Source organism: Kitasatospora sp. NPDC093679, assembly GCF_040683455.1.
In the GTDB taxonomy this organism is placed as follows: Bacteria; Actinomycetota; Actinomycetes; order Streptomycetales; family Streptomycetaceae; genus Kitasatospora; species Kitasatospora arboriphila.
Window position 1 is genome coordinate 1 of the sequence record NZ_JBFBDW010000065.1, and the last position, 42,827, is coordinate 42,827.

Consider the following 42,827-nt stretch of genomic DNA (forward strand, 5'->3'; position numbering starts at 1 on the left):
GCAGGAACCCCCCACGGGTTCCTGCCCACCGACCGGCCCCGGCGGGTCACCGGTCCTTGAACTCCTCGATGGCCGAGCGGACGACCTGCTGCATCGCCTCGCTCCCGGCGTGCCCGGAGTCCTCGACGATGTGGAGCCGTGCGTCCGGCCACGCCTTGGCCAGTTCCCACGCCGTCTGCACCGGACAGCCCATGTCGTGCCGTCCGTGCACGAGTACGCCGGGGATCCCGGCCAGGCGGTGGGCGTTGCGGAGCAGTTGGTCCTCCTCCAGCCACGCGCCGTTGCTGAAGTAGTGGGCGCAGATCCGCACGAAGGCGATCCGTGCGTCGACCTCCCGGTCGCTGTACATGCCGGGCACGCCGTTGGGCTCGTTCGAGACGACCGCGTCCTCCCAGGCGAGCCAGTCGGCGGCGGCCCTCGCCCAGACCGCCCGGTCCGGGTGCTCCGTCAACCGGGCGTAGGCGGCGAGCAGATCGCCGTCCCGCTCGTCCTCGGGGACGCCGTCGCGGAACCGGTCCCACGCCTCGGGGTGGAACCGTCCGGCGCCGCGGTACAGCCAGTCGATCTCGGAGCGGCGGCTCGTCATCACCGCCGGGACGACGATCTCGGTGACCCGCTCGGGGTGTTGCTGCGCGTACGCCAGGACGAGGGTGGCGCCCCAGGAGCCGCCGTTCAGCAACCACCGTTCGATGCCGAGGTGTTCGCGCAGCCGCTCGATGTCCTCGATCAGGTGCCGCGTGGTGTTCAGGCTCATGTCCGCGGCGGGGTCACTGGCGTGCGGCGTACTGCGGCCGCAGTTGCGCTGGTCGAAGCGGACGACGCGGTAGCGCTCCGGGTCCCAAGCCCTCGTCGGCCGCCGCGGCGCGCCCGCTCCCGGGCCGCCGTGGACGTTCAACGCCGGCTTGCCCCGGGGGTTTCCGAGCTGTTCGTAGTAGATGCGGTTGCCGTCCCCGGTGTCGAGGAAGCCGCTGTCGTAGGGACCGGTCGGAGGATGGAGTTCAACCACGGCGGCTCATCGTAGGCGGCTGCCGCCCGGCGGGAAAACGGTTTGCCCGCGGGCCCCGGCCCCGGCCATGATCGCCCACATGTACATGTAACGGCTGCCACACGGCAACGACCGACCTGTCGCGCGGTCCACCTCCGGGCCTGGCCATTCGGCCCCGAGGCGACGACTCGCGCCCTCGTGTGCATCCGTCATGTCCCAGGAGCCCCGGCCCCGGCCGCGAGCGCTCCTGCCGAGTCCTGAAAGCAACCACAGCCATGAATACCGACCGCAAGGCCCTGTGGGCCGTGCGTCAGTCCGCCCTGCCCACGGTCGTGCGCCCCTGCCCGGACTGCCCCGGCACGCGGCACCGTCCCACGGGCCGGATCCGCGTCAACGCGAGCGGCAAACTCCTCGACGTCTGGCTCCTCCTGGGCTGCGCGGCCTGCGACCGGACCTCGAAGGTGCCCGTCCACGAACGCGTCCACGTCTCGTCGCTGGAGCCCGCCCGGCTGGTGGCGTACGAGAACAACGACCCGGCCGTGGTGCGGGAGCTGACGACGAGTGCGTCGCTCGCCGCGAAGAACGCCTACCGCCTCGACTGGACGGGCACCTGGGCGCTGGAGATCCGCACGCCCCTGCACGCGCTCGACGACCCGACGCCGCTCACCGTGCAGGTCGGCTTCGAGCTGCCCGTGCCGGTACGCGTGGAACGGCTGCTCATGCTCGGCCTCGGTGTGAGCCGCGGCGCGGTGCGGCGCCTGGTCGCGGACGGGCGGGTCCGCCTGCCGCTGGCCCTGGACGCCAAGGCGCACCGGGACTTCGAACTCACCGTCCACGCACCGGGCGCCGCCGGCGCCGCCGGCGCCGCGCAACGGCCGGAGCTCCTCGGAGGTCCGGACGCCGAGCGCACCGGCCCGACCCGCATCGGGCCGGCCGACCCGCCCCCGCGCCGGTTCGCACGCCCGGTGACGGCGGGAGCGTAGCGGCGTGACGGCAGGGCCTCCCGGACGGCGCGAGGGCGCAGTCGGCCTTCGAGCCGCCGGGAGGCCCTGCTCCTGGCGGTGTCGTTGACGATTCGACGGTTATCGTCCGGCGTCACCCTGCGGAGCAGAGGTCGTCGTTCGGGCAGAACATCGCCCACACCGCGTTGTAACCGGGCTGGACGGTCAGGCTGACCGGGTCGGGGCCGGCGTTGAGGTACGACCCGGGGTCCGGGGTGGCCGTGAAGGTGACCGTGGTGCCGACCGGGAACGAGGCGGCGCAGGTGCCGGTCGGGTTCTCCTGGCCGACGCCGTTCCACGGGTCGGCGACGGTCTGGTGGCAGTTGATGCCGGCGGGTCGGCTGGTGACGGTGCCGCCGCCCCAGCCGTCGCTGACCCAGGAGTACACCTGGCCCTGCGGGGCTGGAGCGGCGGCCCTGGCGGTGAGCGGAGCGGCGGTGCCGAGCGCGGCGGCGGTCACCAGGGCGGTGGTGACCACGATCGTGCGGCGGACGGCGCGGGCCCCGAACGGGTGCAGGGCGGATCTGACGGTCATGACGGTCGCCTCCCGCGGACGGTGCAGGTTGCCCGCGGATCGTGGTCGTCCGCGGGCGCCGCGGTGGCGCCGGATCTGATGTTCATGGGCGGCTTCCTCAGTGCTCGGTTCGCACCCCCACCACTCCAGTGTCCGCGCGAACCGGCCTGCGCAACACCCCGCCCGGCGGGCCGACTTCCTGTCACCGGGAGGCCACTGAGCATGACCGGGACTCAGGCGGCGGGCAGGAACGAGCCCACGGCCGGGCATCGGCCGGCAGGTGCGAGCGCAGCCGCGCCGACGGGCCCGAGGTGCAAGGACGGTGTCCGGAACCGCCGACCACGGACCGTTCCCACAGACACGGACGGTGACGTCCGACAGGCTTAGCACAGAACGTGACGCATCCTCATGAATTGGTCCGGCGGGTCCGGACGGGGCCCGCGTCGGGGTCTAGCGGGTGCGGGTGCGGTACTGCGGGCCGTGGAAGTCGGCGTGGTGGCCGTGGCCGGTCAGGTCCCAGGCCCGGAGTCCGAGGAAGGTCCCGGCCAGGACGGGCGGCAGGTACCACCGGCTGCGCGGCAGCGGCGAGAGCACCGCGCCGAGCAGCAACAGGACGACGAACACGACGGCCCGCACGGAGCGGGTGGCCGCGGCCGTCCGGGGGTCGGGTTCGTGGTCCTGGGTGAGGCACCGGTGCCAGCTCTCCGTCACCCGGCCGGTGCCGTGGAGGACACACCCGGTGGCGAGCACGAAGGCCGCGAGGACCCACAGCGCCGCCCAGCCGCAGCCGCCGGCCGGCCGACGGGCCTTCACCGCTTCCGTGCCACCCCCGAGTTCGCCCTGTGGTTCGCGACGCGCCCGGCGCGTCCGCGGTTCCGGACCGGACGGCCGGGGGCACCGCGCCCCCGTACCGGCCGGCGCCGGTACGGGGGCGCGCCCGCGGATCAGCCCGTGGCGCCCCAGCTGTGCGCCACGTCGATCACCAGCCGGCCGTCGAGCTGGAGGACGCGGTACGGCAGCCGCGCCCGGACGCCGAGCCCGATCTGCGTCTCACCCGCGTGCGAGCCGCCGCCCCGGGCCTCGACGAAGGTGGGGTAGCCCGTGAGGTCGAGCCCGGGCAGCCTCTCCCCCGTGCGCAGCGGGTAGGTCGTGTTCCAGTCGGCGTCGGTGGTGTGTGCGCCGATGACGATGTTCAGGACCTTGCCGCCGGCGACCGGGATCAGCCGGTCGTCGGTGGTGGTGCCGATCGGCGAGTCCCGGTAGTCGATCCGGTACGCCACCGGGTCGGCGGGCGACGAACCGGGCACGTCCACGACCATGCGGTCGAAGCAGGGGTGCGTGCCCGTCCTGATGCCGGTCATGTACCGGTAGGCGTCCGTCCCGGCCCGACCGGCCTTGTCGAGGCTGCCCCAGCCCGAGTCGCACTGCACGGCGGCCGCCGCCGCCGTCCCCGTCGCGGCGGCGGCCGGCATCACCGCCGATCCGAGTCCCACCAGCGCGAGTGCCACCGGCAGTGCCGTCCAACGTCGCATGTTCCGTTCCCCGTTCGATGAGTCGGTCGTGTACCCCTACAGACGCCTCGGACCCCGCCCGGGGTATCACGGCGCCGCGAAGTCAGGACGTGTGGCGGGCCGCTTCCGGGGCAGCCGGTCCGTCGGGGGACGCACCGGGGCGGGAACGGCCCGCCCGGCACCCGCGACACGAAGGAGGGCACGATGAGCGACATCGTGATCTGGGACTTCCGCACGACGTCCGGCCACGTCGCCGGGAGCGACCTGGTCGGCTTCCACGTCGAGGCCACCGACGGACCCGTCGGCAAGGTCGACGAGCTGTCCGAGCGGACGGCCTCCCAGTACCTGGTCGTCGACACCGGGCCGTGGATCTTCGGCAAGCACGTGCTGCTCCCGGCGGGCACCGTGGTGCGCGTCGAGCAGGAGGAGAAGAAGGTCTACCTCGACCGCACCAAGGACGAGATCAAGAACAGCCCCGAGTACGACCCGGACCGGCACGACCCGGCGGACCACGACTACCGGGAGGCGTACTCCGCCTACTACGGCACCTACTACGGCGGCCCGGTCTGACCGGACCCGTCCGACCGGACCCGCAGCGGGCCGGGCCACCGCGCACGTCGGCGGTGGCCCGGCCCACGTGCGTGCGGAGGGCACACCCGGGCGGCGGCGGTCTACGGGCCGTCCGCCGGCCGGCGTCAGGGGCGGAGCGGCACGCCGAGTTCCCGGAGCCCGCTGTCGGCCTCGTCGAGGCGCGGGTGGTTCAGCCGTGCGGTCCGGCGCGGGCACGGGGGGTGTGCGGCGGGGAAAGCGGGGCAGCCGGGTCACGGGAAGAGGCCACGAGGGGAGGCCCGAGATGGACCACCGTGACAACGCGCTGAGGGCGATGGGCTGGGCACGCACCCTGCCCGTGTCGAGCGGCGTCCGGGCCGGCCGTGCCTGGGCGCGCCGTCACCTCGACGCGCTCGGCTGGACGGTGCACGCACCCGAGACCGCCGATGCCGTCGTGCTCACCGTGTCGGAGCTCATCACCAACGCCCACATCCACGCCCGCAGCGACGCCGATCTCGTCCTCACCTGGGACGGCTCCTGCCTCTACGTCAGCGTCCACGACGACTCGCCGCAGCTCCCGCGCCCGCGCGAGGCCGGGCCCGAGGCCACCTCCGGCCGCGGCATGCGCCTGGTCGACGCCCTCGCCGACGAATGGCAGAGCCGCCCCGACGCCCGGGGCAAGACCGTCACCGCCTGCTTCCACCCACCCGGCCGCCCCGGTCACTGAGCCCTGCCGGGGCGTCAGTCCTCCGGAGTGCCGGGGTCTCCGTCGAAGAGCCGCCTGAGCAGGCCGTGGAGTCGGGTGCGCTCGGCGGCGGAGAGCGGGGCGAGGAGTTCCGCCTGGACGGCCTCGGCCTCGGCCTGCAGTTCGCGCAGGGCCGTCCGCCCGGGGTCGGTGACGGTGACCCGGATGCGGCGGCGGTCGGCGGGGTCGCGGGAGCGGTCCACCCAGCCGGCCGCGGCGAGTTCGTCGACGACCTTGGCGATGTCGCTGGGGTCGACGGACAGCCGCACCGAGAGGTCGCGCTGTACGTGCGGGCCGAAGTCGGCGAGCGCCGCGAGCACGGCCAGGTGCCACAACCGCAGTCCGCGGCGGGCGAGCCGCTCGGCGAGTCGGGTCCGGGCGGCCTTGCCGGTGCGGGACAGCAGGTAGGTGCTGAGGTCCAGCAGGCTCGGCGGGACGTCGATGGGCTCGTTCACGACCCATATTCTAGGTCAGGACCTATAGTGGGTGCAGACCCACTATTTCGAGGAGCCTCCGTGGACGCGCTGCACCCCCGTCTGCTGGTCGACCGGTTCGCCGAGACCTTCCGCTTCTACCGGGCGGTCCTGCCCGAGCTCGCCGGCGCCGAACTGGCCCGGGGGAACGCCGAAGGCCCCTACGCCAGTTGGGACGTGGCCGGGCAGGGGGTGCTGGCCCTGTTCGACCGTGCCGCACTGGCCGCCGCCCTCGACGCCGACCCCTCCGGCACCGGACCGGCCCTCGGCGGCGGCAGCGACGGCGGTGACGGTGGCGTGATGTTCGTGTGCCGGGTCGGCGACGTCGACGCCGGGTACGCCCTCTGCCTGCGGCACGGCGCCGAGCCGGTCGCCGCCCCCACCGACCGCCCGCAGTGGGGTCCGGGCCTGCGCACCGCCCACCTCCGCGACCCCGAGGGCACCCTCGTCGAGCTGCAGTCCTACTGACCCGCCCGGCCACGGCCGGGCCCGGCCCGCCACCGCCCACCCGCGCAGGCAACGGCGCAGCCCGACGAGAGCCCCGAAGCGCTCCCGATGCCCGTCCGGGCGGAACGGTGACGCCCGATCAGCCCGACACGGCACACACGGCGGGCACGGCAGGTACGACGGGCCACGGGCTCAGGCCGTGAGCGCGGCCAGCTCCGCGTTGGCGCGCTCGGCCACCAGGGCGAGCACGCGGCCGGCGGCGGCCAGGTCGTCGGCGGGGATGTCGCCCCAGATGCGGGCGGTGATCGGGGCGGTCTCCGCCCCGACGGCGGCGAGCAGTGCGCGGCCGGCCTCCGTGGGGCGGAGGCGCTCGCCGTCCCGGACGAGCAACTGCCCGGCCAGCAGGTCGTCGAGCGCGGCGCGGACGACGGCCGGGTCGGCCTTGAGGGAGGCCGCGACCTGGGCGAGGAGCCCGTCGGCCGTCGGCTGCTCCTCGGCGGTGACGGCGGCGCGCAGGGCGACCTGCTGCTCGAAGGTGCAGCCGTGCCGGGCCAGGACGTTCTCCAGGACTCCACGGGCGGCGTAGTGGGCCAGGCCGAGGGCTCGGGCGTCGGCCCGGGGCGCGGGCGTGGCGGTGGTGTCGGTGGTCATGGTGTTTCCCCCTGGGAGTTCTCGGTGTTCCGGGAGTTCTCGGTGTTCGGCGCGGACGGAGCGAGGGGCGCGTCGAGCAGGAGCACCAGCTCGTCCGTGAACGCGTTGGTGCGCGGGGCGTCGAGGCCGCCGAGCGGTTCCAGCAACTGCCGGTGCAGGTCCTGGACCACCGCGACGGCCTGCCGGGTGACGGCTTCGCCCCGTTCGGTGAGGCGGAGCTGCACGGCACGCGGGTCGCGGGGGTCGCGGGTGCGCTCGACGTGGCCGGCCGACTCCAGGGCGCGCGCCAGTTTCGAGACGTACAGGGCTTCCAGGCCGGTGTGGTCGGCGAGTCTGCGCTGACTGGGCCGCTCGCCGGCGCGCTGCATGCCGTACAGCGACGCGACCAGCGAGTACTGCGCGTGGGTGAGGCCCAGCGGGGCCACTGCGCGATCGACCGCGACGCGCCACTTGTTGGCGAGCCGCCAGACCAGGAAGCCGGGCGTGGGACCGGGTGAACCCTTGCTCATACCGGAAAGAGTACATGGACATTATGTCTATGGCTACTGTTTTGCCGGACCACCCGGCGAGGGCCGGACCCGAGGACACGACTCCCCCGGTCAGCTGCCGGTCGCGAGCCGGAGAGCATGTGCCAGCCGGTCGCGGACGGCGGTCTGGGCGGCGATCCGCTCGTCGAGGACGGCCAGCCGGGCCCGGGCGATCCGTAGGCCCCGGTCCGAGGGCGCGGCCGCACCGAGGTCGCCGTCCAGGCAGGGCAGGAACACCCGGACGTCGTCGAGGGTCAGCCCGGCGGCCAGCAGCAGCCGGATGTTGCGGACCCGGACCGCCGACCCCGGGCCGAAACGGCGGTAGCCGTTGGACGCCCGCTCCGAGGTGATCAGCCCGGCCTGCTCGTAGTGCCGCAGCGACCGGACGCTCGCCCCGGTCTCCGCCGCCAGTTCACCGATCTTCACTCCCACCGCCCCCTGCCCCGCCCTGTGCCGCCCTGCGCCGCCCGCGGGCGATCCTGTCACGCCACCAGCGCGCCGCCGTCCACCGGAAGCACCACGCCGGTGACGAACGAGGCCCCGGCCGAGGCGAGCCGGGTGATCGCCCAGGCCACCTCCCCCGGCTCGCCGACCCTCGCCAGCGGGGTGTGCGCCAGCTGCCACGCACGGACGGCGGCCCGGCGTTCCGGGGTCAGCCCCTGGTGCTCGCCGATCGGCGTGTCGACGGCGCCGGGCGCGACCGCCACCACCCGCACCCCGCGCGGCGCCAGCTCCACCGCCCAACTGCGGGTGAGCGTCTCCAGCGCCGCCTTGGTCGCGGCGTAGACCGAGCTGCCGGACCAGGCCCGTTGCCCCACCGCCGTACTGATGTTGACGACCACTCCGCGGGCCCGCTCCAGCAGCGGCAGCGCCTCCTGGGTGAGGAGGACGGGAGCGACCAGATTGACGGCGAGCTGGTCCGCGACCGCGTCCGGACGGATCGAACCGAGGACGCCGCTGCGGACGATGCCGGCGTTGTTGACCAGGACGTCGAGCCGGCCGTGACGTTCCCTCACCTCCCGGACGATCCGTCCGGCAGCACCCTCCGCCGTGATGTCGGCCACGAGCGGGGTGATGCCCGGGAACCCGTCGGCGGTCTCCGCCAGCGGCCCGGTCCGGCGGCCGATCGCGACCACGTGGGCGCCCTCGGCGGCGAAGGCCCTGGCGGTGGCCCGGCCGATACCGGTGCCGGCTCCGGTGACGGCGACGATGCGGGGAGGTCGCTGCGATGCGCTGGTGTCCATGCCCGCCATCCTGCGACCCTGCCACCGGTGTCAGGGTCAAGCGGCCGCCGAGTCCCGTGGATCCCCGGTCACTCGGGCGGTCGGGACAGCCGCTCCACCATCGCGAGGACGTCGACCGGCCGGGTGACGACCTCGTCCCGCGTCAGGGCCTCGGCCGCGGACGCCACTTCGTCCGCCGTCACCGAAAGGTCGCCGGCCTCGTCCGCGAGGACCACCCAGTCGCCGACCTCCATCGACCGCCCGCACCGCTCGACGAGCTCCAGAAACCTCTGGTAGCAGTCGGCGAGCTGCCGCGCCGCAGGGGTGAGGTCGATCGCCCGGCCGTCATCGCTGGTCATACCGGCCACAGTAGGCCCTCCCTTGCGGATCCTCCCGGGCAGCGCGCGGCGGAGGCGCGGCTTCACGGCTCCTGACAGCGTGTCCGGCGCGCCGGGTTCGGGCGGCCGGGGCGAAGTGATCCGCCCCCGGCGACTCGGCTCGGGTGCTACGGGCGGTGGTCGGCGAGCACCTCGTCGATGGCCGGCCCGAGGAATGCGCGTGCGAGGTCCGACCGCCGCTCGATCCACCCGGCTGTGGCGGGAGCCGGCCGGCCGTGGCGGCGCCGTCCGACGTCGTGCACCGGCTCGGCGAGGCGCCGAGGCCGGTCAGGACGTCGAGCGCCTCGGACTTGGTGATGAGGCGGCCGCTGCCGAGGGTCGTCGCCGCCCGGGCCAGGGTGAGCAGGCCGAGGTCGACCCGGATGTCCCGGCGCCACCGGTCGGGGTGGTCGAGGGCGGGACGCCGGTAGGTCCTCAGGTCGTCGGCGACGAAGTCCGCGAGTTGCCGGTCGGTGACCCGGGGCACGAGGTCCGTCGGCGGAGGTCCGGGCAGGACCGTCCCGAACCGGTGCAGTTCGCAGCGGGTCACTGCCGTGACCGGGCGGTGCATCAACTCCCCGTGGGCCCAGGTGAGGTGCGGCGCCGCGTGGTCGTCCCAGCCGTCGGCCGCGACGTAACCGCAGTGCAGCTCGGCCGCCGAGGGGAGCTCCGCGGCCAACGCCTCGTGGATCCGGACGAGGTGCGCCTGCTGCTGCGGGGTGCAGGGCTGCTCCGGCGCGGCGATCAGGTCGAGGCCGCTGCGGCCCGGCCGGTAGTCGCCCGCGGCGAGCGAGCCGTGCGCCCGGACGGAGACCAGCGAGGGCATCGGCCGGAGCAGGCCCACGAAACGGTCGAGGAGGTGCCGGGCCGCGTCGTCCGTCATGCGGGCATCCTCCCCCGTCCGGGCTCCGCGGCGTGGCGGCACGGCACGGACGATAGCGAGGGCCGCCGATGCACGGGGCCGGGACCTGGGCCAGGTGGCCGACGATCGCGCCTTCGGGCCGCGTACCGGCATGACACGGCCCGGCCGCCAGGGGGGAGGGCGGCCGGGCCGGGTACGGGGGAGGTGGACCGACGGACCGGGCCTCCTCACACCCACGACGATAGGACCGACGACCGGACTCGGCGGGGAGGCGCGCCCGAAAACCCGATCCACCGAAAATCCGGACCGGCCGGCCGGCCGGAAAATCCGGTGCGGTGCCTGCCCGGGCAGGAGCAGGATCGTCCCATGGCGGACATGCGGGCGTTCCGGGATGCGGTCACCGACTGGGCGGCGGGCGGTCCCGGCGGCCCGGCGGGCGAACTGGCCGTGCGGTCGGGCGTGCGGACCGCGGTGCTGGTGGAAGGGCCGAGCGACGGTGCGGCCGTGGAGACGCTGGCCGCCCGCCACGGCCGGGACCTGTCCGCCGAGGGCGTGTGCGTCATCCCCATGGGCGGCGCGATGAACGTGGGCCGCTACGCCGGCCTCCTCGGGCCGCCCGGTCTGGGCCTGCGCCTCGCCGGGCTGTGCGACGTGGGCGAGCAGCGGTTCTACGACCGCGGCCTCGACCGGGCCGGTGCGCCGCGCCGCGGGTTCTTCACCTGTACGACGGACCTGGAGGACGAGCTCGTCCGTGCGCTGGGCGTGCCACGGGTCGAGGAGATCGTCCGGGCCGAGGGCGACCTCCCGGCCTGGCGGACCTTCGTGCGCCAGCCCGCCCAGTACGGGCGGCTCCCGCACCAGCAGATGCGGCGTTTCCTCGGCACGAAGAAGGGCCGGAAGATCCGCTACGGCCACCTCCTGGTCGAAGCCCTCGACCTCGACCACGTACCGGCGCCCCTGCACGACCTCCTGGCGCACCTGTGGTCGGACCGCTGAACGACTGAACCACTGACCCGGCACCGGCCCGCGGGGTCAGGGCATCAGGACGGCCTTGCCCCGGTTGCGGCGGGCCTCCAGGTCGGTGTGGGCGCGGGCCGCCTCCGCCAGCGGGTACGTCCGCCAGATCGGCACGGCGAGCTTCCCGGCTGCGGTCAGGCGCACCAGTTCCGGCAGCGGTTCGCCGGCCCCGTCCGAGGTGCCCGCGCTGAAGCGGACGCCGTGCTCGGCGGCGGCCAGGTCGGCGATGGTGATGACCCTGCCCGCGTCCCCGGTCAGGGCGACGGAGTCGGCCAGCACGCCCGCACCGGAGGCGTCGAACACGAAGTCGACGCCCTGCGGGGCCGCGGCCCTCACCCGCTCCACCCAGCCCTCGCCGTAGCGGACCGCGGTGGCGCCCAGGGCGGTGACGCGTTCCAGGTCGCGCTCCGCCGCGGTGCCGACGACGGTGATGCCGCGCGCGACGGCCAGCTGCACCGCGATGGTCCCGACGCTGCCGGCTGCGCCGTGGACGAGCAGGGTCCGTCCCTCCTGCACGCCCAGCTGCTCCAGTACCCGGTGCGCCGTCCGGCCGACGGTGACCAGCGAGGCGGCGACCTCCCAGGACAGGGCTTCGGGCTTGGCCACCGGCCTGTCCAGCAGGGCGTACTCGGCGTAGCTGCCGCCCACGGTGGCGCCGAGGACCTCGTCGCCCTCGGTGGCGGTGGCGCCCTCGCCGACGGCGTCGACGACACCGGCCGCGTCCAGTCCGGGCACCACCGGGAAGTCGGCGGGCGCCTTGGCGGCCAGCAGACCGGACCGGATCTTCAGGTCGAGCGGGTTGACCGAGGCGGCCCGGACCCGGATCCGGACCTGGCCGGGCCCGGGCTCCGGCGGGGTGACCTCCGTCAGCCGCAGCACCTCGGGTGCGCCGTACTCGGAGAAGGTGATCGCTGTGGACATCGGGAACTCCCGTGGAGTGGTGGGGGGCGGAGGGGGTCGCCGCCCGCCCGCGGTGCGGCGGACGGGGGCGGATCGGGGCATGGTTCAGCGGGCGCGGCAGGTGCAGAGGGGTCAGAGGGTGGGGTAGTCGGTGTAGCCGCGGTGGTCGCCGCCGTAGAAGGTGGCCGGGTCCGGGGTGTTGAACGGGCCGCCGGCGGCGAGGCGGGCCGGCAGGTCGGGGTTCGCCAGGAACAGCGCCCCGTAAGCGATCATGTCCGCGGTGCCGTCCTCGACCAGTTCCAGCGCGGCCGGGCCGGTGGCCTCGGGGTGGGTGAACGGGTTGAGGACGAACGTGCCGGGCCAGATCTTGCGCAGGCGCACGGTCAGGTCGCGGTCCGGGCCCTCCAGCAGGTGCAGGTAGGCCAGGTCCAGTCCGGCGAGCCGCTCCAGCAGCACCTCGTAGACCTCGCGCGGGTCGTCCTCGGCGATGCCGTTGTACGGGTTGCCGGGCGAGAGCCGCAGGCCCACCCGGTCGCTGCCGATCGCTGCCGCGACGGCGGTGACGACCTCGACGGCGAAGCGCGTCCGGCCTTCGGCGTCGCCGCCCCAGCCGTCGGTACGCAGGTTGGTGTTCGGCGCGAGGAACTGGTGGACGAGGTAGCCGTTGGCGCCGTGGATCTCCACCCCGTCGAAGCCCGCGTCGATCGCGTTCCGGGCCGCGGCGGCGAAGTCGGCGATCGTCCGGTGGATCTCCGCCTCGGTCAGCTCCTTCGGGGTCACGAAGTCCTGCGGGCCCTCGTGGGTGAACACCTGCCCGGGGGCGGGGACCGCCGACGGGGCGACCGGCACCAGGCCGTCGGGCAGCAGGGCGGGGTGCCCGATCCGGCCGGTGTGCATCAGCTGGGCGAAGATCACGCCGCCCTCGCGGTGCACCGCGTCGGTCACCCGCCGCCAGGCCTGCACCTGCCCGGCCGTGTGCAGCCCGGGAGTGTCGGGGTAGCCCTGCCCGACCGGCGACGGCTGGATCCCCTCGGTGACGATCAGCCCGGCGCCGGCCCGCTGCGCGTAGTACGTCGCCATCAGCTCGGTCGGCTCCGCGCCCGGCCCGTACGCGCGGCTGCGGGTCATCGGCGCCATCACGAGCCGGCTGGCGAGGCGGCGGCCGCCCAGGACGATCGGATCGAAAGCGGTGGTCATGGTCTCTCTTCTTCCTTGCGGTCGGTGGCGGGCGGTGGCCCGGACACCTTCACCGTAACAGTTACCTGCCCGAACAAGTAAATACCGCGGAGCATTCCCATGCCAGCCAGCATGGGCATCCAGCAGGGGAATCGAGACAGAGAGGTGGTACCGATCCACGGGATCCGGCGCCGGGCGGGTAGCATTGGCTGCCCGCCCAGGAAAGTGAGGAAGAGATGGCAGAGCCCGCCCCGCAGGCCGGCAGGGAACCCACCGGGACGGCGCAGGAGGCCAGCGTCCCGGTGCCGGCCGCGGCGGGCGGCGGACCGATCAGCCACGCGATCTTCCGCCTCGCCCGGCTCCACCGCATGTTCGCCGGCCAGCTGCTGCGCCGGATCGGCCTCCACCCCGGCCAGGAACTGGTGATGATGCACCTGTGGGAGCTGGGCCCGCAGCGCCAGACCGACCTGGTGCGCCTGCTCGACTCCGACGCCGCCACCATGACCCGCACCGTCCAGCGGCTCGAACAGGCCGGCTTCGTCCGCCGCCGCCCCTCCCCCACCGACAAGCGGGCGTCGCTCATCGAACCCACCGCGGCCAGCCACGCCCTGCGCCGCGAGGTCGAGGAGGCGTGGAGCCGACTGGAGGACCTCGTGGCGGCCGACCTGACCGACGACGAACGCGCCGCGGCCCTGCACACCCTGGAACGCCTTGAGCAGAACCTCCTCCGAGCCGCCGACGACCCGGCCGGCGCCCCGCCGGAGTGACCGCAGCGACCCGCCGGGCGACCGGACAGGTCAGTGGCGTCGGGCCGCGACCGCGAGGGCTGGGCCGTGTCTTCGAAGGCGTACGGATGCCGCACAGGGGCGCGTAGGGGCACCTGAATCGACCACCCGAGCGCCCCCTGAAGACCGCTCCTAGGCGGTCACCGAGAGCCCGAGGACTCCCCGGTCGTGGCCGACGAGGACCTCGACACCGGTGCCGGACCCGGCCGCGGCCAGGCAGGTGACCGTCACGTCCAGCTGGATGCGCCGGACGGTGCCGGTCTCCGGCTCCCACAGGCGCAGGCTGCGCCCCTGCCCGCTGCCGGCGAGGACGAGGCCGGGCCGACCGGGGGGTGCGAGGGCGGTCAGGGCCGTCAGCGGGGAGCCGTCGGTGTCCGGGGGCAGGCCGTCGCCGACCGGGAGGCCGGTCGCCGGGTCCCAGAGCACGACAGCGCCGTTGCGGTCCCCGGTGGCCAGCAGGGCACGGCCGTGCACGGGCACCGCCGCGACCACGGTCACGCGGTGGCGGAGGCCGCCGCGCACCCGCTCGTCCGGCGGCACCGCCGCGCCGCGGTCCCAGGGATCGTCGACGGTCGGATCCCACAGGTGGACGTCGCCCTGGGCGTCCGCGGCCGCGATCAGCGTGTGGTCGGCGGCGATCGGGACGGCGGCGATCGAAGTGATCCGGCGACCTCGGGGGTTGAGACGTCCGAGGGGGTCGCCCGTCAGCGGATCGCGCAACCGTACCGCGCCCCGGTCGGTCGCCGTGACGAGCAGCGTCCGGCCGTCCGGCAGGGCCGCGGCGCACATTCCGATCACCGCCCCGAGCCAGTTGCCGACCGGTTCTCGGACCGACTGCCCGGTGGCCGCGTTCCGGACGCCGACCGTACCGGCGTCCCCGCCGCTCGCCAGGAGGACGTCGCCGTCGGGCAGCGGAAGGACCGTCAGCGAGCGGACGGGGTCCGGGTGACCGGGCAGCGGGCCGTGGCGCAGCCGGCCGTCGGCCAGGTTCCAGAGGCAGAGCACGCCGCTGTCCCCGCCGCCGGCGACCAGCGCCGGCAGGCCGGGCCGCACCACGACCGCCAGGGCGTTGACTCCGGCGCGCGTGCCTGGCTCGGGGGAGGCGAACGCCTCGGCGCGGCCGCGGAGTGTGCCGTCGGACGCGAGCAGGCGCTCGCCGTCGCGCCGGACTCCGGTTCGTCCCGCGGCCTCGGCCCCGTCCCCGTCCCCGCCCTCGTCCTCGTCCTCGTCCTCGGTGGGTGGCCATGCGTGGCGGCCGTGGTTCTGCGGGCGCGCCCCGTCGGGATGCGGCGCCAGGCAGTCGGCGGTCGTCCAGGTCTGCCCGCAGTCGTGGCAGCGGACGTGGCCGGTCAGCAGCATCAGCGTCCTGGCCCATCGGGCTCCGGCCCACCCCGGCGTGCCCTTGACCGCGACCATGGCGGCGACCAGGCACAGCACGTCCGACCCCGGTGTTCCGCGCGGCACGCCCGCCGCGGCGACCGTACCCGCCGCCCGCAGGAAGGGCTCCCACCCTTCGCCCAGCGCGTCCTCCCGCAGGGCGGCGGCGACCTCGTCCCAGGGGTGCTCGCCCTCGCGGACCAGGTCGGGGCCGGACCGCTCACGGTCCGGGCCCGGTTGCGCCGGGGCCTCGAAGGGCGGCCGCCCCGGGTCCACGAGGAACTTGGGGAACTCGGTGTCGGTCTCGCACTCGGGGCAGACCAGCACGAGGCAGGGCTCCTCGGGGTCGAGGAACCGCCACAGCACCTCGGCGGTGTGATGGCCGGCCAGGGCGACGCAGGCCAGCGCCAGTTCGGCGCAGCCCGCCGCGGGGGTGCCGGCCGCGAGGAAGCCCCGCACGGCTGCCCGTTCGGCCTCGCGGAGTGCGGCCTCGAAGCCCGGCCGGAGGTCCGCCGGGACGGGGGGACGGGCCGCCGCGGTGACCATCAGGCCCAGGTCCGTCCAGAGGTCCGTGAACCGCTCGGGCGGCAACTCCGCTGCTGCGGCCACCACATGCGGCAGTGCCGCGTAGGCGCCGTCCAGGACGACGTCCTCGCGCATCAGGCTGTCGGTCAGGCCCTGCCAGGCCTTCCGCCACCCGTCACCGGGGGTGCCGATCGCGTCCACGACCTGCCGCACGTCCTCGGCGGTCACCCCGTCGAGCTCACGCCAACGGGGGCTGTTCAGGGGCAGCTTCGCACGCATGGGACGAGGTTAGCGATCGGCACCGTCAGCCTGGGCAGGTGCCCGGGTGCCCTCCTGGTGGCGGCCGTCGGCTCGACCGGCCGGCTCGCCGTCGCGCCCGCCCGTCCACGCGTCGGCGGTGGCCACCAGCGCGTCGGGCGCGAGCCGTTCCAGCAGGGGCAGGACCTTGGGCCAGCCGTCGAGTGCCGCCGCCCGGACGGCCAGCCTGCGGGCCTCCGACGGTTCGGACGACTCGGTGAGCACTTCGGCGAGTTCGGCCAGCGCGCGGGCCCGGGTCGCCCGGTGGACGATCGTCCGGGTGAGCGCCTCCGCCCGTTCCCGCTGCCCGTGACGGGCCGCCTCCGGGACCACTGCCACCAGGGCGTGGTCCCGCAGCCACGGGTCGTCGATCGTGTCGGCGAGCCTCGCGGCCCGGTCGGTCTCCCCTTGCCGGGCGAGTTCGCGGACCACGGCGACCAGTGCGTGACCGCGCGTCGCGCCGTCGCCGATCGCCCGGGCGAGCTCCTCCGCCCGGCCGGTGTCACCGCCGCGGGCCAGCTCCGCCACGATCTGCGTCTGCCGCTCCTCGCGGACGTCGGGGGCGTGCATCGCGTCGGCGAAGGCAGCGGCCCGCTCGACCTGCCCGTGCAGGGCCAGCATGCGCGCCGCCGCCGTGCACAGCGCGATGGCCTCCCCGGAGGACGTGGCACAGGCACCGAGCAGGATCTGCGTCCGGTCCGCGAGGGCGAGGGCCGTCTCCACGTCGGTGCTCGCGGGGGCCGAGGCGAGCACGACCGCCATGACCCAGGCGTCCAGGGGCGACCGGCGCGGACGGCGGAGCAGCGCGTCGAGGCGGTCCAGGTCTCCCCGGTGGAGGTCGCGCACCAGCACCGTCGCCAGCGGCCGTGGACGGTCCCGGTCGAAGCCCCCGTCACGGCGCCCCCGGGACCGCGCCCAGTCCTCCAGCCGGTCGGCGAGGTCGTCCGCCCGGTCCCGGTCGCCGACGAGGTCGGCCACCTCGAGGAGGAGGACGAGCACCTTCGCCGCCGACGGATCGCTGCGGAGCACGTGCTCCTCGGCACGATCGGCGAACGCGAGCGCGGCGCGGGTGTCGCCGCCGTCCGCCACCGCCTTGGCCAGCAGCGCCCAGGTGACGGCCCAGTGGTGGGGATAGCGGACGGTCTCCGCCAGCGCCACGGCCCGGTCGCGTTCACCGGCCCGCGCCCAGGCCGACACCTGGCCGACCAGTGCCTGGTCCCGGCACTGCCGCAGGGTGATGGAGTCGGTGAGCGCCTGGGCCCCGTGCACGTCCCCCGCGTCGGCCGCGGCCCGCACCACGGCCAGCAGCCTCTCCGCCCGGCCGAGTTCGTCCACGGTCGACAGGGCCAGCTCGGCCGCCAGCGGCAGGTGTCCCGTGCGGGCGAGCCCCGCCAGCAGCCACGGGGGGAAGGACCCGGCGTCGGCGCCGAACCGCGGCGGTGCGGACAGCCGCAGGAGGGTCACCAGGCAGGGGGCGAACCCGCTCCGGGCGATGTCCCGTCCGGCGTCCTCCTCCGGTGCGAGCCCGTGACCCACCTCCCACTGCCGCAGGAACGGAAGCACGTGCCCCCACTGGTCCAGCCCGTTCCGCACCCCTGCAGCCCCCTCCCGCCCCGACTCGCCTCCCCCAGCATGACGGCGCCCGCCGACACCGTCACCGGCCGGGTGCACCACCAGACCCGTCCGAGTGCCCTTGAGGGCAACTCCGGGGGCTGTCTTCAAGGGCACCCGGGAGGCCGGTTCAGGGGCGTGCGGGGCATCCGTACGCCTGCGAAGACGCACCCTACGCCTCCGCGAGCACCGTCCGGATCACGTGCCGGGCGTTGTCCGCCATCACCGGGTTCGTCCTGCGGTAGTACGGCAGCGCGATCAGTGCCTGTGAGAGCGTCCGTCCCCGGCCCCTGGTCCAGGTCGCGTCGTCCACGTCGAGCGCCGCGCGGAAGACCTCCCTCGCGTCGGCGGGCAGCAGGTTCCACGCCGGGAACAGGTCGCAGGCCGGGTCGCCCACCCCCGCGCACCCGAAGTCGATGACCGCGGTCAGTCTGCCGTCGGCCACCAGCAGGTTGCCCGGCATGAGGTCGGCGTGCAGCCACACCGGCGGGCCGTCCGGGACCGGGGCCCGCAGCGCCTGCTCCCACACGGAGGTGGCGGCGTCGCAGTCGACGCCTTCCTCCGGGATCCCGCGCAGTTCCTCGATCGCCGCCCGGGTCGCGGCGTCGAGCGAGGCGACCGGCCCACCGCGGTGGGCCTGCGGCGCGGCCGGCAGGGTGATGCTCCGCATCGCCGCGACGAATCCGGCCAGGTCCTCGGCCAGCAGGACGGGTTCGCCCAGCGCCCCGGCCCCGGGGTTCTCCCCCGCGAACCACCGGTACACCGACCACGGCCACGGATACCCCTCGGCCGGCCTGCCCGCTCCGAGCACCTCGGGGACGGGCGTGGGCAGGTGGGGCGCGAGCCGGGGCAGCCACGTCCGTTCGAGCGCCACGTCACCGGCGCCGCCCGCCACCAGCGGAAGCCGCACGACCATGTCCTCGCCCAGTCGGTACATGGCGTTGACCGTCCCACCGGACGGCACCCGCACCACCGCCGCCCCGGCCCACCGGGGGAACTGCCCGGCGACCAGCCGCCGCACGAGGTCGCCGTCGACGGGATGCATGCCGGGGTGCATCTGCCCTGCGCTCATGACACCCCATCCGATCGCCGGACGCCCCCGGGCGTCAACCCCGTTGCCCGGCCGGGCAGCGCCCTTGCAGCACTCGCTAGTGCTCGGCCTTCTTGCGGTGCACGCGAATACTGGCGGGCGCACCCCGGTATGTGCACCCAGCCCCGGGGCACTCCTGCCAGTAGCCGTTCCGGACGGCGGCCTCGCGCACTCCGCTGTCGGGACCGAAGCCGTGGTGGGCGAGGAGGCGGGCCACGGAGTTGTCGTAGCGGGCCGCCAGGAGGGCCGCCTCGGCGATCTTGTCGTGCCCCTGCGCAAAGAAGGATCCCGACCCGACGACGGCCCGGCATCCGCACCAGCAGGTTCCCGTCGGCGTCACTTCGTTCTTGGACATGAGCCCAACCTACTGGCGCGCACGGCCGCCAACAGCCTCTTCCCGCAGAACCGTTCACCCCCCTCCACGGAGTGCCGGCCGTCGACGGCACGGTGAGGACGACGACCGGCCGATGCATCGCGCCGCGCCGTTGCGCCCAGGGGGCGTCAACCCCGTCGCGCCGGGCCCGCCGTCGTCGTTACCCGTTTGCCCACGGACTCCGGACCGCTCAGAATGCAGCGACTATGACGCTTCATCACGAGATACTCGAGACCGCGCTGGCCCGGATCACCGCCGGATACGTGTTCCCCGAGCAGACGGCCGGCATCGATGCCGTGATCCGTCGCCGGCTGGCCGAGAGCGCGTACGACGGTTTGGACGAGCGGGAGTTGTGCGAGCGGGTCACCGCGGACCTGCAGCAGGCGTGTCCGGACAAGCACCTGCGGCTGCTGTGGAGCGAGGAACCGCAGTCGATGGAGGAGGAGCCGGAGGAGGTCAGCCGGGGCCGCTTCGAGGCGTTCAGCCGGGCCAACAACCACGGCGTCCGGCGGGTCGAGCAGCTCGACGGCAACATCGGCTACCTCGACCTGTCCATGATCGCGCCTGCCGAGCTGGGCGGCCCCCTCTTCGGTGCGGCGATGCACCTGCTCGCCGCCACCGACGCGCTGGTGGTCGACCTGCGCCGGTGCCTGGGCGGTTCGCCGGAGGGGGTGCAGCTGTGGTGCAGCTACTTCTTCCCCAGCGACGAGACCCACCTGAACGACATCTACGACCGGGCCACCGACTCGATCCGGCAGTACTGGACGGTCGGCCACCTCGCCGGCCCGCGCTACCTGGACCGCCCGGTCGCCGTGCTGACGTCGGCCGTCACCTTCTCCGGCGGCGAGGAGCTGGCGTACAACCTCAAGGTGCTGGAGCGCGCCACGCTGATCGGCGAGACCACCCGGGGCGGCGCCCACCCGACCTCGCGCATCCCGGTCTCCCCGCACGTCGCCGTCACCGTGCCGACCGCCCGCTCGATCAATCCGGTGACCGGCACCAACTGGGAGGGCGTCGGTGTCCTGCCGGACCTCGCCCTCCCGGCCGACCGGGCGCTGGAGGCGGCACTGGAGCACCTGCGCGAGCAGCTCGGCTGAGCCTCGGAGCCTCGACCGGGCCTCGACCGGGCTCGGCGACGACAACGACGGGGAGGGGGCCGCACCGGCCCCCTCCCCGTCCGTGCCACGAGTCGGTCGGATCAGCAGGGGAAGGTGCCGCTGTAGACGGCGTGGCCGTAGGAGGTGCTGCCGTTGCCGAAGCCGTAGATGCCGTCGTCGCCGAAGACCGCCTCGCGCAAGCCGTTGACGCAGGTCGAGGTCGGCGCGATCGCGAAGCCCTCCAGGTTGTCGGTCGGCATGACGGCCGGGTTGGTGTAGGTCACGTCGGGGACGACGGCGCCGGCGGCGTCGACCTTCAGGAAGGTGTGCGTCTCACCGCAGGTGTTGTCGCAGGTGGCGACGATGCGGCTGGTCCCGGCGTCGAACATCACGTCCATCACGGAGACCTTGCCGGTCGCGATCGTGCCGAACGTGGTGAAGGTGCCGTCGGAGTTCAGGCCGTAGACGTGCAGCGAGCCGTCCCACTCCAGGCCGGCGAAGAACAGGCCCGATCCGTGCAGCGGGTAGTTCGCCGGGTTGTAGGCGCTGCCGGTCAGCGGGTCGACCCAGCCGTTGGCGGTCAGCCAGCTGTCCGGCACGTAGCCGACGCCCTCGAAGCCGAGGTTGGCGTCGTCCTTGCTGCCGGTGTTGAGCTGCGGGAACTGCGAGGTCATGTCCCACTGGTGGACGGGCGTGAGCGTCGAGCCGGTCGCGGCCGGGTCGAACTCCATGATCGTGTCCTTGGGGACGGTGTTGTGGGTGTTGTCGCGCTCGGAGGTCACGTAGACGTGGCCGTTGGCGCCGACCGTCAGGCCCTCGGAGTCCGGCTCGCCGGTGCCGCTCGCGAAGCGGATCTGCTTGCCGGTCGCGCTCCACGTCGCGTCGGGGACCCACGTACCGTTGATCTTGACCAGCTTGTACAGCCAGTTCTTGTTCTTGGCGGCCCACAGCACCGTCGGGTTCGCCGGGTCGAACGCCAGGCCGCTGACGTCCCGTCCCTCGGGTCCGGTGGACGTGGTGAACGCGCAGACGTCGTCGGCGATCGTGACGTCCGGGCCACCCGGCCAGGCCAGGGTGCCGGACGGGGTGGAGCCCGTGCCGGAGGGCGCCTCGGGGGTGCAGCCGCTGGTGAGCGCGCCGCCGCCGCCCAGCAGCCGGCCGCTCTGACCGCCGCCACCGCCGCCGCCGCCGCCGGAGCAGGAGTTCGCGCTGCCGGGCGTCGCGGTCACCGCGGTCCGGAACCAGCCGGTGCCGTTGGCGCAGCGCTCGTCGGACGGCTTGGCACCGTCGGTCGCCCAGGTCACCGAGTCGACGGTGCTGCCGTTGCCGTCGAGCAGGAAGACCGAGTCGTCGTCGCCCAGGCCGAGGGTGGAGTTGAAGGTGACGTACCCGCCGGCGGGGATGCTGGTCGCGCTCGGCGAGGAGGACGAGATCGAGACCGGGGTGTGGGTGGTGTCGCCGTCGACGTACTTCCACGACCCGATGCTGACGGCGGTCGTGCCGCCGTTGTACAGCTCGACGGTGTCCGAGCCGTTGGAGGTGGCCTCGTTGATCCGCACCCGGCTCGCCGCCGGGATCGACGACGGGCAGCCCGGGGCGTTCGCCGCGCCGAACGTGGTCGCGGTGGCCGCGGTCACCCACGCCCCGGTGCCGTCGCCGCCGCAGCGCGCCATCGCCGGCTTCGCCCCGTTGGTCGCCCACTCGACGCGGTCGACCACCGTGCCGTCGGCCGTGTAGATCACCAGCTTGTCGGAGTCGCCCAGTCCCTTGGGCGAGTTGAAGGTGACGAAGCCGCCGGCGGCGATCGTGGTGGAGGAGGGGCTGAACGACTGCGGCGAGAAGCCGTCGTCGGACATCTTCCAACCGCTGATGCTCACCGCCGTCGACCCGGTGTTGTACAGCTCCACCGTGTCGTTGTTGGACGAGGTGACCTCGTTGATCCGAACGTTCTGGTAGCCGGCCGGGTCGGCGGCCGCCGCGGGCTGCGCGGCGACCAGCCCGGTGACGACCAGACCCGAAAACGTCAGAGCCGCGGCGCACACGGAGGCGACGCCGGCACGCGAGTGTGAGGTATGCACGGGGCCGAACTCTGGTGGCACGAGCTTGAAACGGCGTGTACGGCGGCTGAATGCCGCCCGCTGGGCGCCGTAACGCTGGGCGCCGGTCCGCCGGCCGTGGTCGTCGGCGGCGGACCGGCGCCCGCGGTTCAGCCCCGTCCGGTCGGCCGCAGGTGGCTCTCGGCGTAGCGGAGGAGTTCCCTGCGGGTGCGCTCCGGGTCGGCCGCCGCCGCCGTGGCGCGGCCGGCGGGCAGGTAGCGGATCCCGTCGATCTCGCAGACCAGCGGCCCGGCACCGGTGTCGTGGACCAGGGCGTCGCCGACCGGCGGCGGCCCGCCGATGGTGCCGCGCCCGGTGCCGCGGGAGCCCGAGATCGGCTGCACGTACAGGGGTGCCGCGGTGTCCTCGCCCTCGGGCCGGAACAGCACCAGCACCATCCCGCCGGTGATCTCGCGCAGCCGGACGTACCGCATCGGCTGCCAGCTGCCGTCCGCCGGGTCGGAGCGCACGGCCCGCAGCACGGGGCGCCACAGCGAGGACCGGTCGGTGGCGAACCAGCCGATCCGGGCGACGGCGGCGATGCCGAGCGTGCCGAGGAGGAGGAACCGCCAGTGGCCCAGGTGGAAGTGGTCGTCGAGGATGCCGCCGAGGGAGAGCGCCAGGAGCACCCAGGCGCCGGTGCCGAGGGCGGTGGCCGCCGCCCAGCGGCGCGGCGGCACGGAGGTGCGGCCGGGGCCGCGGCGGGGCCGGGTGACGCGGGCGCCGGGGTGGTGCCGGTCGGCGTGCCGGGCGGCGGCCGCCAGGTTGGCGAAGGTCAGGCCGCCGTCGAGGGCGGGCCACTGCTCCTCGGTCCCGTCCGCGGCCCCGGCCACCGACGGCACCGGCACGGACCCGGTGCGCAGGGCCCGCCGGACGCGGCGGGTGCAGGCCAGCGGGGTGATCACCAGGCTGCCGGCGAGGCCGAGCAGGCCGAGGCCGCCCCCGGCCGCGGCGGCCACGGCCGGGGTGGTCCGGGTGTCGACGGCCTCGCCGAGGAAGGGCCACGGCAGGGCGATCACCGGCAGGTGGTCGCCGGGGCGCAGGTGCGCGGTGTCGCAGTCGACGTCGCTCTGCTGCGCGCCGCCGTCCCAGCCGACGGTGCACCCGCCGTTGTCGTGGTCCACGGCGAGGACCTCGGCGGTGGTGCGGTCGCCGAGCAGGGCGACGTCGGCGGCGGCCAGCGCCGTGAGCAGGGCGCCGGTGAGGGCGAGGGCCGCCCACATCGGAGCGGCCGGCCGCAGCCGCCGGGCGGGTGCCGGGGCGGGGCGGGGCGGTTCGGCGAGCCAGGCGCCGACGGTCCGTGCGTCCCGGGTGGGCATGCCCAGCTGCAGGACGGTGCCCTCGGGCGTGTGGTAGCGCAGGCCGACCATCTCGACGGCGGCTCCGGTGACGCGCAGGAGCGTGGCGTCCAGGACCTCGCCGCCGTGCGGCAGGGCGGTGGCCGTGCCGGCGCGGTCGAGGAAGACGGGCCCGTCCAGGCGCGGGTCGGCCAGCAGCCTGCCCCTGCGGCCGTCCAGTCGGCACCGGAAGTGCACCGGCCGGCCGGCCGCCAGGGCGTGGCGCCGTCGCGCGGCCGCCCACCGCGCCAGTCCCGCGATGATCATCGGGATCACCACGAAGGCCAAGAAGCTGCCGATCATCCTGCTGTCGTCTCCTTCGTTCGGTCAACGAAGGGTAAAGGTGCCGGTCGTGGGCGCCGCACCGGGGTGCCCGCTCGCCGGAAACGCCCGGCCGGACCCCGGGGTGATGGGCTAGGGTCTCGGCGTGGATCAGCCCGTGCCGCACCCGGCCCTCCCGTCATGAGCCTCGCCCGCGCGTTGGTCGACGTACGGCCGTTGAGGACGTCTCCGCTGTTCCGGCGGTTGCTGATCGGACGCACGGTGTCCACGCTCGGCAGCTTCATGACCGTGGTCACCGTCATGTTCCAGGTGTGGGACGCGACCCGCAGCACGGTGTGGAGCGGGTCGGTGGGGCTGGCGCAGGCGCTGCCGATGATCGGCATCGGCCTGTTCGCGGGGTCGTGGGTCGACCGGGCCGACCGGCGCCGCGTCTACCTGCTCGGCAACGCCGGTCAGGCGGCCTGTTCGCTGCTGCTGGCCGTCCAGGGGTTCACCGGGCACGTCCCGGTGGCCGCCGTGCTGGCGCTGGTGGCGGTGCAGGCCTCGTTCGGGGCGGTGGGCGCGCCGGCGGCGGGGGTGTTCGTGCCGCGGTTGCTGCCGAAGGACCAGGTGGCGGCGGGGCTGGCGCTGAACCAGGTCACCGGGCAGGCGATGATGCTGCTCGGTCCGGCCGTCGCCGGTGTCGTGCTCGGCTGGTGGGGCATCGGCGTCTGCTACCTGCTGGACGCCGCCAGCTTCGGGGTGTCGTTCGCCGCGTCCTTCGCCCTGCCCGCGATGCCGCCCGTGGGCGAGCAGTCACGTCCCGGTCTGGGCGGGGTGGCCGACGGGCTGCGCTTCCTGACCGGCCACCGCGTGGTGCGCGGCGCGCTGCTGACGGACCTGGCGGCCACGGTGCTGGCCATGCCGGCCAGTCTCTTCCCGCTGGTCAACAGCGAGCGTTTCGACGGCGACCCGCGCACGCTGGGCCTGTTCCTGTCGGCGCTGGCCGTGGGCGGTGTCGCCACGACCGCGCTGTCCGGTCCCGTCACCCGGCTCGCGCGCCCGGGCCCGGTGATGCTCGGCGCGGCCGGCACGTGGGGCGCGGCCCTCGCCGGGTTCGGCCTGACGACCAGTGCGTGGGCGGGCCTGGGGTTCCTGGTGGTGGCGGGGGCCGCGGACGCGCTGGCCGTCCTGTCCCGTACGACGATCGTGCAGACGTGCACGCCCGATGCGCTGCTCGGCCGGGTGACGGCCGCGGAGACGATCGTCGGCCAGGCCGGCCCCCAGTTGGGGAACCTGCGGGCCGGCGCGGTCGCCGGCTGGTCGTCGGGCGCGACCGCCCTGGTCACGGGCGGGCTGCTGTGCCTGGCGGCGGTGACCGCGGTCGGCACGTCGACCCCGGAACTGCGGCGCGGCAGCGGTCCGGCCGACGCCCCGGCGCAGCCGGCGGGAGCACTGACCGCCCCGGCGGTCGAACCCGGCTGACACACCGTCCGGCGCCGCCCGTCGAAAGCGCCGGAGCCGAGCAGGGCCGAACGAACGGGTACGGCCCGTCCCGGGACGCGTCGCTACATTCGGTCGCATGGCTGACGAGATCTTCGGGCACCCCCGGCTGGCTGCCGTCCACGACCCGCTCGACCCGGACCGCAGTGACCTCTGCGCCTACCTCGACCTCGCCCGGCAGGTCGGCGCGGAGCGGGTGCTGGACATCGGCTGCGGCACGGGGGTTTTCGCCCTCCTGCTGGCCGATCGCGGGGTGCAGGTGGTCGGCCTCGATCCCGCCCGGGCCTCGATCGACGTGGCCAGGGCCAAGCCGGGGAGCGAACGGGTGCGATGGATCTGCGGTGACGCGACGGCCCTTCCGCCCCTGCAGGTGGACCTCGTCACGATGACCGCGAACGTCGCCCAGGCGATCGTCTCCCCGGACGCGTGGCGGCGGACGCTGACCGGGGCTCACGAGGCGCTGCGGCCGGGCGGGTACCTGGTGTTCGAGACGAGGGACCCTGCCGCGCGGGCCTGGGAGGCGTGGAACCGCGCGGCCTCGCGGCGGGTCGTGGAGGTCCCGGGCGTCGGCGGGGTCGAGAGCTGGGTCGACCTGGTCGAGGTGGCGGACCACCTGGTGACGTTCCGTTGGAACCACGTGTTCGCCGCGGACGGCTGCCACCTCACCTCCGATTCGACCCTGCGGTTCCGGGAGCGTCACGAGGTCGAGGCCGACCTGGCGGCGGCGGGTTACGGGCTGCAGGAGGTTCGGGACGCGCCCGACCGCCCGGGCAAGGAGCTCGTGTTCGTCGCCCGCCGCCCCTGAGCCGCCCCGGCCGCTCGGGCTCAGCTGCTCGGGCTCCGCGGCACGTCGAACTGCTCGGCGGAGACCCGGAGCCGGAAGACGTGGTACGTCCAGCCCTGATAGGCGAGCACCAGCGGGAAGAAGACGATCGCGACGATGCTCATCACCTTCAGCGCGTAGTTGCCGGAGGCGCTGTTGTGCACGGTGAGGTCGAAGGCGGGGTCGGTGCTCGACACCATCAGCCGGGGGTAGAGGTCGGCGAAGAACGACATGACGGTCGTCGCGATGACGACGGTGGTGGCGACGAAGGCCCAGCCCTCGTGCCGTCCGGCGAGCAGCCAGCCGGCGGCCAGCACCGCGAGCATGGACACGAGTTCGAGGACGTCCGGCAGGACGCCGCCGCCGGCGACGGAGTGCGTCCACGGCTGGAAGGCCAGCACGGCGAGGACGGTGAACGGGGCGATCCGGCGGGCGAGCCACAGGGCGTGCTCCTGCACCGCACCGGTGGTCTTGAGCGTGATGAAGGTCGCCCCGTGCAGCAGGCAGAGCAGCACCAGGGTGATGCCGGTGAACACCGAGTACGCCGAGAACAGGTCGCCGAAGTCACCGGTGAACTCCTGGCTCCGGTCGATCGGCACGCCGTGCAGCAGGTTGCCCAGGGCGATGCCGATGAGCAGCGGCACCAGCAGGCTGCCGACGGTCAGCAGGGTGTCCCAGGTGCGGATCCAGCGCGCGCTGTCCACCTTGCCGCGGAACTCGAAGGACACGCCGCGCACGATCAGCCCGACCAGCAGCAGGACCAGCGCGGGGTAGAAGCTGGAGAACATGGTCGCGTACCAGGCCGGGAAGGCTGCGAACATCGCGGCCGCGGCGACGATCAACCACACCTCGTTGCCGTCCCAGAGCGGCCCGATGGTGTTGATCGCCGCCCGCCGGCCCGCCTCGTCACGCGAGACGAAGGTGTGCAGCATCCCCACGCCGAGGTCGAAGCCCTCCAGGACGAAGAAGCCGGTCCACAGGGCAGCGGTGACGATGAACCAGAACGTGGCGAGCGCCATCGGACGGCCTCAGTAGGTCAGGGCCGGGACCGGGGTGTCCTCGGCGGGGGGAGGGGAGAGTTCCTTGCGGGCGTACCTGGTGAGCAGCACGAACGCGACCACGGCGAGCGCGGCGTAGAGCAGGAAGAAGACCACCAGACTGGTGACGACGGTGGCGGTGCTCACCGACGGGGACACACCGTTCCTGGTGAGCTGGATGCCCTGGACGATCCACGGCTGGCGGCCGTTCTCGGTGAGCAGCCAGCCGGCGGTGTTCATCAGGAAGGGCAGCACCCCGGCCCAGACCGCGACCCGGTGGAACCACCGCGCGTTGCTGAGCCGTTTGCGCCACAGCAGCCACAGGCCCCACAGCCCGACCAGGAGGACGACCACGGCCAGGTAGGCCATCACCCGCATCGACCAGTACTGGATGAAGATGTTCGGGATGTAGCTGCCGGGCCCGTACTGCTGCTCGTACTGGGCCTGGACGGCGTTGAGCCCGAGGACCTTGCCGTTCCAGTGGTTGGTGGCCAGCAGGGAGAGCAGGTGCGGGATGGCGATGATCTGGGTCGGGGTCATGTCGTTCTTGCCGCCGCTGATCTGGAACAGCGAGAACGAGCAGGGCTGGCAGGTGTCCCACTGCGCCTCGGCGCCGGCGATCTTCATGGGCTGGTACTTGCCCTCGGTGACGCCGAGTTCGCTGCCGACCAGCATCGCCGCGAGGATCACCGGCACCAGGACGACCAGGGCGAGCCGGGCGGCGGCGTGGAAGGCGAGCGGGGAGGACCCCTTGCGCAGCTGCCAGGCGGAGACGGCGAGCATCACGACGGAGCCGGTGACCAGCGAGGCGAGGATGACGTGCAGGTACCCGCGCAGGAACACCGGGTTGGTGAACAGCTTCCAGACGTCGTTGAGCTGGGGCCGGCCGGTGGAGGGGTCGATCGTGTAGCCGACGGGGTGCTGCATCCAGGAGTTGGCGGCCATGATGAACGCCGCGGACAGCGCGCCGCCGACGGCCACCAGCCAGATGGTCGCCAGGTGCACGCGCGGGGGCAGCCGGTCCCAGCCGAACAGCCAGAGCCCGAGGAAGGTCGACTCCAGGAAGAACGCGGCGAGCCCCTCCATGGCCAGCGGCGCGCCGAACACGTCGCCGACGGTGCGGGAGTACGCGGACCAGTCCATGCCGAACTGGAACTCCTGGACGAGCCCGGTGACCACCCCGACCGCGATGTTGATCACCAGTAGGGTGCCGAAGAACCGCGTGAGCTGCAGGAGTTCGGCCCGGCCGCTGCGGTGCCAGCCGGTCTGCAGCAGGGCGGTCAGGAACCCCAGGCCGATGGTGACGGGCACGAACAGGAAGTGGTAGATCGACGTCATGGCGAACTGCAGCCTGGCGAGGTCGAGTTGACTCATGTGTTCCCCATCGCGAGGTGGCTCGGCCTCAGTCAAGCACGCCCCGGGCGGCCCGGACGGGACGGCACGGCCGGTGTCATCCCGTCGGCCGTCCGCCGATCGGCGTACCCGGGGACGGGCCCGTCACTTCGGGTCGTGCCAGTGGTCGCCGTCGGGCAGCAGGCCGTCGGCCTCCTTCGGGCCCCAGCTGCCCCTGGCGTAGGGGAGGACGGGTGCCGCGTCGCCCAGGATGGGGTCGACGACCCGCCAGGCGGCCTCGACGGTGTCCTGCCGGGCGAACAGCCAGCGGTCGCCGTCCAGTGCCGCGCCGATGAGGCGGTCGTACGGGCGCATGTCGGATCCCGGCACCTCGCTGAAGGAGAGTTCCTCGTGCTTGGCCTCCCAGCCGCCGCCGGGTGCCTTCCCCGCGAGGGTGAGGGCGACCTGCGTCTCGGGCCAGACCCGGAACCGCAGGCTGTTGGCGGCGGGGCTGGGCCGCAGCCCGAACACGTCGTGCGGCGCGCTGCGGAAGTGGATGCTCACCTCGGTCGCCGTCACCGGCATGCACTTGCCGGCGCGGATGAGGATCGGCACGTCCGCCCAGCGCCAGGAGTCGGCGGCGAGCCGGACGGCCGCGAAGGTCTCGGTCGTCGAGCCCGCGGCGACGCCCTCGACGTCGAGGTACCCGTCGTACTGTCCGCGGACGATGTGCTCGGGGGTGAGCGGTCGCAGCGAGGACACCACGTTGGCCTTGGCGTCGCGCCAGGACTCAAGGCCCTCCCCCGACGGCGGCTCGGCCAGCACCGTCGCGAGGACCTGCAGCATGTGGTTCTGGACGACGTCCCGGACGGCGCCGGTGCGGTCGTAGAAGCGGCCGCGGTCGGCGACGTCGAAGGCCTCGGCCATGGTGATCTGGATGCTTCTGACGTGCGTGCGGTTCAGCAGCGGTTCGATGACGGAGTTGGCGAACCGGGCGAAGAGCACGTTCTCCACGGGGTCGAGGCCGAGCCAGTGGTCCACCCGGTAGATCGAGTCCTCGGGGAAGTACTCGTGCATGGTCGCGTTGAGTTCGCCGGCGCTGCGCAGGTCGGTGCCGAAGGGCTTCTCGACCATGACGCGGGCGCCCTTCGCCCGGCCGGCGTCGGCGATCCCCTTGGCGATCCGGCCGAACAGCGGCGGCGGGACCTCCAGGTAGAACAGGGCGCGCTCGCCGCTGCCCATCTCGCGCGCCATGGCCCGGTAGGTGGCGTCGTCGTCCAGGTCGCCGTCCACGTAGCGGAGCAGCCCGAGCATCTTCCGGGCAGCGGGCGAGTTCGGGTCCATCCCGTTGAGTTTCAGCGACGCCTCGGCGTAGTCGCGGAACTGGTCGAGGCCCCAGCCGCTCTTGGCCACGCCGACGACGGGGACGTCGAGCACGCCGCGGTCCACCAGGCCGACCAGGGCGGGGAAGGTCTCCAGCTTGGCCAGGTCACCGGTCGCGCCGAAGATGACCAGGGCGTCCATCTGCTGTGCTGCCATCTCGTTGACTCTCCTGCTCATCGCATGCGGTCGGCGAGGTGGTCGCCGACCCGCAGCGCGTTGGCGATGGCCGTCAGGGACGGGTTCACCGCTCCGATGCTCGGGAAGAAGCTCGTGTCCACGACGTAGAGGTTGTCCAGGTCGTGCGCCTTGCAGGTGACGTCCAGGGCGGAGGACGCCGGGTCGGTGCCGAACCGCACCGTGCCCGCCTGGTGGGCGGTCGCGCCGATGGGCATGCCCTTGTGCAGGTAGATGCTGTGGGAGAGCAGGTGGTGCTCGTGCATCCCCAGCTTGCCGAGCATGCTCTGGAGCTTGTGGCGGAGCCGTTTCAGTCCGGCGGTGTTGTTCTTCTCGTCCAGGGCGAGGTGGACGTTGCCGTCGGCGTCCAGGGTGACCCGGTTGTCGGGGGCGGGGAGGTCCTCGCCGCAGAGCCAGAAGTCGACGGCGTGGTGGGCGATGACCTCGAACGGCATGTCGGGGCTGACCGCGCCGGCCCAGCGCGGGGCCTCGCCGTGGATCTGTGCGGCGTCCGACTTGCCGAGCATCTGGATGCCGCCCATCGGGAACTCCCAGTCGTCCCCGGCCAGGTACCAGTCGTGGAGGGCCAGGGTCTTCTGGAAGGCCGTCGGGTTGGGCTCCTTGGAGACGGCCATCAGCGCCAGGTTGTTGTGGCGCATGTAGTGGCGGCCGACCACGCCGGAGCTGTTGGCCAGGCCCGCCGGGTGCTTGTCGTTGGCCGAGCGCAGCAGCAGCACGGCCGAGTTCACCGCGCCGCAGGCCACCACGACGATGTCGCCGCTGAAGGTCTCGGTGCTGCCGTCGGAGAGTTCGGCGACCACGCCGGTGACCGTCCGGCCGGTGGGGTCGGTCTCCAGCCGCCGGACGTCGGCGTGCGTGATCATCTGCACGTTGTCGTGCCGCAGCGCCGGGTCCACGCAGATCACCTGGGAGTCCGACTTCGCGCCGAGCAGGCAGGGGAAGCCGTCGACGCGGTCGCAGCGGATGCAGGCGCTGTCGTGCGCGGCCGCGCCGCCGGCGTCCTGGGTGAGGTTCACGCCGATCGGCAGGTGGAACGGGTGCAGGCCCTGCTTCTCCAGGTCGTCGCTGAGCTGCTGGATCCGCGGCTCGTGCTCGACCGGGGGGTGGGCGTACTGGGCGCTCGCCGGGCCCTCGGTGGGGTCCTCGCCGTGCCGGCCGTGGACGAGGTAGAGGTGCTCGGCCTGGGTGTAGTAGGGCTCGAGGTCCTCGTAGCGGATGGGCCAGGCTGGGGAGACGCCGTCGTGGTGGCGCAGTTCGCCGAAGTCCTCGGGGCGCAGCCGGAACAGGGCGGCGCCGTAGAACTTGGTGTTGCCGCCGACGTAGTAGTTGACCTCCGGCGGGAAGGCGTTGCCGTCCTTGTCGTACCAGTACTCCGGCGCCCGGTACTTGCCCTTGACGAAGACGGCGGTCGAGTCCCAGTTGTCCCGTTCGCGCGGCAGGTAGCCGCCGCGTTCGAGGACGAGGATCCGTTTGCCGGTCGGGGCCAGCCGGTGGGCCAGGGTGCCGCCGCCCGCGCCGGTGCCGATGATGATGACGTCGTAGTGCTGGTTGTCAGCCACGGGGACTCCGTTTCCGGGCCGGTGCCGCCTCGCGGGGCGGGCTGGCCGGCGTCCTGCGGTCCTCACCCGCTGTCCCGCCCGGGGGCGGCGGCCGGGCCGGGACCGTCTTCTCCGACGCTAGAGCGGGGGTCGCGGGAGGGCGAGCGCAGACGGGCATCGGGGTCCGTCCGGGCGGGGCCGTGGGCGAGGGCCTCGGTGGCCGCCGCCAGCGTCCGGGCGGCGCTGCCGGCCGCGCTCACCCTGGTGCCGGGTTCGTCGGCGGCGAGGGGTTCGAGCGTGGCGTACTGGGAGTCGAGCAGGCCGGGCGGCATGAAGTGGCCGGTGCGCGCGGCGATGCGCCGGGCGGCCACCTCGGGGGCGAGGTCCAGTTCGAGGAACCAGATCCGCGCGCCGGTCCGCCGGAGCCGGTCGCGGTACGCCCGCTTGAGTGCCGAACAGGTGACGACGCCGCCGCGGTCGGCGTCGGCCCACTGCCGGATGCGGTCGGCCAGTGCCGCCAGCCAGGGTTCTCGGTCCTCGTCCGTCAGCGGACGGCCGGCGGCCATCTTGTGGACGTTCTCCGGGCTGTGGAGTGCGTCGCCCTCCAGGAACGGCACGCCGAGACGGGCGGCCAGGGCTGATCCGAGCGTGCTCTTCCCCGAGGAGGAGACCCCCATGACGACGACCACGAGGGGCGCGGGTACTGCTTCCATGCACGTCTCCCTGCCGGTCGGCGGGCACCGTGTGACACTGGTGCACGTCCACTGTCGTGTGCAGGCCCGGCTCCCGCAGGAGATGACATGCCCGGCGGCGTCGTGAGCGGTCCGCGCGTGCTGCTGCCCTGGGCGCCCGGCGAGGTGGGCGGTCTGCCCGGGGACTGGACCGCCGCGGTCTGGGACGGCACGGGCGGTCCGCCGGGGGCGGACGTGCTCGGGTCGGTCGAGTTCTTCGTGATCCCGTACACCTTCACGGCGGCCGCCCGGCCGCTGCTGGACCGGATGCCGCGGTTGCGGGTGCTGCAGTCGCTCAGCGCCGGTGTCGACGACCTGGCACCGCACGTGCCCGCGGGCGTGACGCTGTGCAACGCGCGCGGGGTGCACGACGCGAGCACGGCGGAGCTGGCGGTGGCGCTGGTGCTGGCCTCGTTGCGCGGGATCCCCGGATTCGCGGTCGCCCAGCAGGCCGGGCGGTGGTCGGGCGGGTTCCGACCCGCCTTGGCCGGCCGGACGGTCCTGATCGTCGGCCACGGATCGATCGGCACGGCGGTGGAGGCACGGCTCACGGCCTTCGAGTGCGAGGTCGTCCGGGTGGCGCGGACCGCCCGGGAGGGCCCGGGCGGTCCGGTGCACGCGTTCGGGGAGCTGCCGGGCCTGCTCGGTGCGGCGGACGTCGTGGTGCTGACCGTCCCGCTCGTGCCGCAGACCCGCGGGCTGGTCGATGCCGGATTCCTGTCCCGGATGAAGGACGGCGCCCTGCTGGTGAACGTGGCCCGCGGCCCGGTGGTGGACACCGGTGCGCTGCTGCGCGAGCTGCGCAGCGGGCGGCTGGCTGCGGCGCTGGACGTCACCGATCCCGAACCGCTGCCGGCCGGCCATCCGCTCTGGTCCGCGCCGAACGTCCTGATCACTCCTCATGTCGGCGGGAACAGTTCGGCCTTCGAACCGCGCGCCCGGGAGCTGGTGCGCTCGCAGCTCGCGCGCTTCACGGCAGGGCTCGCGCCGGTGAACGTGGTGCCGGGCCCTGCCGGTGCGCCCGGGCGGTAGCCGCAGGGGTCAGAGCACCGCGATCGGGCTGACCGGGGAGCCCGTTCCGCCGACCAGCCGCAGGGGTGCGACCACGCAGAGGAACGACCAGCGGCCCTCCTCGACGCAGAGCGGCAGCAGGTCCTCGAACTGCAGGTAGTCGAGCAGGTGGACGCCCAGTGCGTGGACGGCGAGCACGTGGACGGGGAAGCCGACGCCGTCGACCGGGCTGGGCGCGCAGTCGTTGTTGCTGTCGCTGCCCAGGACCGCGATCCGCCGCTCGGCCAGCAGTTCCACCGCGCTCGGATGCAGGCCGGCCCGGGCGGCGGCCGCGTCCCACGCCCCCATCTCCCGTCGCCGCCGCCGGTGGCCGACGCGGACGAGGAGCAGGTCGCCCTCGCCGAAGCGCACGCCCTGGGCCTCCTCGGCGGCCAGCAGCTCCTCGGCCGTCACGTGCTCCCCGGGCTCCAGCCAGGGCACCCCGCGCAGCCCGGGGATGTCCAGCAGCACCCCGCGGCCGACGATTCCCGCCCCGGCGAGGCCGACGGAGAGCGCCTCGGCACCGGTCGCGGTCAGCGTGGCCGCGGGGACGCCGCCGTACAGCGTGCCGTCGTAGACGACGTGGCACAGCGCGTCGAGGTGGCTGTCGGCGTCCCCGTGCACGTTCATCTCGATCCGGTCCCGGGCGAACTCCAGCCCCTGCCCGCGCAGGTGCCCGGCGACCGCGCCGGTCATCGGGTGGTGGGCGGGTTCGGGGTTGTCCGGCCTCGCGCGGGTCCCCACGGCTGCCGCCAGGCTCACGTGACGGCCCGTCCGCACCTCGCCCACGGCCGCCAGGACGTGCGCCGGGGTGATGGTCTCCAGGGCCCCGCGCGGGCGGGCGCCGGTCGGCGCCGCGGCGACGACGCGCCGGTACAGGTCGTCGAACGCGGCCCGGTCGAGCCGCGCCGTGCCCGGCTGCTGCGGGTTCCGGTCCTGCTCCTCGTCCATGCTCCGCTCCCCTGCGGTCAGCGCCTGCTGGCGCGGTCCAGGGCGTCGTCGAGCGAGGACGCCGCCATGATGAGCGAGAGGTGGGTGAACGCCTGCGGGAAGTTGCCGAGTTGCTCGCCGGAGGGGCCGATCTCCTCGGCGAACAGACCCACGTGGTTGGCGTAGGTGAGCATCTTCTCGAAGGCGTAGCGGGCCTGCCGCAGCCGGCCGGCGCGGGCGAGCGCGTCGACGTACAGGAAGGTGCAGAGGCTGAAGGTGCCCTCCGAGCCGCGCAGGCCGTCGGGCGACGCGGCCGGGTCGTAGCGGTAGACGAGGCTGTCCGAGACCAGCTTGCGGTCCATCGCGTCGAGTGTGGAGAGCCACACGGGGTCCTTCGGCCCGAGCAGGCCCACGCGCGGGATCAGCAGCAGGGAGGCGTCGAGGACGTCGCCGTCGTAGTGCTGGACGAGCGCCTGCTCCTTCTCGCTCCAGCCGCGCTCCATGATCTGCTTCAGCACGGTGTCGCGGGTGTTCCGCCAGCGGGCGATGTCGGCGGGCCGGCTGAACTCCTCGGCCAGGCGCATGCCGCGGTCGAAGGCGACCCAGGTCATCACCCGGCTGAAGGTGAAGTCCTGGCGGCCGCCGCGGGTCTCCCAGATGCCCTCGTCGGGGCGGTCCCAGTTGTCCGCGAGCCAGTCGAGGGTCTTCGCCGCGGCCTTCCAGCCCTCGTAGCCCGGCTGGACGCCGGACCGCCGCCCCTCGGCGAGGGCGTAGAGGGCCTCGCCGTAGATGTCGAGCTGCAGTTGGTCCATCGCGGCGTTGCCGGCGCGCACCGGGGCGGATCCGCGGTAGCCCTCGAAGTGTTCGAGGATCTCCTCGGACAGCTGCGGGTCGCCGTCGATCCGGTACATGATCTGCAGGCGCTCGCCGGGGAGGTCGAGGCGCTCGCGCAGCCGTTCGTCGAGCCAGCCGGTGAAGGCCTCCGCCTCCTCGGTGAAGCCCAGGTCCAGCAGGGCGCGCACCGAGAGGGACGCGTCGCGCACCCAGGTGAAGCGGTAGTCCCAGTTGCGCTCGCCGCCGACCTGCTCCGGCAGGCCCATGGTGGGTGCGGCGACCAGGCCGCCGGTCGGGGCGTAGGTGAGCAGTTTGAGGGTGATCGCGGACCGGTGGACGGCGTCCGGCCACCGGCCGCGGTAGTGCGACTGGCGCACCCAGGTCTGCCAGTAGTCGACGGCGTGCCACAGCTGCTCGGTGAGCCAGCCTTCGGAGGGCGGCGGCGGGGCCTCGCCGTCGGGGCCGCAGGAGGTCATGACGACGCCCGAGGTCCGGCCGGCGTCGAGCGTGACCGTGCCGCGGACGTCGCGGTCCGCCCGGTGCAGCGGGAACAACGCGCGCAGGTGCAGTGCCGCGCCGGCCGAGCGGAAGACGGCGTCCTGGCCGTCGACGGTCACCTCGTGGTCGGCCCGGCCGTAGTCGAACCGCGGCCGGCAGTCGAGTTCGAAGCGGACGGTGCCGCGGACGGCGCGGACCGCCCGGATCAGCGTGTGGCGGTCCGAGGCGCGGTCGCTGTTGTCGGGGAGCATCCAGTCGATGACCTCGCCGACGCCGTCCTCGGACATGAACCTGGTGACCAGGACGGCGCTGTCGGGGTAGTAGAGCTGACGGCAGGTCGGATCGTGCTCCACCGGGGCCAGCCGGAAGTGGCCGCCGCGGTCGTGGTCCAGGAGGGCGGCGAAGATGCTGGGCGAGTCGAACCGCGGCGCGGCGAACCAGTCCACCACGCCCTGCGAGGAGATCAGCGCGGCGGTCTGCAGGTCTCCCACCAGTCCGTGGTCGGCGATGGGCGGGTAACGGTCCATGAGCGCTCCGAGGTCTCGGCTTCCTCGACGCAGCGTAGCCGTTATGTCACGGATGTCCTGGTATGACGCGAGACTGCCGTGACGGTCCCGCCGACGCCACGGCCGCCTCCTGCGCCGCGCCGGGGTCCGGCGCCGACCTGGGCCGGGGCGCCCGTATGCTCGCAGGCATGGGCGGCACACAGGCACGCAGTGGCGGGCGCGGACCAGGACGGCCGCGGGAGGAGCGGGTGACGGGCGCCGCCCTGAACGCGGTGATCGAGCTGGTCACCGAACAGGGCGTCCGGGCGGTCACCATGGACGCCGTGGCCGCCCGGGCGGGTGTCAGCAAGCCGGCCATGTACCGGCGCTGGCCGTCCAAGCAGGCCCTGGTGATCGCGGCCGCCGAGAGCCGGATCGGGCCGCTCTCGGTGCCCGACCTCGGTGATCTGCGGGCCGAACTGCGCGAGGTGCTGACCACGCGCCTGGCCTCCTACCGGATGCCCGGCACGGACCGGCTGGTGGCCGAGCTGATCGGCGCCGCCGCCGCGGCGGAACCCGGCGAGCACGGCGCCTACGCGGCCTACACCGACCGGATCATGGCGGAGACCCGCACCATCCTGGAGCGGGGCATCGCCCGGGGCGAGGTCCGCCCGGAGATCGACATCCGCTCGGCCGCGACCCTGGTGGCGGCCCCGATGATCTACCGGCTGCTGGCGGAGCGCGAACTGCCGGACGGTCACCTCGTCGACGACCTCGTCGACTTCGTGGTGCGCGCGGTCAGCCGCACCTCCTGATCCCCGCAGCCCCCGGCCGCCGGGGGCGGGCGCGCCCCTCGTCGCGCCCGGGTGCGCCACCAAATCTCCTCGTCCCGGCCTCTTGCCCTGTCGCGGGCGAATATCAATACTGCCGGTAACGAATTCCGCCGCGAACCGTGGAGGACCCCATGGGCACCGCCGTGAGCACGACCTCGCACCCGATCCTCGCCAAGCCGCTGTTCCACGCCGGCCGCCGCCGGCTGGAGCGGACGGCACCCGGCACCCCGCCCACCGACTTCCGCCTGCTCGGGCTCACCCCGATGACCCCGCACATCGGCGCCGAGGTCACCGGCGTCGACCTCGCCGACCCGATCGGCGAGGACCTCGCCGCCGAACTGCGCCGGGCCCTGGACGAGTGGAAGGTGATCTTCTTCCGGGACCAGCACCGCTTCGACGCCCGCGCCCACCTCGCCCTGGCCAGCGTGTGGGGGCCGCCCGAGCCGAACCCGTTCTTCCCCGAGGGCGACACCGCCGGCGTCTCCCGGCTCGCCAAGGACGCCACCGCCATCGGCCAGGAGAACATCTGGCACAGCGACCACTCCTTCATGGCCGCCCCGGCGATGGGCTCCGTCCTGCGGGCCGTGGAGGTCCCGGCCGCCGGCGGCGACACCGTGTGGGCCGACATGGGCGCCGCGTACGACAACCTCGCCCCCGAACTGCGCGAACGCATCGAGGGCCTGACGGCGGTGCACGACTGGGAGCCCACCTGGGGCTCGTTCATGACCCCCGAGCAGATCGCCGCCCTCAGGAGCACGCTGCCCCCCGTCGAGCACCCCGTCGTGGTGCACCACCCGCGCACCGGCCGCCCGACCCTGTACGTCAACGAGCCCTTCACCACCCGCGTCGCCGGCCTGCCCGAGGCGGAGAGCCGCGAGCTGCTGCACCTGCTCGGCCTCCAGGCGCGGATCCCCGAGTTCCAGGTGCGCTTCCGCTGGCAGCCGGACTCGATCGCGATCTGGGACAACATCGCCACCCAGCACTACGCGATCAGCGACTACTACCCGCAGCGGCGCGTCATGGAGCGGATCGCCGTCGCCGGCGGCCCGCTCTCCTGACCCGGGACGCCCCCACTCCCCCATGCCGGCCGCCACCCCCGCGGAGCCCCGATGACCGACACCGACGTCAGAACCACCGCCCTGCCGGCCACCGACCCCGGGCGCCGCGCCTGGACCGTGACCGGCCTGCTGGTGGTCTTCATGATGATCAATTTCGCCGACAAGTCCGTCCTCGGCCTCGCGGCGGACCCGATCCGCCGCGATCTGGGCCTGTCGGCGACCGCCTTCGGGCTCGCGAACAGCGCCTTCTTCCTGCTGTTCTCGATCTCCGGCGCCGCCGTCGGCCTGCTCTCCGACCGGGTGCGGCCACGTCGGCTGCTGCTGGCCATGGTGCTGCTCTGGTCGCTCGCCCAGGCGCCCATGGCCCTCGGCGGCGGCGCCGCCCTGCTGGTGGCCTCACGGATCCTGCTGGGCGCCGCGGAGGGACCGGCCTTCCCCGTCGCCCAGCACACCGCCCTCTCCTGGTTCCCCGACCGGCGGCGCAACCTGCCGGGCGCGTTGGTGATGGCCGGAACCACCCTGGGCGTGGTGGTCGCCGCGCCCGGGCTGACCTGGGTCGTCCACCACCTGGGCTGGCGCTCCGCGTTCGGCACCGTCGCCGTCGCGGGCATGCTGTGGGCCGTCGTCTGGACCCTCGCCGGACGGGAGAACGGCCGCACCGCCGACACCGACCGGCCGCACCGGGATCCGGCCCCGGACACGATCGGCGCGCCGCCCGCCGGCCCCTCCTACCGGCGGATCCTCGCCACCCGGACCTGGATCGGCAGCACGGCCGCCTACTTCGGCACCTACTGGATGACCGCACTGCTGCTGGTCTGGGTGCCGAGCTACCTCCACGACGGCCTCGGCTACTCCGACACCGCCACGGCGAACCTGGTGGCCGCCCTGTGGGCCGTCAACACGCTCGCCCTGCTGGGCCAGGCCTGGCTCACCGGCCGACTGCTGCGCCGGGGCGTCGCCAGCCGCTGGGCCCGGGCCCGCGTCGGAGGGGCCGTCCTGCTGGTCTCCGCACTGGCCTGCCTCGCCCTCCCCGCGCTGCCGCACTCGACGGCCACCGTGCCGCTGCTGATCGCCGCGTTCGGCCTGGGCGGAACGATGGTGACCGTCGCGGTGACCACGGTCGCCGAACTCGCGCCCGAAGAACGCCGCGGCGGCGCCCTCGGCCTCATGAACGCCGTCGTCACCACCGCCGGCCTGGCGGCCCCTGCCCTGACCGGCCACCTGGTCGACCTGCACGGCGGCGCCGGGTACGGCCTCGCCGTCCGGATCGCCGGCCTCCTCCTGCTGGTCGGCGCAGCGGCCACCCTGCTCGTCGACCCCGCCCGGGACGCCGCCCGCCTCCGCTCCACCTGAACCCGACCGCTCCCGCCACCGCTCGGAGGAACACCGTGCCCGACCCCGTCGCCACCGACCCCACCGTTCCCGCCGACCTCGACCGCGCCCTCGCCGACCTGCGCGCCCACGCGGCCTCCTGGGCCGCCGCCCCGGCGGACCTGCGCGTCGGCCTGCTGGAGCGGCTGCTGCCGAGGATCCGGGAGACCGCCGCCGCCATGGTCGACGACGCCTGTCGGCACAAGGGCCACCGGCCCGACTCCCCGTGGGCCGCCGAGGACTGGGCGGGCGGCCCCTGGGCCCTCGCCCAGCACACCGCCGCCCGTCTGCAGGGCCTGCGGCGTCTCGCCGCGGGCCGCGACCCGCTGCCCGCCGACCGCGTCCACGAGACGGACGGCCGGACCTGGGTCGACGTCTTCCCCACCACCGCCGCGGACCGTCTGCTCCTGGCCGGCTACCGGGCCCGCGTCCGTCTCCTCCCCGGCACGAGTGCCGAGCAGGCCCGCGAGCGCGCCGCCGCCCGTCACCGCCACGGCACCGCCCGACCGGGCATCGCCCTCGTCCTCGGCGCCGGCAACGTCGCCGCCCTCACCGCCACCGACATCCTGCACCAGCTGTACGCCGAGAACCGGGTGGTCATCGCCAAACTGAACCCGGTCAACGCCTACCTGCGGCCCCACTACGAGCGGATCTTCGCCGAGTTCGTCCGGAACGGCTGGCTGCGCCTGGTCGACGGCGGCCCCGCCGAGGGCGCCCTGCTCACCACCCACCCCGAGGTCGACGCCGTCCACATCACCGGCAGCGCCCGCACCCACGACGCCGTCGTCTGGGGCACCGACGACCGGGCCGGACAGCGCCGCCGCGCCGGCATCCCGCTGGTCGACAAGCCCCTCACCAGCGAACTCGGCGGCGTCAGTCCGTTCCTCGTCGTCCCGGGCCCGTGGAGCGCCGCCGACTTCCGCCACCAGGCCGAGCACATCGTGACCGCCAAGATGAACAACTCCGGCCACAACTGCATCGCCGCCCAGGTCCTGCTGGTGCCCCGCCGGTGGGACGGCGCCGAACGCCTGCTTGACGCCGTCCGCGCCGTCCTGCGCGACCTGCCGTTCCGCACCGACTACTACCCCGGCTCCGCCCAGCGGCTCGCGGCCGTCCGCAAGGCGCACCCCGGCGCCGAGATGTACGGCGACGGCTGTCGTCTCCTCGTCCCCGACGTCGCCGACCCCGCCGACCCGCTGCTCACCGAGGAGGTGTTCGCCAGCGCCCTCGGTGTCGTCCGCCTCCCCGGCGACACCCCGGCCGCCTTCCTCGACCGGGCCGTCCGCTTCGCCAACGACCGCCTCCCCGGCACGCTCGGCGCCACCGTGCTCGTGCACCCCCGCACCGAGCGCGACCACCCGGCGGCCGTGGCGGGCGCCGTGGACCGGTTGCGCTACGGCACGATCGCCGTGAACACCTGGTCGGGCGTGGGCTTCCTCCTCGGGCACACCCCGTGGGGCGCGCACCCCGGACACACCCCGCAGGACATCGGCAGCGGCACCGGCTTCGTCAACAACACCTGGATGCTGGACGACGTCGAGAAGACCGTGCTCCGCGCCCCCTTCGCCCCCGCACCGCGCGGCCTGTTCACCGGCTCGCCCTCCCTGGCGCCGCGCCCGCCCCACTTCGTCACCCACCGCTCCGGACGCGCCGCCCTGGAACGCCTGGCCCACTACACCGCCGACCCCGCCGCCCGCCGGCTGCCCGGCCTGCTCGCGTCCGCCCTGCGCGGCTGACCGCGTCCGGCAGCGCTCAGCGGCCGCGTCCGGGCCGGGTCAGCGAGGCGATCCGCGCCACCAGGACACCGGCCACCACCCAGGTGCTCCCCCACACGGCGGCCCCGGCGAGCACTCCGGTCGACGTGGCGGTGGCCCATCCGGCGACCACCGCGGCGGCCCCGCCGACCGCGAGCACCGCGAGCAGTTCGGCGAGCGTCCGCACGCTCCCCCACCAGCGGGGGCCGACGCGGTGCCGGCCCAGCCTCCGGGCCAGCCGCCGGTCACGGGCGAGTTCGTCCTCGGCTTCGGCGAGCAGACGCAGTTCACGCGGAGTGAGCACGGCGCACCTCCCGACCGGCACGGAACCGCACACGCCGGCACCTGGTCCTCTACCCGCGGGCCGGCACGGAATGCACGGAGCACCGGGGCAAACCGGGACCGGCCGAGGCCATGTCGCCCTCGTGCCCGGCGGACTCGACGCGGGCCTGCCCGGCCTCGGTGTCCGGCACCGGGCCGACGGGGGCCGCGCCGGCCCCCGTCGGCCGCCGGGAGCGGTCCCCGTCCGGCTGCTACGGCGCGGGGTTCGGCCCGTCCGCGGGCGAGGTGGGCCCGGATGCCGGAGCGGGAGGCGCCGGAGGCGGGTAGGCCGGGGCGAACGGCCCGGTGGCGCCCGGCCCCGGCCGGGGCGCGCGGGTGGCGATCCCGACGACCGTCACCGCGACGGCCACGGCAAGCGCGAAGTACGGCTGCAGCATGATGAACATCGCGTCGAACGGCAGGTCGAAGACGCTGTGCAGCCGCAGGGTGGTCAGCTGGGCGAAGAGCTGCTGTCCGGAGGCGGAGAGGGTCGTCACGAGGAGGAGCACCACCGCGGCGGGCCGCACCCAGGACACTCCCCGGAACGCCAGCACGGCGAGCACCGCGGTCGAGGCCAACGTCACGGCGAGCGGCGTGAAGTAGGCGGTGACGGCCAGTGCCGGCAGGTCGGCCTGCCGGTGGGCCATCCCGATGAGGTAGCCGTAGTTGCCCTGCATGATGCTGACGACCACGGCGATCGCGAAGATCCCCAGGTACACCAGCAGCAGCACTCCGATCGCGGTCAGTCCGCGCCCGGATTCCCTCCCCGGACCGTGTCCCGGCAGCGCGTTCCCGCCGTACGCCATGAGCCCCACCCCTCGTCGTGTTCCTGGCGAGAGGTTAGCGCCCGGTGGCGACGGCCCGGGGCGGATTTCGGGCCCCGGGACGTACGCACGTTCGATGCGGGGCGCGGCGGGAGCGGGCCCGGACCCGTCCGCGACGTCCACGACGTCCCATCCACCCGAATTCAGTTCGGAGACGAACCACCGACGTGTCCCAACGTGTTCACTCGACTACCGATGGTAGCTTCCAGCTGCCGCCCGCTCGGGACGGCACTCTCGGACCACCATGCGAAGGAGTGACCCATGACCCAGCTCAGCGCGACCGCCGCGGAGACCAAGAAGGCGATGGCCAGCGAGGTCGCCGCCACCAAGACCTGGCGCCACGTCATCCAGCCGGACGGGGACGCCGCGGCCAACTACCTCAACCTCCCGCCCGCCCAGGGGCCGGGCGAGGCGACCATGGCCATCCGGACCGACGGACAGGTCGACCTCCTCGTCCTGCTCTAGGAGCAGGACGTCGAGCGACCACCGGTCCCGCGGCGCGTCCCGTGGGCCGCGAGGT

43 protein-coding genes are annotated in these 42,827 nt (G+C 74.1%); 15 read left to right on the top strand and 28 right to left on the bottom strand.

Going from position 1 to position 42,827, the window contains the following annotated elements; all coding sequences use genetic code 11:
- Positions 1-46 precede the first annotated feature (46 nt).
- Positions 47-1,006 (bottom strand): prolyl aminopeptidase, encoded by a 960-nt coding sequence (gene pip, locus AB0O09_RS33980; RefSeq protein WP_363548620.1) that lies wholly within the window; start codon positions 1,004-1,006, stop codon positions 47-49.
- A gap of 254 nt (positions 1,007-1,260) precedes the next feature.
- On the opposite strand from pip, the gene AB0O09_RS33985 reads away from it, so the two are divergent.
- On the top strand, positions 1,261-1,968 hold the full coding sequence (locus tag AB0O09_RS33985; RefSeq protein ID WP_363548622.1) for a DUF1062 domain-containing protein: 708 nt from the start codon (positions 1,261-1,263) through the stop codon (positions 1,966-1,968).
- A 112-nt stretch (positions 1,969-2,080) separates the two neighbouring features.
- Here the strand turns inward: AB0O09_RS33985 and AB0O09_RS33990 are convergent, their stop codons facing one another.
- The 3 genes from AB0O09_RS33990 to AB0O09_RS34000 form a co-directional block, all read right to left on the bottom strand.
- A complete protein-coding gene (locus AB0O09_RS33990) occupies positions 2,081-2,521 on the bottom strand; it encodes a hypothetical protein (protein ID WP_363548624.1) in 441 nt (146 codons plus the stop codon).
- Between the two features lie 429 nt (positions 2,522-2,950).
- Positions 2,951-3,313 (bottom strand): hypothetical protein, encoded by a 363-nt coding sequence (locus AB0O09_RS33995; RefSeq protein WP_363548626.1) that lies wholly within the window; start codon positions 3,311-3,313, stop codon positions 2,951-2,953.
- Between the two features lie 131 nt (positions 3,314-3,444).
- Positions 3,445-4,032: a hypothetical protein gene (locus AB0O09_RS34000; RefSeq protein ID WP_363548628.1), complete on the bottom strand. Its 588-nt coding sequence runs from the start codon at positions 4,030-4,032 to the stop codon at positions 3,445-3,447.
- A 183-nt stretch (positions 4,033-4,215) separates the two neighbouring features.
- On the opposite strand from AB0O09_RS34000, the gene AB0O09_RS34005 reads away from it, so the two are divergent.
- Both AB0O09_RS34005 and AB0O09_RS34010 read left to right on the top strand, forming a co-directional pair.
- Positions 4,216-4,581, top strand: a complete 366-nt coding sequence (locus tag AB0O09_RS34005; protein ID WP_363548630.1) for a PRC-barrel domain-containing protein — start codon at positions 4,216-4,218, stop codon at positions 4,579-4,581.
- Positions 4,582-4,864: 283 nt separating this feature from the next.
- Positions 4,865-5,287 (top strand): ATP-binding protein, encoded by a 423-nt coding sequence (locus AB0O09_RS34010; protein ID WP_363548632.1) that lies wholly within the window; start codon positions 4,865-4,867, stop codon positions 5,285-5,287.
- Between the two features lie 14 nt (positions 5,288-5,301).
- On the opposite strand, the gene AB0O09_RS34015 is transcribed toward AB0O09_RS34010, so the two are convergent.
- A complete protein-coding gene (locus AB0O09_RS34015; protein WP_363548634.1) occupies positions 5,302-5,760 on the bottom strand; it encodes a MarR family transcriptional regulator in 459 nt (152 codons plus the stop codon).
- A 60-nt stretch (positions 5,761-5,820) separates the two neighbouring features.
- Here AB0O09_RS34015 and AB0O09_RS34020 point away from each other — a divergent pair, with 60 nt between their 5' ends.
- Positions 5,821-6,246 (top strand): VOC family protein, encoded by a 426-nt coding sequence (locus tag AB0O09_RS34020; protein ID WP_363548636.1) that lies wholly within the window; start codon positions 5,821-5,823, stop codon positions 6,244-6,246.
- Positions 6,247-6,417: 171 nt separating this feature from the next.
- Here AB0O09_RS34020 and AB0O09_RS34025 read toward each other — a convergent pair whose 3' ends face one another.
- From AB0O09_RS34025 to AB0O09_RS34050, 6 genes are all read right to left on the bottom strand, one after another.
- Complete coding sequence (locus AB0O09_RS34025) at positions 6,418-6,876, bottom strand: MarR family transcriptional regulator (RefSeq protein ID WP_363548638.1); 459 nt, start codon at positions 6,874-6,876, stop codon at positions 6,418-6,420.
- Complete coding sequence (locus AB0O09_RS34030) at positions 6,873-7,385, bottom strand: MarR family transcriptional regulator (protein ID WP_363548639.1); 513 nt, start codon at positions 7,383-7,385, stop codon at positions 6,873-6,875. The genes AB0O09_RS34025 and AB0O09_RS34030 overlap by 4 nt, the downstream gene beginning before the upstream one ends.
- A gap of 90 nt (positions 7,386-7,475) precedes the next feature.
- Entirely contained in the window at positions 7,476-7,829 is a 354-nt protein-coding gene (locus AB0O09_RS34035) for a MerR family transcriptional regulator (RefSeq protein ID WP_363548641.1), read from the bottom strand.
- A 56-nt stretch (positions 7,830-7,885) separates the two neighbouring features.
- Positions 7,886-8,656: an SDR family oxidoreductase gene (locus tag AB0O09_RS34040; protein WP_363548643.1), complete on the bottom strand. Its 771-nt coding sequence runs from the start codon at positions 8,654-8,656 to the stop codon at positions 7,886-7,888.
- Between the two features lie 59 nt (positions 8,657-8,715).
- Positions 8,716-8,985, bottom strand: a complete 270-nt coding sequence (locus tag AB0O09_RS34045; protein WP_363548645.1) for a hypothetical protein — start codon at positions 8,983-8,985, stop codon at positions 8,716-8,718.
- On the bottom strand, positions 8,972-9,886 hold the full coding sequence (locus tag AB0O09_RS34050; protein WP_363548647.1) for a nucleotidyltransferase: 915 nt from the start codon (positions 9,884-9,886) through the stop codon (positions 8,972-8,974). Before AB0O09_RS34050 ends, AB0O09_RS34045 begins: the two co-directional genes overlap by 14 nt.
- Before the next feature lie 345 nt (positions 9,887-10,231).
- On the opposite strand from AB0O09_RS34050, the gene AB0O09_RS34055 reads away from it, so the two are divergent.
- Positions 10,232-10,861: a TOPRIM nucleotidyl transferase/hydrolase domain-containing protein gene (locus AB0O09_RS34055; protein WP_363548649.1), complete on the top strand. Its 630-nt coding sequence runs from the start codon at positions 10,232-10,234 to the stop codon at positions 10,859-10,861.
- Positions 10,862-10,897: 36 nt separating this feature from the next.
- On the opposite strand, the gene AB0O09_RS34060 is transcribed toward AB0O09_RS34055, so the two are convergent.
- Complete coding sequence (locus tag AB0O09_RS34060) at positions 10,898-11,803, bottom strand: NADP-dependent oxidoreductase (protein WP_363548651.1); 906 nt, start codon at positions 11,801-11,803, stop codon at positions 10,898-10,900.
- 111 nt (positions 11,804-11,914) lie between these two features.
- A complete protein-coding gene (locus AB0O09_RS34065; RefSeq protein WP_363548653.1) occupies positions 11,915-12,979 on the bottom strand; it encodes an alkene reductase in 1,065 nt (354 codons plus the stop codon).
- 215 nt (positions 12,980-13,194) lie between these two features.
- Between AB0O09_RS34065 and AB0O09_RS34070 the strand changes: the two genes are divergently transcribed.
- On the top strand, positions 13,195-13,725 hold the full coding sequence (locus AB0O09_RS34070) for a MarR family transcriptional regulator (RefSeq protein WP_363548655.1): 531 nt from the start codon (positions 13,195-13,197) through the stop codon (positions 13,723-13,725).
- Between the two features lie 150 nt (positions 13,726-13,875).
- Here AB0O09_RS34070 and AB0O09_RS34075 read toward each other — a convergent pair whose 3' ends face one another.
- From AB0O09_RS34075 to AB0O09_RS34090, 4 genes are all read right to left on the bottom strand, one after another.
- Entirely contained in the window at positions 13,876-15,924 is a 2,049-nt protein-coding gene (locus AB0O09_RS34075) for a hypothetical protein (protein WP_363548657.1), read from the bottom strand.
- Positions 15,925-15,933: 9 nt separating this feature from the next.
- The gene (locus AB0O09_RS34080) at positions 15,934-17,535 is read right to left on the bottom strand and encodes a hypothetical protein (protein ID WP_363548659.1); all 1,602 of its coding nucleotides are present in this window, start codon (positions 17,533-17,535) and stop codon (positions 15,934-15,936) included.
- A gap of 190 nt (positions 17,536-17,725) precedes the next feature.
- Positions 17,726-18,625 (bottom strand): aminoglycoside phosphotransferase family protein, encoded by a 900-nt coding sequence (locus AB0O09_RS34085; RefSeq protein WP_363548661.1) that lies wholly within the window; start codon positions 18,623-18,625, stop codon positions 17,726-17,728.
- Between the two features lie 76 nt (positions 18,626-18,701).
- Entirely contained in the window at positions 18,702-18,998 is a 297-nt protein-coding gene (locus AB0O09_RS34090; RefSeq protein WP_363548663.1) for a hypothetical protein, read from the bottom strand.
- A gap of 224 nt (positions 18,999-19,222) precedes the next feature.
- On the opposite strand from AB0O09_RS34090, the gene AB0O09_RS34095 reads away from it, so the two are divergent.
- Positions 19,223-20,113 (top strand): S41 family peptidase, encoded by an 891-nt coding sequence (locus AB0O09_RS34095; RefSeq protein ID WP_363548665.1) that lies wholly within the window; start codon positions 19,223-19,225, stop codon positions 20,111-20,113.
- A gap of 101 nt (positions 20,114-20,214) precedes the next feature.
- Here AB0O09_RS34095 and AB0O09_RS34100 read toward each other — a convergent pair whose 3' ends face one another.
- Both AB0O09_RS34100 and AB0O09_RS34105 read right to left on the bottom strand, forming a co-directional pair.
- The gene (locus tag AB0O09_RS34100; RefSeq protein ID WP_363548667.1) at positions 20,215-22,191 is read right to left on the bottom strand and encodes a lamin tail domain-containing protein; all 1,977 of its coding nucleotides are present in this window, start codon (positions 22,189-22,191) and stop codon (positions 20,215-20,217) included.
- Between the two features lie 128 nt (positions 22,192-22,319).
- Complete coding sequence (locus AB0O09_RS34105) at positions 22,320-23,849, bottom strand: hypothetical protein (protein ID WP_363548669.1); 1,530 nt, start codon at positions 23,847-23,849, stop codon at positions 22,320-22,322.
- 159 nt (positions 23,850-24,008) lie between these two features.
- Here AB0O09_RS34105 and AB0O09_RS34110 point away from each other — a divergent pair, with 159 nt between their 5' ends.
- Together AB0O09_RS34110 and AB0O09_RS34115 are read left to right on the top strand one after the other, a co-directional pair.
- Positions 24,009-25,292 (top strand): MFS transporter, encoded by a 1,284-nt coding sequence (locus tag AB0O09_RS34110; RefSeq protein WP_363548671.1) that lies wholly within the window; start codon positions 24,009-24,011, stop codon positions 25,290-25,292.
- 97 nt (positions 25,293-25,389) lie between these two features.
- Complete coding sequence (locus tag AB0O09_RS34115; protein ID WP_363548673.1) at positions 25,390-26,115, top strand: class I SAM-dependent methyltransferase; 726 nt, start codon at positions 25,390-25,392, stop codon at positions 26,113-26,115.
- Positions 26,116-26,135: 20 nt separating this feature from the next.
- Here the strand turns inward: AB0O09_RS34115 and cydB are convergent, their stop codons facing one another.
- The 5 genes from cydB to AB0O09_RS34140 form a co-directional block, all read right to left on the bottom strand.
- Entirely contained in the window at positions 26,136-27,152 is a 1,017-nt protein-coding gene (gene cydB, locus AB0O09_RS34120) for a cytochrome d ubiquinol oxidase subunit II (RefSeq protein ID WP_363548675.1), read from the bottom strand.
- A 9-nt stretch (positions 27,153-27,161) separates the two neighbouring features.
- Positions 27,162-28,544 carry a cytochrome ubiquinol oxidase subunit I gene (locus AB0O09_RS34125; RefSeq protein ID WP_363548677.1) on the bottom strand — a complete coding sequence of 461 codons (1,383 nt, stop codon included), beginning with the start codon at positions 28,542-28,544 and terminating at the stop codon, positions 27,162-27,164.
- A 123-nt stretch (positions 28,545-28,667) separates the two neighbouring features.
- Entirely contained in the window at positions 28,668-30,041 is a 1,374-nt protein-coding gene (gene zwf / locus AB0O09_RS34130; RefSeq protein WP_363548679.1) for a glucose-6-phosphate dehydrogenase, read from the bottom strand.
- Between the two features lie 17 nt (positions 30,042-30,058).
- Positions 30,059-31,639 carry a GMC family oxidoreductase gene (locus AB0O09_RS34135; RefSeq protein ID WP_363548681.1) on the bottom strand — a complete coding sequence of 527 codons (1,581 nt, stop codon included), beginning with the start codon at positions 31,637-31,639 and terminating at the stop codon, positions 30,059-30,061.
- 62 nt (positions 31,640-31,701) lie between these two features.
- Entirely contained in the window at positions 31,702-32,331 is a 630-nt protein-coding gene (locus tag AB0O09_RS34140) for a gluconokinase (RefSeq protein WP_363548682.1), read from the bottom strand.
- 87 nt (positions 32,332-32,418) lie between these two features.
- On the opposite strand from AB0O09_RS34140, the gene AB0O09_RS34145 reads away from it, so the two are divergent.
- Complete coding sequence (locus tag AB0O09_RS34145; protein WP_363548684.1) at positions 32,419-33,381, top strand: 2-hydroxyacid dehydrogenase; 963 nt, start codon at positions 32,419-32,421, stop codon at positions 33,379-33,381.
- A gap of 9 nt (positions 33,382-33,390) precedes the next feature.
- On the opposite strand, the gene AB0O09_RS34150 is transcribed toward AB0O09_RS34145, so the two are convergent.
- Together AB0O09_RS34150 and AB0O09_RS34155 are read right to left on the bottom strand one after the other, a co-directional pair.
- Complete coding sequence (locus tag AB0O09_RS34150) at positions 33,391-34,350, bottom strand: cyclase family protein (RefSeq protein ID WP_363548686.1); 960 nt, start codon at positions 34,348-34,350, stop codon at positions 33,391-33,393.
- 17 nt (positions 34,351-34,367) lie between these two features.
- Positions 34,368-36,188, bottom strand: a complete 1,821-nt coding sequence (locus AB0O09_RS34155; RefSeq protein ID WP_363548688.1) for a glycoside hydrolase family 15 protein — start codon at positions 36,186-36,188, stop codon at positions 34,368-34,370.
- 227 nt (positions 36,189-36,415) lie between these two features.
- On the opposite strand from AB0O09_RS34155, the gene AB0O09_RS34160 reads away from it, so the two are divergent.
- The 4 genes from AB0O09_RS34160 (at position 36,416) to AB0O09_RS34175 (ending at position 41,144) form a co-directional block, all read left to right on the top strand.
- The gene (locus AB0O09_RS34160) at positions 36,416-36,961 is read left to right on the top strand and encodes a TetR/AcrR family transcriptional regulator (protein ID WP_363548690.1); all 546 of its coding nucleotides are present in this window, start codon (positions 36,416-36,418) and stop codon (positions 36,959-36,961) included.
- 149 nt (positions 36,962-37,110) lie between these two features.
- Positions 37,111-38,037: a TauD/TfdA family dioxygenase gene (locus AB0O09_RS34165; RefSeq protein WP_363548692.1), complete on the top strand. Its 927-nt coding sequence runs from the start codon at positions 37,111-37,113 to the stop codon at positions 38,035-38,037.
- A gap of 51 nt (positions 38,038-38,088) precedes the next feature.
- On the top strand, positions 38,089-39,390 hold the full coding sequence (locus AB0O09_RS34170) for an MFS transporter (protein WP_363548694.1): 1,302 nt from the start codon (positions 38,089-38,091) through the stop codon (positions 39,388-39,390).
- Between the two features lie 35 nt (positions 39,391-39,425).
- Positions 39,426-41,144, top strand: a complete 1,719-nt coding sequence (locus tag AB0O09_RS34175) for an aldehyde dehydrogenase family protein (protein ID WP_363548696.1) — start codon at positions 39,426-39,428, stop codon at positions 41,142-41,144.
- A 16-nt stretch (positions 41,145-41,160) separates the two neighbouring features.
- Here the strand turns inward: AB0O09_RS34175 and AB0O09_RS34180 are convergent, their stop codons facing one another.
- Positions 41,161-41,466 (bottom strand): DUF3040 domain-containing protein, encoded by a 306-nt coding sequence (locus AB0O09_RS34180; RefSeq protein WP_344623141.1) that lies wholly within the window; start codon positions 41,464-41,466, stop codon positions 41,161-41,163.
- A 229-nt stretch (positions 41,467-41,695) separates the two neighbouring features.
- The gene (locus AB0O09_RS34185) at positions 41,696-42,289 is read right to left on the bottom strand and encodes a hypothetical protein (RefSeq protein ID WP_363548698.1); all 594 of its coding nucleotides are present in this window, start codon (positions 42,287-42,289) and stop codon (positions 41,696-41,698) included.
- A gap of 279 nt (positions 42,290-42,568) precedes the next feature.
- Here AB0O09_RS34185 and AB0O09_RS34190 point away from each other — a divergent pair, with 279 nt between their 5' ends.
- Positions 42,569-42,772 carry a hypothetical protein gene (locus AB0O09_RS34190; protein WP_363548700.1) on the top strand — a complete coding sequence of 68 codons (204 nt, stop codon included), beginning with the start codon at positions 42,569-42,571 and terminating at the stop codon, positions 42,770-42,772.
- The last annotated feature ends 55 nt before the right edge of the window (positions 42,773-42,827 follow it).

Bases quoted from the DNA above. Each gene is read 5' to 3' on its own strand.
- AB0O09_RS33985 (WP_363548622.1), top strand. From the start codon at position 1,261: ATGAATACCGACCGCAAGGCCCTGTGGGCCGTGCGTCAGTCCGCCCTG.
- AB0O09_RS33990 (WP_363548624.1), bottom strand. From the start codon at position 2,521: ATGACCGTCAGATCCGCCCTGCACCCGTTCGGGGCCCGCGCCGTCCGC.
- AB0O09_RS34000 (WP_363548628.1), bottom strand. From the start codon at position 4,032: ATGCGACGTTGGACGGCACTGCCGGTGGCACTCGCGCTGGTGGGACTC.
- AB0O09_RS34005 (WP_363548630.1), top strand. From the start codon at position 4,216: ATGAGCGACATCGTGATCTGGGACTTCCGCACGACGTCCGGCCACGTC.
- AB0O09_RS34010 (WP_363548632.1), top strand. From the start codon at position 4,865: ATGGACCACCGTGACAACGCGCTGAGGGCGATGGGCTGGGCACGCACC.
- AB0O09_RS34025 (WP_363548638.1), bottom strand. From the start codon at position 6,876: ATGACCACCGACACCACCGCCACGCCCGCGCCCCGGGCCGACGCCCGA.
- AB0O09_RS34030 (WP_363548639.1), bottom strand. From the start codon at position 7,385: ATGAGCAAGGGTTCACCCGGTCCCACGCCCGGCTTCCTGGTCTGGCGG.
- AB0O09_RS34040 (WP_363548643.1), bottom strand. From the start codon at position 8,656: ATGGCGGGCATGGACACCAGCGCATCGCAGCGACCTCCCCGCATCGTC.
- AB0O09_RS34045 (WP_363548645.1), bottom strand. From the start codon at position 8,985: ATGACCAGCGATGACGGCCGGGCGATCGACCTCACCCCTGCGGCGCGG.
- AB0O09_RS34050 (WP_363548647.1), bottom strand. From the start codon at position 9,886: ATGACGGACGACGCGGCCCGGCACCTCCTCGACCGTTTCGTGGGCCTG.
- AB0O09_RS34055 (WP_363548649.1), top strand. From the start codon at position 10,232: ATGGCGGACATGCGGGCGTTCCGGGATGCGGTCACCGACTGGGCGGCG.
- AB0O09_RS34060 (WP_363548651.1), bottom strand. From the start codon at position 11,803: ATGTCCACAGCGATCACCTTCTCCGAGTACGGCGCACCCGAGGTGCTG.
- AB0O09_RS34065 (WP_363548653.1), bottom strand. From the start codon at position 12,979: ATGACCACCGCTTTCGATCCGATCGTCCTGGGCGGCCGCCGCCTCGCC.
- AB0O09_RS34070 (WP_363548655.1), top strand. From the start codon at position 13,195: ATGGCAGAGCCCGCCCCGCAGGCCGGCAGGGAACCCACCGGGACGGCG.
- AB0O09_RS34075 (WP_363548657.1), bottom strand. From the start codon at position 15,924: ATGCGTGCGAAGCTGCCCCTGAACAGCCCCCGTTGGCGTGAGCTCGAC.
- AB0O09_RS34085 (WP_363548661.1), bottom strand. From the start codon at position 18,625: ATGAGCGCAGGGCAGATGCACCCCGGCATGCATCCCGTCGACGGCGAC.
- AB0O09_RS34090 (WP_363548663.1), bottom strand. From the start codon at position 18,998: ATGTCCAAGAACGAAGTGACGCCGACGGGAACCTGCTGGTGCGGATGC.
- AB0O09_RS34095 (WP_363548665.1), top strand. From the start codon at position 19,223: ATGACGCTTCATCACGAGATACTCGAGACCGCGCTGGCCCGGATCACC.
- AB0O09_RS34105 (WP_363548669.1), bottom strand. From the start codon at position 23,849: ATGATCGGCAGCTTCTTGGCCTTCGTGGTGATCCCGATGATCATCGCG.
- AB0O09_RS34110 (WP_363548671.1), top strand. From the start codon at position 24,009: ATGAGCCTCGCCCGCGCGTTGGTCGACGTACGGCCGTTGAGGACGTCT.
- AB0O09_RS34115 (WP_363548673.1), top strand. From the start codon at position 25,390: ATGGCTGACGAGATCTTCGGGCACCCCCGGCTGGCTGCCGTCCACGAC.
- cydB (WP_363548675.1), bottom strand. From the start codon at position 27,152: ATGGCGCTCGCCACGTTCTGGTTCATCGTCACCGCTGCCCTGTGGACC.
- AB0O09_RS34125 (WP_363548677.1), bottom strand. From the start codon at position 28,544: ATGAGTCAACTCGACCTCGCCAGGCTGCAGTTCGCCATGACGTCGATC.
- zwf (WP_363548679.1), bottom strand. From the start codon at position 30,041: ATGGCAGCACAGCAGATGGACGCCCTGGTCATCTTCGGCGCGACCGGT.
- AB0O09_RS34140 (WP_363548682.1), bottom strand. From the start codon at position 32,331: ATGGAAGCAGTACCCGCGCCCCTCGTGGTCGTCGTCATGGGGGTCTCC.
- AB0O09_RS34145 (WP_363548684.1), top strand. From the start codon at position 32,419: ATGCCCGGCGGCGTCGTGAGCGGTCCGCGCGTGCTGCTGCCCTGGGCG.
- AB0O09_RS34150 (WP_363548686.1), bottom strand. From the start codon at position 34,350: ATGGACGAGGAGCAGGACCGGAACCCGCAGCAGCCGGGCACGGCGCGG.
- AB0O09_RS34155 (WP_363548688.1), bottom strand. From the start codon at position 36,188: ATGGACCGTTACCCGCCCATCGCCGACCACGGACTGGTGGGAGACCTG.
- AB0O09_RS34165 (WP_363548692.1), top strand. From the start codon at position 37,111: ATGGGCACCGCCGTGAGCACGACCTCGCACCCGATCCTCGCCAAGCCG.
- AB0O09_RS34170 (WP_363548694.1), top strand. From the start codon at position 38,089: ATGACCGACACCGACGTCAGAACCACCGCCCTGCCGGCCACCGACCCC.
- AB0O09_RS34185 (WP_363548698.1), bottom strand. From the start codon at position 42,289: ATGGCGTACGGCGGGAACGCGCTGCCGGGACACGGTCCGGGGAGGGAA.
- AB0O09_RS34190 (WP_363548700.1), top strand. From the start codon at position 42,569: ATGACCCAGCTCAGCGCGACCGCCGCGGAGACCAAGAAGGCGATGGCC.